Annotated in this window: 39 protein-coding genes and 1 pseudogene (1 of these 40 only partly in view); 17 read left to right on the forward strand and 23 right to left on the reverse strand. The window is 33.5% G+C overall.

Annotated elements, in window-relative coordinates:
* The 7 genes and pseudogenes from BOW57_RS07560 to BOW57_RS07590 form a co-directional block, all read right to left on the reverse strand.
* Positions 1-280: the 5' end (the start) of a peptidylprolyl isomerase gene (locus BOW57_RS07560; RefSeq protein ID WP_129053613.1), read on the reverse strand. Its footprint begins 794 nt before the window's first position; 280 of the gene's 1,074 nt are visible here — the first part of the coding sequence; the start codon lies at positions 278-280; the stop codon falls past the left edge of the window.
* A gap of 15 nt (positions 281-295) precedes the next feature.
* Positions 296-940, reverse strand: a complete 645-nt coding sequence (gene gldI, locus BOW57_RS07565) for a gliding motility-associated peptidyl-prolyl isomerase GldI (RefSeq protein WP_129053614.1) — start codon at positions 938-940, stop codon at positions 296-298.
* Positions 941-946: 6 nt separating this feature from the next.
* The gene (locus BOW57_RS07570; RefSeq protein WP_129053615.1) at positions 947-1,951 is read right to left on the reverse strand and encodes a bifunctional oligoribonuclease/PAP phosphatase NrnA; all 1,005 of its coding nucleotides are present in this window, start codon (positions 1,949-1,951) and stop codon (positions 947-949) included.
* Positions 1,952-2,082: 131 nt separating this feature from the next.
* Positions 2,083-3,317 (reverse strand): annotated as a pseudogene (locus tag BOW57_RS07575) (voltage-gated chloride channel family protein).
* A 156-nt stretch (positions 3,318-3,473) separates the two neighbouring features.
* The gene (locus BOW57_RS07580; RefSeq protein ID WP_089055150.1) at positions 3,474-3,857 is read right to left on the reverse strand and encodes a RidA family protein; all 384 of its coding nucleotides are present in this window, start codon (positions 3,855-3,857) and stop codon (positions 3,474-3,476) included.
* A gap of 166 nt (positions 3,858-4,023) precedes the next feature.
* Complete coding sequence (locus BOW57_RS07585; RefSeq protein WP_089055149.1) at positions 4,024-4,329, reverse strand: chaperone modulator CbpM; 306 nt, start codon at positions 4,327-4,329, stop codon at positions 4,024-4,026.
* Positions 4,322-5,245: a DnaJ C-terminal domain-containing protein gene (locus tag BOW57_RS07590; protein WP_129053616.1), complete on the reverse strand. Its 924-nt coding sequence runs from the start codon at positions 5,243-5,245 to the stop codon at positions 4,322-4,324. Before BOW57_RS07590 ends, BOW57_RS07585 begins: the two co-directional genes overlap by 8 nt.
* Positions 5,246-5,602: 357 nt before the next feature.
* Between BOW57_RS07590 and BOW57_RS07595 the strand changes: the two genes are divergently transcribed.
* Positions 5,603-6,313, forward strand: coding sequence for a hypothetical protein (locus tag BOW57_RS07595; protein ID WP_129053617.1), 711 nt, complete (start codon positions 5,603-5,605; stop codon positions 6,311-6,313).
* A gap of 118 nt (positions 6,314-6,431) precedes the next feature.
* Here the strand turns inward: BOW57_RS07595 and BOW57_RS07600 are convergent, their stop codons facing one another.
* Positions 6,432-6,959 carry a hypothetical protein gene (locus BOW57_RS07600; RefSeq protein ID WP_129053618.1) on the reverse strand — a complete coding sequence of 176 codons (528 nt, stop codon included), beginning with the start codon at positions 6,957-6,959 and terminating at the stop codon, positions 6,432-6,434.
* Between the two features lie 240 nt (positions 6,960-7,199).
* Here BOW57_RS07600 and guaA point away from each other — a divergent pair, with 240 nt between their 5' ends.
* The 5 genes from guaA to BOW57_RS07625 all read left to right on the forward strand — a co-directional run bounded on the left by guaA (position 7,200) and on the right by BOW57_RS07625 (position 14,110).
* The gene (guaA, locus tag BOW57_RS07605) at positions 7,200-8,729 is read left to right on the forward strand and encodes a glutamine-hydrolyzing GMP synthase (protein ID WP_129053619.1); all 1,530 of its coding nucleotides are present in this window, start codon (positions 7,200-7,202) and stop codon (positions 8,727-8,729) included.
* A 61-nt stretch (positions 8,730-8,790) separates the two neighbouring features.
* Positions 8,791-10,692: a LysM peptidoglycan-binding domain-containing protein gene (locus tag BOW57_RS07610; protein WP_129053620.1), complete on the forward strand. Its 1,902-nt coding sequence runs from the start codon at positions 8,791-8,793 to the stop codon at positions 10,690-10,692.
* Between the two features lie 94 nt (positions 10,693-10,786).
* Positions 10,787-12,865 (forward strand): LysM peptidoglycan-binding domain-containing protein, encoded by a 2,079-nt coding sequence (locus tag BOW57_RS07615; RefSeq protein ID WP_129053621.1) that lies wholly within the window; start codon positions 10,787-10,789, stop codon positions 12,863-12,865.
* Positions 12,866-13,055: 190 nt separating this feature from the next.
* The gene (locus BOW57_RS07620) at positions 13,056-13,649 is read left to right on the forward strand and encodes a 5'-methylthioadenosine/S-adenosylhomocysteine nucleosidase (RefSeq protein ID WP_129053622.1); all 594 of its coding nucleotides are present in this window, start codon (positions 13,056-13,058) and stop codon (positions 13,647-13,649) included.
* Between the two features lie 59 nt (positions 13,650-13,708).
* Entirely contained in the window at positions 13,709-14,110 is a 402-nt protein-coding gene (locus BOW57_RS07625) for an OsmC family protein (protein ID WP_129053623.1), read from the forward strand.
* 60 nt (positions 14,111-14,170) lie between these two features.
* Here BOW57_RS07625 and BOW57_RS07630 read toward each other — a convergent pair whose 3' ends face one another.
* The 14 genes from BOW57_RS07630 to BOW57_RS07695 form a co-directional block, all read right to left on the reverse strand.
* Positions 14,171-16,030, reverse strand: coding sequence for a beta-galactosidase family protein (locus tag BOW57_RS07630; protein ID WP_129053624.1), 1,860 nt, complete (start codon positions 16,028-16,030; stop codon positions 14,171-14,173).
* An 86-nt stretch (positions 16,031-16,116) separates the two neighbouring features.
* A complete protein-coding gene (locus BOW57_RS07635) occupies positions 16,117-17,472 on the reverse strand; it encodes a Gfo/Idh/MocA family protein (RefSeq protein WP_241686538.1) in 1,356 nt (451 codons plus the stop codon).
* Positions 17,473-17,587: 115 nt separating this feature from the next.
* Positions 17,588-18,904 carry a DUF3472 domain-containing protein gene (locus BOW57_RS07640; protein WP_129053625.1) on the reverse strand — a complete coding sequence of 439 codons (1,317 nt, stop codon included), beginning with the start codon at positions 18,902-18,904 and terminating at the stop codon, positions 17,588-17,590.
* Positions 18,905-18,995: 91 nt separating this feature from the next.
* On the reverse strand, positions 18,996-20,693 hold the full coding sequence (locus tag BOW57_RS07645) for a RagB/SusD family nutrient uptake outer membrane protein (protein WP_129053626.1): 1,698 nt from the start codon (positions 20,691-20,693) through the stop codon (positions 18,996-18,998).
* A 9-nt stretch (positions 20,694-20,702) separates the two neighbouring features.
* Entirely contained in the window at positions 20,703-23,786 is a 3,084-nt protein-coding gene (locus BOW57_RS07650) for a TonB-dependent receptor (RefSeq protein ID WP_129053627.1), read from the reverse strand.
* Between the two features lie 799 nt (positions 23,787-24,585).
* The gene (locus tag BOW57_RS07655; protein WP_129053628.1) at positions 24,586-25,626 is read right to left on the reverse strand and encodes a substrate-binding domain-containing protein; all 1,041 of its coding nucleotides are present in this window, start codon (positions 25,624-25,626) and stop codon (positions 24,586-24,588) included.
* Positions 25,627-25,738: 112 nt separating this feature from the next.
* Positions 25,739-27,598, reverse strand: a complete 1,860-nt coding sequence (locus BOW57_RS07660) for an alpha-1,3-galactosidase B (protein WP_129053629.1) — start codon at positions 27,596-27,598, stop codon at positions 25,739-25,741.
* A gap of 90 nt (positions 27,599-27,688) precedes the next feature.
* Positions 27,689-29,872, reverse strand: a complete 2,184-nt coding sequence (locus BOW57_RS07665) for a M1 family metallopeptidase (RefSeq protein ID WP_129053630.1) — start codon at positions 29,870-29,872, stop codon at positions 27,689-27,691.
* Positions 29,873-29,892: 20 nt separating this feature from the next.
* Positions 29,893-32,988: a DUF5107 domain-containing protein gene (locus BOW57_RS07670; protein WP_129053631.1), complete on the reverse strand. Its 3,096-nt coding sequence runs from the start codon at positions 32,986-32,988 to the stop codon at positions 29,893-29,895.
* A gap of 205 nt (positions 32,989-33,193) precedes the next feature.
* Positions 33,194-36,199, reverse strand: coding sequence for a glycoside hydrolase domain-containing protein (locus tag BOW57_RS07675; protein ID WP_241687411.1), 3,006 nt, complete (start codon positions 36,197-36,199; stop codon positions 33,194-33,196).
* Between the two features lie 39 nt (positions 36,200-36,238).
* Complete coding sequence (locus BOW57_RS07680; protein WP_089055131.1) at positions 36,239-37,231, reverse strand: c-type cytochrome; 993 nt, start codon at positions 37,229-37,231, stop codon at positions 36,239-36,241.
* A gap of 11 nt (positions 37,232-37,242) precedes the next feature.
* Positions 37,243-38,655, reverse strand: coding sequence for an aryl-sulfate sulfotransferase (locus BOW57_RS07685; protein ID WP_129053632.1), 1,413 nt, complete (start codon positions 38,653-38,655; stop codon positions 37,243-37,245).
* 100 nt (positions 38,656-38,755) lie between these two features.
* Positions 38,756-40,267, reverse strand: a complete 1,512-nt coding sequence (locus BOW57_RS07690) for a RagB/SusD family nutrient uptake outer membrane protein (protein WP_129053633.1) — start codon at positions 40,265-40,267, stop codon at positions 38,756-38,758.
* Positions 40,268-40,305: 38 nt separating this feature from the next.
* Positions 40,306-43,404 carry a TonB-dependent receptor gene (locus BOW57_RS07695; RefSeq protein WP_129053634.1) on the reverse strand — a complete coding sequence of 1,033 codons (3,099 nt, stop codon included), beginning with the start codon at positions 43,402-43,404 and terminating at the stop codon, positions 40,306-40,308.
* 674 nt (positions 43,405-44,078) lie between these two features.
* Between BOW57_RS07695 and BOW57_RS07700 the strand changes: the two genes are divergently transcribed.
* On the forward strand, positions 44,079-44,717 hold the full coding sequence (locus BOW57_RS07700) for a sugar-binding protein (protein WP_129053635.1): 639 nt from the start codon (positions 44,079-44,081) through the stop codon (positions 44,715-44,717).
* Between the two features lie 169 nt (positions 44,718-44,886).
* On the opposite strand, the gene BOW57_RS07705 is transcribed toward BOW57_RS07700, so the two are convergent.
* The gene (locus BOW57_RS07705; RefSeq protein ID WP_129053636.1) at positions 44,887-45,924 is read right to left on the reverse strand and encodes a LacI family DNA-binding transcriptional regulator; all 1,038 of its coding nucleotides are present in this window, start codon (positions 45,922-45,924) and stop codon (positions 44,887-44,889) included.
* Positions 45,925-46,155: 231 nt separating this feature from the next.
* Between BOW57_RS07705 and BOW57_RS07710 the strand changes: the two genes are divergently transcribed.
* The 10 genes from BOW57_RS07710 (at position 46,156) to BOW57_RS07750 (ending at position 57,671) form a co-directional block, all read left to right on the forward strand.
* Positions 46,156-47,247: a mevalonate kinase gene (locus tag BOW57_RS07710; RefSeq protein ID WP_129053637.1), complete on the forward strand. Its 1,092-nt coding sequence runs from the start codon at positions 46,156-46,158 to the stop codon at positions 47,245-47,247.
* 9 nt (positions 47,248-47,256) lie between these two features.
* Positions 47,257-48,129 carry a sugar phosphate nucleotidyltransferase gene (locus tag BOW57_RS07715; protein ID WP_129053638.1) on the forward strand — a complete coding sequence of 291 codons (873 nt, stop codon included), beginning with the start codon at positions 47,257-47,259 and terminating at the stop codon, positions 48,127-48,129.
* 172 nt (positions 48,130-48,301) lie between these two features.
* A complete protein-coding gene (locus tag BOW57_RS07720) occupies positions 48,302-49,675 on the forward strand; it encodes a sugar MFS transporter (protein ID WP_129053639.1) in 1,374 nt (457 codons plus the stop codon).
* Positions 49,676-49,706: 31 nt separating this feature from the next.
* Positions 49,707-51,635, forward strand: a complete 1,929-nt coding sequence (gene nagB, locus BOW57_RS07725; protein ID WP_129053640.1) for a glucosamine-6-phosphate deaminase — start codon at positions 49,707-49,709, stop codon at positions 51,633-51,635.
* A gap of 201 nt (positions 51,636-51,836) precedes the next feature.
* Positions 51,837-52,067, forward strand: coding sequence for a DUF3820 family protein (locus tag BOW57_RS07730; protein WP_129053641.1), 231 nt, complete (start codon positions 51,837-51,839; stop codon positions 52,065-52,067).
* Positions 52,068-52,115: 48 nt separating this feature from the next.
* Positions 52,116-52,268, forward strand: a complete 153-nt coding sequence (locus tag BOW57_RS20595) for a hypothetical protein (protein ID WP_164973676.1) — start codon at positions 52,116-52,118, stop codon at positions 52,266-52,268.
* Positions 52,269-52,521: 253 nt separating this feature from the next.
* Positions 52,522-54,135, forward strand: coding sequence for a CTP synthase (locus BOW57_RS07735; protein ID WP_129053642.1), 1,614 nt, complete (start codon positions 52,522-52,524; stop codon positions 54,133-54,135).
* Positions 54,136-54,215: 80 nt separating this feature from the next.
* Positions 54,216-56,126, forward strand: a complete 1,911-nt coding sequence (gene yidC / locus BOW57_RS07740) for a membrane protein insertase YidC (protein WP_129053643.1) — start codon at positions 54,216-54,218, stop codon at positions 56,124-56,126.
* Positions 56,127-56,221: 95 nt separating this feature from the next.
* Positions 56,222-56,938: a toxin-antitoxin system YwqK family antitoxin gene (locus BOW57_RS07745; RefSeq protein ID WP_129053644.1), complete on the forward strand. Its 717-nt coding sequence runs from the start codon at positions 56,222-56,224 to the stop codon at positions 56,936-56,938.
* A 175-nt stretch (positions 56,939-57,113) separates the two neighbouring features.
* On the forward strand, positions 57,114-57,671 hold the full coding sequence (locus BOW57_RS07750) for a DUF4956 domain-containing protein (protein ID WP_129053645.1): 558 nt from the start codon (positions 57,114-57,116) through the stop codon (positions 57,669-57,671).

Below are 57,671 nucleotides of genomic sequence, written 5' to 3' on the forward strand. Positions count from 1 at the left end.
TTTGAATCATGAAATTTTCTATAACTCTATGAAATTTTAAACCATCATAAAAATGTTTCTTTTTCAAGTAATCTTTGGTAACAAACTCATTTTTGCCTTCGGCTAAGGTTACAAAGTTAGCTACTGTAACAGGTGCTTTTTTATAATCTAATTCAACAATGATATGTCCTTTGTTCGTTTCAATATCGGCATATAAACCATCAGGCAGACTGCTGTTTTCATTTTTACAAGAGTAAAACGAAGCAGCGGTTAGTAATAATACTAAAATACTTTTTTTCATTTTTAAAATGTTTTTTTATGGGTTTATTGTATCTTTTTTTGGTGTAGCTGCCGGAGCTGCTGTTGTACTTTTTACAGTTTGTTTTGGAGCTGCTGCAGTTTTTGAAACTGCTGGATCAGGAACAAAATTACGAAGCGTAACAGTACAGATTAAAGGCTGATTTGTTCCTATTTTTTTATTATCACCATGATAGCCGTAAGCAATATGTGATGGAAATAAAAAGGTAACAGTTTCATTTTTTTTCATGTACTTGATTCCGTCACGTAATCCCATCATAATATCCTGTTTGTCTACATAATACGTCTGCGGGCCAAGATCAGCTTCTGAATAGATGATTTTACCATTAATGTCTTTTACTTCTAAATTAAAATAGGCAATATCACCTTTTTTTGGTGTAGCGGTATCAGTATTATTTTTTTCATCATAAGAAAACCAATATCCTTTTCTAGTAGCATAATACTTTACTTTTGGATTTGTTTTGATAATCTTTTTGATAACATCTTCTTCATTTGCAACCAGTTTTTTGTTTCTATCAGCTGATTTTTTCATAAAAGTACCCGAAGCTCTTGAAATTGGTTTTCGAGCTTCTTCGTGATGTTTACAGCCTGCCAGTAAAACAGTAAAAAGCAGTGTGTAAATACTAATTTTTAAGTAGTTCATACGGGGTTATATTTTTAGTTTACTTACTAAATCTTCAAACTTTTTAAGCGTTTCTTCCATTGTTGTTTCAGATCTTCCGCCAGCTGCGTTGCTGTGGCCTCCGCCGTTAAAATGGTCGCGTGCAAATTGGTTTACATCAAAACCTCCTTGTGAACGGAATGAAATTTTGATGATTTTTTCGTCTTTATTTTCTATAAAAATAGCTGTAAAAACAATACCTTTTATACTTAATCCGTAATTTACAATTCCTTCAGTATCACCCTTTACATAATTAAACGAATCTAATTCGTCTTGTGTAAGTGATGTATATGATGTTTGATGTTCTTCTAAAACTTTCATGTTTTGAAGTGCACGTCCTAATAATTGTAAACGACTGTACGAACTATTATCAAATAATAAAACTGGAATTTGAGTGTTCTCTACACCTAAATCAATTAATTCTGCAATAATTCGGTGTGTGTTTCCTGTTGTTCCTGGAAAACGGAATGAACCAGAATCCGTCAAAATTCCTGTATAAATGCAAGTTGCAATAGTTTTATCAATATCTTCTTTTTTGTTTAAAAAGGAAATGAAGTTATAAACCATTTCGCAAGTAGATCCGTACGAAGTATCAGAATAAGTATAAGCTGCATAATCATCAGGCTTTTGATGATGATCAATCATAATGAAAGGTGCAGTTAATCGAGCCAAAGTGTGCTCCATTTCTCCTACACGATGCAGGGCATTGAAATCAAGCGTAAAAATTAACTCGGCTTCTTCTAATATTTTGGTACAGTTTTCAGTATCTTTTTCAAAGATTTTAACGGTTTCTGAGCCTGGCAGCCAAGCTAAAAAATCAGGAAAATCATTAGGCGCAATTACAGTTGGCCGATGGTTATTTTTGAGTAAAAAATGATATAAACCTAATGTAGATCCCATAGCATCGCCATCTGGGCCTCTATGCGGAATTATTACGATTTTCTTTGGAGCGGCAAGCAACAATTGTATTGCTTGAATATCTTGTATTTTCATAGTGTGCGAATTTACATTTTTTTAATGTAATGTTGAAATCATTTTATAGATTAACACACTTTTATCAGTTGTTAGTTTTTGATCTTAATTTTTATTGTTAATGATTATTTAAAATATTGATAGGTAATAAATTAAAGCCATTTTTGGTACAGCTTATATTTAGCTCCTTTAACAATCTGCGATTTATAAATACCAATTGAACCTGAAGAAAAGTAAGCAATTGTACAGCCAAGCGCGATAAATATTCCCGGCTGAATGCCAAATAATTCCATTCCCATAATGGTGCAGGCGATAGGCGTATGGGTTGCTCCCGAAAAGACAGACACAAATCCTATTCCTGCTAAAAGAGCGATAGGCATTGGGATAATTAAAGATAAGGCACTGCCTAGAGTGGCTCCTACAAAAAATAATGGAGTTACTTCGCCGCCTTTAAAACCTGCTCCTAAAGTGAATCCTGTGAATAAAATTTTAAGCAAAAAATCATACCACTGACTTGGGTTTGAAAAAGAATCAACAATAACAGGAACACCTAGTCCGGAGAATTTAGTAAAACCAAATCCTGCAATTGCAATGGCTAAAATTGTTCCTCCAATAACAGGACGAAGCGGAGGATATTTGATGTTTTTTGAAAAAAGTGAACTCCAAAGATGGGTGCTTCTTGAAAAAAGTAAAGCTGCAAAACCTGAAAGAAGACCAATTAGTAAAGTATAAAAGATGTTCAAAATACTTAGTTCGGGTATTATAGGAATGCTGTAATGAGTATGTTTAATTTCCCAAAATTCTACCGTAAAATAAGCAGCATACGCTACAAGAAATGATAAGACTATGCTTTTAAAATTGATTTTACTGAAATATAAAACTTCTAACGCAAAAATTGCGCCTGCTAAAGGTGTTCCAAAAACAGAAGCAAAACCTGCACTGATTCCCAAAATTATTAGAATTCTGCGTTCAGAGTTGTCTAATTTGAAAATTCTGGTGAATTGATCGGCGATAGCGCCTCCCATTTGTACTGCAGTTCCTTCGCGGCCGGCTGAACCTCCAAATAAATGTGTAATTAAGGTTCCTAAAAGTACTAAAGGAGCCATTTTAAAAGGAATTATTTTTTTGGTTTTTCATATTCCTCAAGCAATAAATTATTGCCTTTTACCACAGATTCTCCCCAATAATAATAACTTAACCCAACTAATAAACCGCCAAATGGTAAAAGGAAGATAATCCAATCGTGCTTAATTCTAAATTGCGTAACCCATTCTAAAGAAACAAGAAAAAATGCAGAAGCAGATCCCGAAAGTATACCGATTAAGCTACAGATAAAAATCCATTTTAGAATGGAAAGCGGTAATTGTTTTAAGTTTTGGGAAGTCATTAATTGTGTTTGAATTTTCTCTGCCACGAATTTCACGAATTTTCACGAATTAATGTTTTTTTTATTAAAGAAAACAAAAGAAATCTTTTAAAATCCCTTAATCAGTGGCAAAACAAAAAAAATCAGTGGAAATTAGTGAAATTCGCGACAAAAAAACTATTGAACAACAGCTGTAAATTCAATTTCAACTAAATATTCAGGAGCAACTAATTTACTTATTTCATAAAAACCTGTAGTTGGTTTTACATCTTTAAAGAAAGCAGAATGTGCTCTTGCAACTTCTTCAAAAGTAGAAATGTTGGTAGTAAAAATTCGAGTTCTAATAACATCTTTCATTCCAACATTCAAATCTTCTAAAACTTTTTCTACACGTTCAAGAATGTTATAGGTTTGCGCATAAGCGTCGTCTGCTTTAACATTTTCGCCGTCAACAATTGCAACAGTGCCGGAAACTTCAATGATATTGCCAATTCTAACAGCGCGACAATATCCCATTTTGTCTTCCCACGGTGATCCTGTTAAGATATTTTCTCTTTTCATTTTGTGTGTTTTTTTTGAATTGCTTTTTGAGTTTTTAAAAACAAATTCAGGTTAATTAATGTGCTGCAATTTATAAAATATGCTTGGTAAAAAGAGTCGTAATTATTTGAAATCCCATTGATAATTATTGTTTTTTGTGATATTTTAAAAGGATAATTTCTAAACACTAAAGCGTTTTGTGCTCTTCATAAATGCGGAGTTTATTCTGTGTGCTGGTAAGATGCTGCTGTAAAATTTCGATTTTGTTAAGTAAGTGATAAATAGCATCAATTCCTTCAAAATTAATTTTTAGATCGTAATGCATACGAATCATTTTTTCAATTGCAGGCAGTTGTTCAGGCTGTAAATACTCTTCGTTTTCTTCGACAACAATTTCGACTAAGCCATAATTATGCAGTTCTTTTATAAAAGTATTTTCAATTTCGTTATACAAACAAAATTGTTTTATTAAGATTAAGCTTTTATTATTCATGATTTCTTAGTTTAGCTAATTCTGCAAATAATTCTTTTTCTTTTTCAGATAATTTAGTTGGTAACTTTAAAGTATAGGTTATATATAAATCACCAAACTGATTGTCTTTTTTATAAACAGGGAACCCTTTTCCTTTTAGTTTTACTTTGGTTCCGGGTTGAGTTTCAGGAGCTACTTTTATTTTTACTTTTCCGTCAAAAGTATTCACGTAAATTTCTCCGCCTAAAATAGCCGTGTATAAATCCAGATCAACATCGGCATATAAATTATTGCCTTCACGTTTAAAATCGGAGCTGTTATTGATTATAAAAGTAATGTACAAATCACCGTTTGGACCGCCGTTTGCTCCAGGCGCTCCATGATTTGGAATTTTGATAATCTGTCCGTTTTCAACGCCAGCCGGTATTGTAATTCGGATATTTTTACCGTTTACATTTAAGTTTTGTTTGTGAGTGGTATAGGCAGATGCTAAATCAAGCTGTAATTCTGCATTAAAATCCTGTCCACGATATTTTGCTTGAGCTCTTGAACTTCTTCCAGAACCGCCATACATAGAATTAAAGAAATCTGAGAAATCACTTTCTGAAAAATTACCTCCGCCAAAATCGGTATAACTTTGATTTCCGCCTTGCTGCTGTCTCGAATATTGCTGCTGATTTGGGTCATAACCTGCTTTCTCAAATTCATCGGCATGTTTCCAGTCTTTTCCGTACTTGTCGTATTTTTTACGATTTTCGGGGTTACTTAAAACCTCATTTGCTTCATTTATCTCTTTGAATTTTTGTTCCGCTTCTTTATCATTCGGATTTAAATCGGGATGATATTTTCGCGCCAGTTTTCTATATGCCTTTTTGATATCGGCATCAGTAGCAGATTTGGTAATGCCTAATATTTTATAATAATCGATATAATCCATTTTTTAGAATTTTATAATATTAAAAGAATTAGCAGCTTGGGTTTTTATTTTGGAAGAAGTTGTTTTTTGAAATTTTAGAATAACTTTTTTTAAAGTTTTGAAGTTAGTAATAAGTTGTTTACTATCAAAGAAATAATGTTAGTTTTTATTTGTGAAATGTAGGATTAATTTTGGTTGTGAATGTTTTATTGGATATTTGTTAGAGATTTTTGGCAGGTTTTTTGCTTCCAAAAATTAGCCTAATATATTGTTATAATAGTCTTAAAGTTGTCGCACCAAACTTATTTATATTATTTTTGTGATGCTTGACTTACGATTTTATAAAAATTTTAAAGCCGATTCGATAACACCTTTTCAATGAAGCATCTTTTATTTTTCATATTATTTTTTACAGCTGTAACAGCTTCAGCACAGACTGAATTTGGAGGCAAGATGAAGCCAATTCCGGCACCTAAGTTTGGCGCAAAGAAAAAAGAACCAATTCCGCAAGTCAAAAATCCTCAGGCAGAAACTGCAGATGTACCTAGTATAAAAGCTCCAAATATTTTTGAAAATAAAAGTATAACGCCAACATCTCAATTCCAGATCGGACAAGAAAAAAGTAAGTTCACAATGTCTACAGAAACCGATTTTGCTAATCCAGGTGATCAATATGTGGCAAAAATGGAAAAAGATATAAACAAAGCTTTAAAAGATGCTGGTTTAAGAGAAGGTCGAGGAACATTGGTCAAGAAAAATATTTCCTTGGGAGATTTTAGAACCAAGTCAGAGTATTTTATTGTGAAATTCCGTGATTTTGGTGCTATTGACGGCGATTTAGTAAAAGTTTCTTCTAATGATAAAGTAATTAGAGATCAGATATTTTTAGATTCTAATTTTAAAGATGTAAAAATCGATCTGGTAAACGGTTTCAATAAATTAGATTTTGAAGCTCTAAATATTGGTTCCCTAGGAGGAAATACCGCCGAAATTAGAGTATACGACGATAAAGGCCAATTAGTAACCAATGATTATTGGGATAATCTGGCAGCAGGTTTTAAGGCTTCGATTATTGTTACAAAAGAGTAGCGCTGTAAGCGCTAGGCTCAAAGCAGCAAAGGTTCAAAGGGACAAAGTTTTATACTTCGTTTGCCTTTGAACCTTTGCTGCTTTGAGCCTTTGAGCCTTTTAGCCTTTGAACCTTTTCTTAAAATGGATCTGCCGTAACTCTAAACTTCATTTCGGCTTTTATTGTAACATCTTTTGTAAGCGTTTCTTTTAAGGTAACCTTAGTTCTGATTTTATATTTATCTGCCTTGATGTATTGATCTAATTTTTTATCAGTGCAAATTAAATCAATCGTGTTTGTTGTTGCATTTATATTATCCTGATACGCTAATTCTATTTCATCAGAATCTGTTGTTGAAATGTATAGATGAACAGATTTTAGGAAAGTAAAAGTTTTGTCTGAAGGATCTGAAATAGCCAATTTTAATGATCTAAGTTTTACATCTTTTACTAAACTTGCTTTTGTTTTATTGTTTTCAAATTCTGCCGAAGAATTGGTGGTTACCTCTGGAGTAATTATTTCTGATGGAAGATTGATTGGCGATGTGCTATTAATTTTAATAGAAGTTTCATTTGATATATTAAAACTTAGTAAATCGTCAACAGCATCGCAAGAAGTTAGTGATACGGATAATAAAAGGGCAATTGCAATAAATTTTGATTTCATATTTAAAATTAGTTTGGGCTTTTCGGTAGATACGAAATATTTTGGTTTTTGGATTTTTTGTTTTTAGGTTCAAAGATGCAAACGTTCAATGGAACAAAGCAAATATTTTTCACAAAATTATAAACCTCTGAATCTCTGTTACTCTGAACCTTTGAGCCTAAAAATCGGAACGTTGAAAAAAAATATTTATTTTTCAACGTTCCGATTTTTCAATTTCGAATATAAAAAGTATTTTTGCGCATGCAACACAACGTACTTATTTTAGATTTCGGATCGCAATATACTCAGCTTATTGCGCGTAGAGTTCGCGAATTAAATATATTCTGCGAAATTTTCCCATACAATCACTTTCCTAGTGATTTATCAGCTTACAAAGCAGTAATTTTAGGCGGAAGCCCATTTTCTGTTCGTGCAGAAGATGCTCCACATCCTGATTTATCTCAAATTAGAGGTAAACTTCCAATGCTTGCCGTTTGTTACGGAGCACAGTATTTAGCTCATTTCAGCGGTGGAGAAGTAGCAGCTTCAAACACTAGAGAATACGGTAGAGCTAATTTATCTTATATAAAAGAGAATGAAGTTTTCTTTGAAGGCGTTTCAGAAAACAGCCAAGTTTGGATGAGCCACAGTGATAGTATAAAAGCACTTCCAACAAATGCTGTAAAATTAGCAAGCACACATGACGTAGAATTTGCCGCTTATAAAATTGAAGGCGAAACAACATACGGAATTCAATATCATCCAGAAGTTTTCCATTCTACAGATGGATCAAAAATGCTGGAGAACTTTTTAGTAAAAATTGCCGAAGTTCCTCAAAACTTTACACCAAATGCTTTCGTTGAAGAAATGGTGGGAGAATTAAAAGAGAAATTAGGAAACGATAAAGTAGTTTTAGGATTATCAGGCGGAGTAGATTCTACAGTTGCTGCGGTTTTATTAAACCAAGCAATTGGTAAAAATCTTTACTGTATTTTCGTAAACAATGGACTTTTACGTAAAAACGAATTCCAAAGTGTATTAGATCAATACAAAGGAATGGGATTGAATGTAAAAGGTGTTGATGCGGGAGATCGTTTTCTTTCTGAATTAGCAGGAATCAGCGATCCTGAAACGAAACGTAAAACTATTGGACGTGTATTTATCGAAGTTTTTGATGATGAATCTCATTTGATCGAAGATGTAAAATGGTTAGCGCAAGGAACTATTTACCCAGACGTAATCGAATCTGTATCGGTAAAAGGACCATCGGCAACTATTAAATCACACCATAATGTAGGTGGATTGCCAGATTATATGAAATTACAAATTGTAGAACCGCTTAGAATGTTGTTTAAAGACGAAGTTCGTAGAGTTGGAGCTACTTTAGGTATAGATCCTGAATTATTAGGAAGACATCCTTTTCCAGGACCAGGATTATCAATTAGAATTTTAGGAGATATTACTCCAGAGAAAGTACAAATTTTACAAGATGTAGATGCAGTATTTATTGAAGGATTAAAATCTTGGGGATTATATGACAAAGTTTGGCAGGCTGGAGCAATTTTGCTTCCTGTAAACAGTGTTGGTGTAATGGGCGATGAGCGTACTTACGAAAAAGTAGTAGCGCTTAGAGCTGTAGAATCAACAGATGGAATGACTGCTGACTGGGTTCATTTACCTTACGATTTCTTGATGAAAGTGTCAAACGACATTATAAATAAAGTAAAAGGTGTGAACCGTGTGGTTTACGATATCAGCTCAAAACCACCAGCAACAATTGAGTGGGAATAGTATTGTTTTTCAAATTAAGGCGTTACATTTGTAACGCCTTAATTTTTTAAACCTACTATTTATGAGGGAATTTTTAACGATTTCTCTTGTGTTTGTTTTGTCTTTTAACAAAATAACTGCACAAGACTCAATTATTGAACACAAAATTCAAAAGGGAGAAACTGCTTATTTTATAGCCCAAAAGTATAAGGTTTCTGTAGATGAGATTTACAAACTCAACCCCGAATCGCAAAATGGAATTCAGGATAATCAGATTATTAAAATCCCTGTTCATTCTGAAGAAAAAACAAGACCAGACCAGCAAATTACTCATATTGTTGGTGCAAAAGAAACTCTTTTTGGCTTATCAAAACAATACCATGTTTCTGTAGAAGCTATTCAAAATGCAAATCCAATTCTTGTCAACGGACTTCAAATAGGCCAAGAATTAAGTATTCCAAATTCTTCAAATCTTTCAAAAACAGAGAATGTAAGTTCTTCAAAAGCTGCACATTTGGTTGCGGCCAAAGAATCGCTGTTCAGTATTGCCAGACAATACAATGTTTCAGTCTCTGATTTAGAAAATGAAAACAAGGATTTGTTGCAAAACGGATTGCAGATTGGGCAGTCAATTGTAATTCCAAACAAGCGAAAAACTTTAGATGGAAGAGTTCGTGTTATCAATCAGGAAACTGTTTTTCATTTGGTTGAACCAAAAGAAACTAAATATTCAATTGCAAAAAAATATGGAATTTCTATAGATCAATTAGAATCGCAAAATCCTGAAATTGTAAACGGATTAGTTGTTGGAAATAAGTTAGCTGTTAATACAAAAGAAGTTAAGCCAAAAAATGAAAATGAGGAACTGATGCTTGCTTTGGCCGAAAAAGAAGTTGTGGTTGAAAAAACTAAAGCTAAAACGGTAGAAATTACTGATTTAAAAGACAGACTTGTTATTCAAAAAGAGATGAATCAGAAGATTATTAAAATTAATGATTTAAAGGTTAATTTGAATGATATGAATGGTTCAAAAGAAAATTCAGTCGAAAAATTGCGATTGGTTTTGGAGGCTAACAAAAATGTTCAGGATGTTTTAATGGCTAAGTTGGATTCACTGGTAAATACGATGAATAGTGATTTGGTTGAATTAAAGCGAATGGATATTTTGAATGTTGATGAATCAAAACGTTTAGAAAAGCAATCTTATGCGAGTATTTCGCAAACAAGTGAATTATCGTCACAGTTAAAAAAAGAACTAGCTGAAAATCGAAAAGCTTATGCGGGTTTGATGAACAAAGTTGAGAAAATTGCTGTTGAAGAAAATCAGGAGTATAAAAAGAAAATCCGCGAAAGCGAAAAAAATAACAATGTATCATCTATACAGCAAAGACTTTCGGTCGAGGAGGTAAAACGTTACAAGATTGAGCAGGAAAAAGGAGATGCACAAAATCAATTACTGATTGCAAAAATAGATTCGCTTTATACTCAGAAAAAAATAGAAGTAAAACGTCATATTAGTAAAGCAACTTATTATAGCATGGAAGCTAGAAAATTTGATGATAAACTGGCGCTGGTAAAATTGAAAAAGTATCAAGATGAAGCAGTTAAAAAGTCAAATTTTGCAGGTGTTTCAAAAGTAGTTTCATTAGAAGAAATGAAGCGTGAATTGGAAGAAAACCCGCTTAAAAGTGACAAAACAGTAAAAGTTGAAGTTTATGATAATCTTCGAGAAGTTTCAAACGGCTATTACTTAGTTTTAGGTATATTTACAGACGCAATGCTGCGTGATAAGTTTATTATGAAACTCATTGATTCTGGCGATTTTAATGCCAGCTTTTTCTTTAATATAAACAGTCTTTCGTATTATGTTTACTCAGATAAGTTTAAAAATATGGAAGAAGTTTTGTATCAATGCAAGAAAAAAGAAGAAGATGAGTTATATAAGAACATTATTATTGCAAAATTAGAAGTTGATCTTAGATAATAACGGCAAGATTTAACAAGTGGCTTGAATCTTGTATAAAAGAAATTATTATCTTGTTAATTGAATTAGAAATTAAATTGTTTTAAGCCATATTATGAAGTATTTTTCGACCTTATTATTCCTTGTTTTTTTTGTAACCTGTTCTGCTTTTTCTCAGGAGAAGGTAGTAAAATATACTGTTTCGAGTGGAGAAACAATAAATCAGATTGCACAGAAATTTAAGGTTACGCCTTTTGATATTTACGAATTAAATCCAGATGCAAGAAGAGGTTTAGTACCCAATTCAGTTTTATTAATTCCTACAACTGCTGTTAAAAGTGCGGTAAAAACTACAACTGCTGCGGTAAAAACGACCGAAAGTTCAAAAGAAATTATTCATGAAGTACAGCCAAAAGAGACGTTTTACAGCATCGAAAAAAAATATAATATTTCTGATGAAGCATTAAAAGCCGCAAATCCGTTTCTTGAAAAAACAGGCGTGCAAATTGGTCAGAAATTAGTAATTCCTGCAAAAGGATCTGCTTTAAAATCTGCAGTTGCCGCAGATAAAAAAACAAAAGAAAAAGTACAAGTACAAGAAAAGTACGTATACCATGATGTTCTGCCAAAAGAAACTAAATATTCTATTGCAAAACAATATAAAACTACGGTTGAAGATTTAGAAAAAAGAAACCCAGATATCGTTTCAAATCTGCCAGTTGGATATCGATTAACGATTAAAGGAACAGCTCCTAAAACGGAAAGTACTGCTGCAAATGTTACTAAGCATGAAGAAGTTAAAAAGCCTGCCGAAACTGCAAAAAAAGCAGTCAGTTACATGGATTATCAGGTAAAACCAAAAGAGACTTTTTACAGTTTATCAAGAACATTTCATTTATCGCAAGAAGAATTAACGGCACTTAATCCTGCACTTTCAGAAGGTGTAAAGGAAGGTATGGTTTTAAAAGTTCCAACAGGATATTTAGCGCCGACTCCAATTATTGCACAACAACAGCCAGTTGAAAAAGTGCTGGAAAATAAAACATCTGGTGGAGGAATACAAATTGTAGACAAAGTAAAATCTGAAACTGTTTCTGTAAATCCTGAAATAGTAGAGTTAAGTAAAAAAAGAAGTCAGGGTGATCGTAAAAAAGTAGTTTTATTACTGCCGTTTAATTTGGCTAAATTACAAAGCGATACAACTGGAACTGCTTCACGTTTGAAAACGGATAAATTTCTAAATATGACACTTGATTTTTATTCAGGAGCAATGATGGCGATCGATTCAGCGAAAGTTTTAAAACTTCCAATTGATGTTTCGATTTATGATTCGCAGGAAACAAAAACAACGTCAAATATTTCAAGTTTAATTCCAAAACTGCAAGATGCCGATGCTGTTGTGGGACCATTTTATCAAAATAATGCCGAATCTACTGCTAATACATTAAGATTGTATAATGTACCGGTTATTTCGCCTTTATCAAAAGATGCTGCGAACCCAATCGAAAATTTATATCAAACTATACCGTCAAATGAGGTTGTTCGAAATACTATTTTCGAGTACATGCGTGCTAAAAATGGTAATATTGTTGCTGTTGTAGACAAGAAAAAAGAATCAGTTATTAGTTATATTAAACAAAATCAAAAAGGAGTTGTTTTTGCAGCTTTGACTGATGCAGGAGGTTTAGACGCTGCAAATTTAAAAAGCTTATTACTGCCAAACCGAATGAATTATGTTGTGATGGAAACTGGGAATACGGCAATGATAAAAACAACGATTAAAGCGTTATTGGATGCACAAAAAACGTGTCAAGTTCAATTGGTAATTTTAGAACCAAACAGCACACTTGATACAGATGAGATTAGTTTTGACAATTTGGTAAAACTTAAATTAATGTATCCATCAGTTACTCGTGACAGCGATGATCAGGCGGTTTCAATCTTTAAGAAAGAGTATAGATTAAAAAATAAAATCTATCCAAATACATATGCAACAAGAGGTTTTGATGTAACTTTTGATACGATGATGCGTTTGGTTCAAGGAAAAACATATCAAGAAACAGCAGATTTAATGACTACACAACAAGTGGAAAATAAGTTTCAGTTTTATAAAAAAGAAGATGGCGGACATGCTAATAAAGGGGTCTACATTTTATATTATGATTCAGACCTGACTTTAAAAACCGCAAATTAATACTAGTTTTAATTCAGTAAGTAGATGTGAAAGTTTACTAATTATTTAATTTAGGATATAGAATAAAAAATCCGTGCTGCTTTTTTGCAACACGGATTTTTTATTTGTGATTTTTTAAAAGAATCGGGATATAGATTATCGTGACAGATTAAAAATGGTATTTTTGTATCTCAAAAATTAAAATAAATTGATGGTAAAAATAAACCACGAACAGTCATTTTTAATAGAAGATATATTATTTTCTTTTGCTTTGAAAGCAGAAGCTGCCGACGTTTTTGAAAGATGTAATACGGTTATGACCGGAATTGGGAAGGTGAATGCTGCTTACGAATTGTCGAAAGTTTTGCAGCATAAAAAGCCTTCATTAATTGTTAATCTTGGATCCGCCGGAAGTAATTTTTTTAAGAAAGGTGATATTGTCTGCTGTACGAAATTTATACAAAGAGATATGGATGTTCGAGGTTTAGGATATGATCTCTACGAAACTCCATTTTCTGGTCTGCCGACCGTTTTTGAATATGGCTTAAAAATGGATGGTTTACAGGAAGGAATCTGTGGAACTGGAGATAGTTTTGAAATGGGACATTCTGAGGTTTTGTATAATGTTGTAGATATGGAAGCTTATGCATTGGCTCTTATTGCTATGAAAGAAGGTATTCCGTTTTTATGTTTAAAATACATTTCGGATGGCGCGGATGATAATGCAGCAGAAGACTGGCTGGTTCAGGTTCATAAAGCAGCATTGGCTTATGGAAAACTTTTTAAATTAGGATTAGATCAGTAATCTCTAAAATAACTAAAAAACATAAAAAAAAAGAATTAAAATAATTGTAAAACAATACTATGACATCAAAAGTAACTTATTTAGGTGAATTAAGAACAAAATCAATACATGTGCAATCAGGAAGCGAAGTTATCTCTGATGCGCCTGTGGATAATTTCGGAAAAGGAGAGGCGTTTTCTCCAACAGATATTGTTGCAAATGCTTTAGCAAGCTGCATGATGACGATTATGGGAATTAAAGCTCGTGATATGGAAGTAGATCTAATCGATTCGACTGCCGAAGTAACTAAAATTATGAATGCAGAACCACGTCGTATTGGTGCAATCGAAATTGTTTTTGAAATGAACGGTGTATCTGATGAGAAAAACAGAACTATCCTAGAGCGTGCAGCGATGACATGTCCGGTTTTATTTAGTTTAAATCCTGAAATTGAAAAACGAGTTACTTTCAACTGGAAGTAATTTTTTATTCGCATAAAAAAAGCCATTCATTGTTGTGAATGGCTTTTTTGCTTTTGTATATTATTGTCCTTTTTCAGGTCTTAAATCCTCTAAAATTGGAGTAGTTATACTTTTAAGTTCTTTTTGCAGCGTCTCATTTTTTTGCTCAAAAATTACAATATTGTTTTTGCCTTTTTTAAGCCAGCATCCAGGAAGGTATAAAGTTTGCTGCGGTCCAACGCTCCAATAACGGCCAATGTTGATTCCGTTTACAAATACAATTCCTTTGCCCCAATCACGCATATCTAAAAAGGTATCTCCTGTTTTGCTAAGTGTAAAAGTTCCTTGATATAAAGTAGGACGATTAATTTTACCTGAATTTTTATAAGCTGTCAAATCTGGTTCTTGGCTCATAGGCAATTTGTACATTTCCCAATCGCCTGTAATAGTTTGACCATTAATAATAACAGGGCTTATAATTCCTTTGTTGTTTTCATTGATTTGAGAGCCATAATTAATACGTCCCATGTTTTCGACTACAATATCTAGAGTAGCATTGAAAGGAACTTCGATTTCGCAATCGTATTTTTTATAGTATCGGTTTAATTCGGCCACTTTTTTTCCGTTAACGTAAACGATTGCATAATCACGTAATCCTTTTAATTCCAGTTTTCCGCTGATTGGCTGTGTGAATTTTTTACTGTACCAAACGTATCCATCGCCTTGATTTAATTGCTCAAAAGTTTGCGGAGTATCTTCGTATACTGGGCTTATTTTTGCTTTTAAATCAGCTAAATCAACTGTTTTTGTTAATACTATTTTCGGAATTTCGATAATTGGCATTTTTTCTGGAACGGCAGGAGTTTCACTTGTTTTAAGCAATTCTCTTAAAGCATTGTATTTAGGAGTTGCCCATCCTGCTTCACTTATAGGAGCGTCATAATCGTATGACGTCATATCAGGTTGAATATCGTGTTCTTTGTCGTAATTAGCACCAGAAGTGAATCCAAAATTAGTGCCGCCATGAACCATATAATAGTTGAATGAAACCTTATTGTCTAGGTATTTTTTAGTCTGACGAGCGGTTTGCTCTGGTTTTTGCGTTGGGAAAGGCTCTGCCCAATGATCTAACCAGCCTGGATAAAACTCGGCAACCATATAAGGTCCTTGACCATTATTAAATTTATTTACAACTTCTTTTAATTTTGTAATATCACTTTCTCCATTTGCAGTTGGTAATGCGCCTGGTAATGCACCGCCTTCAAATAACCAGCTTCCGTCTGAAGTGAAAAAAGGAACTTCAAAGCCAAGGTCTTTTAATTGCTGAAATACGGCTGCGCTGTATTTTTTATGTTCTTCTAAAGGAACATCTTTTCGCTGTGCAACATACGAACCAAATTCGTTTTCACCCTGAACCATGATAATAGGGCCGCCTTTGGTAATTTGTAAATCTTTAACTTGATTGTATAACTGTGTGAAGTAAGCTTTAGTAGCTGCCAAATATTCTTTGTTGTTACCGCGAATAACCATATTAGGTACATTCTGCAAGAAAAAAGGGTAACCGCCAAATTCCCATTCAGCACATACGTACGGACCTGGGCGAAGAATTACAAATAATCCCTCTTCTTGAGCTGTTTTTATATATTCTGCTAAGTTTTTATTTCCTGTTTTAAAATCCCATACACCAGGAGCAGTTTCATGATAATTCCAAAACACATAAGTAGCAACGGCATTTAATCCCATAGCTTTCATCATTTTTAGACGATGGCGCCAATATTGCTGTGGAATACGCGAATAATGCATTTCACCTGAGTGAATTTGTATTGGTTTTCCATTCAATAAAAAATCTCCTCCGCTTATAGCGAAAGTTTGTTTTTGCTGTGCCGATGCAGAGAGCAGTGTAAAAAAGGCAAATAGGAGGGTGTAGTAAACTTTTTTCATTTTTCAAAGTAATTAAAAATCTTTTTAATAAACAAAAGAGCGCTATAAAATTGCGCCCTCTTGCTTCTACTAACTAACCAATAAATTTATTCCGCGAATTCTAATTTTTTTAATTTATTCCATCCCCCGCGTGTGAAATCAGGAATTTCAACTGGTGCAGAACCGTTATCAAGAGAAATTTCTGTCAAAGGTCCTAAACAAGACCACTCCGCTAAATCGTATACATCCATATCTAATGGAAGTCCTTTTTGAAGGCAGTAAATTAAACGGTAATCCATAACGAAATCCATTCCACCGTGACCACCTACTTTTTTAGCTTTTTCTTCGATATTTTTTACAATTGGGTGTTTGTATTTTTCCATTAATGCTTTTTTCACATCTTCTGGTACAAATGAGTGAGCGTTTAATTTTTCATGATTTGGTTTTACGTCATCACTTAATGATTTACCATCTAAAGCATATCCTTCTAATGGATATTTGTTTGCAAAACCTTTTGTACCGCTTAACTGATACATTCTGCTGTATGGACGAGGAGAAGTAACATCGTGTTGAATTTGGATTGTTTTTCCGTTTTCAGTACGAATCATAGTCATAGTGTGATCACCGTTTCTAAAATCTTTAATTTCTTTTCCAGATTTTTCTTTGATATAAGCAGGATTTCCAACTGCTTTAGTATCCATAGAAACTAAGAAATTCATTTTGTCTCCACGGTGAATGTTTAATGCTTGACAAGCTGGTCCCATACCATGTGTAGCATAGATATCTCCACGGTGTTTAATGTTGTAATCCATTCTCCAGTTGTTCCAATATTCTCCCCAAAATGGTTGTAATCCGTGAATGTAAGATCCTTCTGCATGAAGAATTTCTCCAAATAAACCTTGTTGTGCCATGTTTAAAGTGGTAAGCTCGAAGAAGTCATACACACAGTTTTCTAGCTGCATACAGTGCTTACGTGTTTTTTCTGAAGTATCGATAAGATCCCAGATTTCTTTCATTGTCATTGCACCTGGAACTTCGATAGCAACGTGTTTTCCGTCTTTCATTGCTTGAACACCAATTTGTGCGTGGTGTTTCCAATCTGTAGCGATGTAAACTAAGTCAACGTTTGGTAATGCTGTTACTTTTCTCCATGCATTCTCATCTCCAAAAAATTCTTGTGCTTTAGGAAAACCAGCTTTAGTTAAAATTTCGTTAGACGATTGTGTGTTTTTTTCAAGCATATCGCAAAGTGCTACAATTTCGACACCTGGTATATGTGTCATACGTTCTACAGCTCCAGGACCACGCATTCCTAAACCAATAAAGGCTACACGAACAGTTGGAATTGGAGTAGTTGCTAATTGCAGTACATCTTGTTGTCCTTTTGCACGAGCCGGCGTTTTGGTTTTGATCATTTGTGCCGACGCAATTGTGCATCCAAACAAAAGACAGGCAGCTAACATGAATTTTAAAATACTAGTTTTCATAATTTGAATTAATTTGATTTGAAAATGATTGATAATCTAAATGCTGATTATCGGGAATTATTGTTTTTGTATTTGTGTTTTTTAAGTCCGATTAGGGTAAAGCTTCAAAATTTATTTCTGGCTTTTTATTTGCTAAAGGTCTTGAAAAAATTGTTTTTGGCGTTGTGTAATTATTAAAAAAGCCCCCATTTTTTAAATAAAAAGAATTAGCATCAAGTCCGCCTGCAAAATCCATTCGATATTCTTTAGCACCTGTATTATCGGTTGTAAAGCGCGCCGAATTAATTTCTAACCAAACTCCTTTTTCGTCGCAAATCCATTGATTGTTGAATAAGACTTTACGAGAAAAATCGCCTTGTTCTGGGATAAAATTCTCTAGAAATGAATGAAATCTTTTTAAATAGGTGTTGGTTTGCGGACGGTTAAAGCTCGCAATTAAAAGCCATTTTCCTTGTTCTGGTGCGTAAAAGTAGGCTGTATAAGTTGTTGTGTTGTTGTTTAGTGGAAATCCTTGTAGTAAAAATTTATAAGTAGTTCCTGCTTTCCAGTTGTATTTTAGGTAACTCTGTCCTCCAGAACCTTCGTTTCCGAATTCGCCGGTATGTACATTTTCACCTTTTTTAAGCATCTTTATTTTATGTGATTCAGGAATACTGGCTGGATCATCTGTGGTAAACGGACTCCAAACAGAGAATAAAACTCTTCTTTCAGAAGCCGAATTTACTTGAATTCCAAAATATCCTTCTCCAAAACCATTTGCCATAAAATAAGAACCAATTTTGTCCTCATTTTCAGGAACAGTAAGTTCGTTGTAATACCATTTTGCATTCGTGTTTTCTGGAACTTGATAGTTTAAGTGCACAGATGGCCCACGACGGCCCCAATGGTAGAAGTTTCCTTCGTTGTTAGGAACAAAAGCTATTTTTGCATCATAATCATCACTTGAAATCGTTAGACGACTAATTGATGGAAAACGATCACCTGTTTTGCTGATTCCTTTTATTTTGACTGCAACATATCCTTCTTGGTTTATTTTCCAAGTTCCCGCTGTAACTGCTTTTTTTGAAGTCGTAAATTTTACTCTTTTAGCTTCATTATTGATGGAAAACTCAAGTTCTGATTTTCCAAAAACCTGCACTGATTCTTCAATTGTAATTTGAAAAGTTCCTGCTTTTGATACTCTAAAATAAGCGGTGAAATATTCATCAGAATTGATCCAGTTTTCAATACCGTTATCTGTAATTGTATTGCTTTCGTCTACATGTTTAGAACTATAAGCATTACCGGCAAGTGGCAGCGAAATTTTGGTTTTTGGATTTTCTAAACTTGTTTTTTCGCCAAAAATGTCGTTGCTGGCTGTACAGGAAAAAGCGGCTAAAGCAAGGATTAAGCAGAATATGTTTTTCATAGATATAGGTAATTTAGGTTTTCTTTTTTTGAAGTTCCTCTCTAATGAACCAAATTAGAGAGGCTTCAAAAACAAAAACAATTCTAAACAATTATGGGTTTTGAGTAAGTGTTCCTGGGTAAGCATTTATTTCTGACTGCGGAATGTATTGTACTACTCTTGGGCTAGAAGCCGGCCAGTCGACCATTGGTAAATGAGGTCCTGGATAATGACGTGTCATAGTTTGTCCGTTTCTATAAACATCATAACCACGGTGTGCTTCAAAAGCTAATTCTAATTGACGCTCTTCATCGACGCGCTGTACAGCGTTTGTATTATCTAATGAGCTGTAACCACCACCAACGATTGATCTAGAACGGATAATGTTTAAGTTTGTCAATGCACTGTTGTAATCTCCTTTTTTAACATAAGCTTCTGCCATATTCAAATACAATTCATCTAATTTTGAAATAGAAGGAGAGTATAGGTGAGAATCATTATTTTGCAAAGAACATTTTGTAACATAGTACATAGGATAAACTCTGTTTAACAACATCATATAATCCTTTTCTCCTGTATACGTTTTTCCTTCGTACACAATTGAATATTGATTTTCGGCTGCATTTACTACGGTTAAGTTGTAATTTGTACTTCCGATTGTGATATAATATGAACCATTAGAATTTGTTTTAAGAGGCTGCTGCATATAGTTGTAACCAGTTTGAGTGCCGCTTGTATTTTTAATGTCGTAGATAAAACGGAATGCTTGAGTTTTATTTCCAGCATCGTCTGTATCGTATTGCGGGTCAATAAAAGCCCAACGAGCATCTTTCTTTAAACCTGATTTTCTTAATAAATCCAAGTATTTTGCACTAGCGTACATTTCTCCCCATCCTTGACCTTGAATGTTTGCATACATACCGCCAATTCCGTAATAGTGATCGTAACCTGAAAACTCTGATGCTACACGTTTAACAGCAAAAATAGTTTCGGTTTGTTCATCAGAATCTGGTGCATAAGTATTGGATTTCATGAAACTTTCACGGCTCAATAATTTATACTTTCCACTAGCAATTACTTTGTTAGCATATTCTATAGATTGCGTTGCATAATCTTGATTTGGATTTTCATAAGTACCACTCATATATAAGTATACTCTTGAAAGCATTGCCTGAGCGGCTTCTTTTGTTGCATAAGCTGCAGATTTGTCAACAGTCATTAAAGATTCTGCTTTTTTTAGATCGCTGATTGCTTGAGCATAAGTATCTTTTACAGTTGATCTATCTGGTAATACAAGATTAATTAAATCTGCTGGCAACCCATTTACAATTGGCACACCTAAATTAGTTTCAGGCGATTGAGAATAAGGTCTTCCATAAGTACGGCATAAGTAAAAATAAATCATACCTCTTAAGTAATAAGCTTCACCTAGTTGTTGATTTACAGTTGCACTTTCACCTTCTGTAATCATTTTAATCAAATCACTTGATTGCGAAATAATCTTATAACTATTGTTCCAAAAAACAGATAAACGATCATTATCTGGAATGTGTTGATACGAAATAAAAGAGTAGAAAGAATCTGTAGATGTTCCTCTAATCATGATGTTGTCGCCAGGATATTCTCCAACACGATGCATAACATCAGACCATCCTTTTAATTGTGCGTAACAACCGTTTAATAATACGGCTACTGCTGCTACTTTATCTTCTTCAATTTTGTCTTTTGTGTATGCATTAAAGGGTTCTCTGTCTAACTCACATGAGGACAGAAAACTAATTGCCATACATAATATAAATATTTTTTTCATGATTTTGTTTTATAGAGTTACGTTAAGTCCTAGTACAATTTTGCGTGTTGAAGGATATACTTGTGTTGCTACACCTGTAATAGAATATTGCTTTGTTGCATCATTGTATGTAGGAGGCAGTTCAGGATCTACTCCAGAATAATGGCTGATGGTAAATAAATTCTCTCCAGCGATGTACAATCTTAAATTTGAAATATTAAGGCTTTCTATTGGCATGTTGTATCCAAAAGTGACGCTTCTCATTTTTAAGTATGTACCCGTTTCTAAGAAACGTGATGATGCTTTGTTTGATTGGCTGTTGTTATCATAAAGAGCCTGCGGATGTGTTGCAATATCTCCTGGTTTTTCCCAACGGCTCCATCCACTGTGAAGATTCATTTGGTTTCTGTCATTATAAGCACCATCTGAGTCAAACTCTGCTCTCGCATAATTGTAGATTTGACCTCCAACAGAATAACTGAAAATAGCTGCAAAATCAAATTTCTTATAGCTTAAACTTGTAGAGAATCCTCCAAAAAAGTCAGGAGTGTAAGTTCCCATTACTTTTCTGTATTTAGAAGCTTCACCATAGTTGCTCGTTTTTACACGTTCGCCAGCGGCATCAGTAGTGTACCATTGTGGTTTTCCGTTTTCAGGATTAACACCTGCCCACTCCGTTACATACCAGCTGTCAACATCATTTCCTGGTTTTAATAATTTGTTTGCAGAACCTGCAACACCACTTCCGTCACCTACAATGATTTCCTGTTTGTCTCCGTAAAGTTTTGTTACCTTGTTTTTATTAGTACCAATGTTGGCATCTACAGACCAGTTAAAGTTTTCATTTTTAATAATGTCTACGTTAAGAGAAGCTTCAAAACCTCTGTTGTTTACTGCACCTACGTTTCTCCAAATACTGGTAACTCCAATTACCCCTGGAAGCGGTACTTGGTACAACAAATCAGAAGTGTTTTTGTTGTAATAATCAAAAGTAAGATTTACTCGCTTAAAGAAGCTTACATCAAGACCAACACCGCCGGTAAATGTTTTTTCCCAGCTTAAATCAGGATTTGCTAATTGCGAGATTAAGGCTCCAGGACTTTCATTATAACTGTTTTTAGAGAAAGAATATAATGGTAAGTGAGGATATAAACTATTAGGACGATTACCTACTGAACCATAACTAGCTCTAAGTTTTAAATTATTGATGTAATCTGCATTAAAGAAAGCTTCATTATGAATGTTCCATCCTGCACTAATAGAGTAGAAGTTACCATATTGTGCATTTTTTCCAAAGTTTGACGCACCATCACGACGGAAAGATACTTGTGCTAAATAACGATTGTCATAAGAGTAATTTACATTTGATAACAATGATTGTACTGCCCATTGTGATCTTCCGCCCGCTACTTTTTCAGGAACCGCAGCAGCATCTGGAGCTACAATTCCAGGAGGAATTCCTGTTGCAATTGCTTGGCTGAATTTTCGGTTGTATTCATTCCACTCATAACCTGCAACAGCATTGATAGAATGGTTACCAAATGATTTATTAAATTTTAATAATTGATTGGTGTAGATTCTATTATAAGTATCAAAATTATCTTCGATTCTTCCTTTTACAGCTTCACCATTAGATGATCTTGGATCTGTGTAATAAGATGAGTTTGAATTTCCAAAAATGAAATTATTTACAGAGGCGAAAGTCAGCCAGTTTGTAAATTTAATATCAAAATCAAGATTGGTTCTTACTGTATACAATTCAGATTCTCCATAATTCCATTGTAAATCGTACAAGTAGTTTGAACCTGTAGTGTTAACCCAAGTCGGGTTTGGAGCGTTTCCTACCAAAGTACCGTCTGGTAAATACGGGCTGTCCCATGGCATATTTCCATATAATGCACCAACAGAATGCTGCTGATCGTAAGTAGTTTCTCTAGTTAAGTTTACTTGCGGACGAAGTGTGAACCAACTGCTTGGTTTGTACTCAAACTTCATAAGGCCATTGTATTTCTTGTAATCATAGCCTTTAACAGCACCAGTTTCATTATAAAGACCTAGAGAAACATAGCTTTTGAAGTTTTCTCCTCCGCCGCTGAATGACAAGTTGTAGTCTTCTGCAATACCAGTACGGGTTGCATTATCCCACCAGTCATAGTTTTTGTTTCTTAGCTCAGGATTCCACCACCAAACGTTTTGAAAAGTTTCTTTGTTGGCAAACGAATCGTATAAGTCATACAATTCAGCACCATTCATGATTTTGAAATTTCCGTTGTTTAAGGTTGTCATGGCTGTTTTTGCAGAAAAATTGATTACAGGTTTACCTGCTTTTCCACTTTTTGTAGTTACTACAATTACACCATTTGCACCTTGTGATCCGTATACAGCAGTAGAAGCGGCATCTTTAAGAACCGTCAAGGTTTCAATATCAGCTGGATTCATATTGGCAGAGCTATTCCCCACGATAACACCATCAATCACCCATAAAGGATCTGTACTTCCATTGACGGTTGTTTTACCTCTAATAACTATCTTGGCTGGCGCTCCAGGCTGTCCGCCTCCAGTGTTTACATAAACACCAGTTGCTTTACCAGCAAGCATGTTTTCAACATTTGGTGTCGTAACGTCGACAATTTTTTTATTGTTTAAAGTTTGCAAAGAACCTGTCAAACTTTCTTTTTTTACTTTGCTGTATCCTACAACAACAACTTCATCCATTTGCTGTCCGGCTTCTTTCATAACAATTTTCAGAATACCGTTTCCAGCTGGAACTTCCTGATCTTGCATTCCCATAAAGGTAAAGACCAAAATAGCGCTGTCATTAGGAACTTCGATGGCAAAACTTCCATCCATATCGGTTTGCACTCCTTTTGTAGTGCCTTTTATATTAACATTTACTCCGGGAACAGGAATTCCTTTTTCATCTACAACTTTACCTTTTACAATTTTTTGAAATGCCAGGAAACTGGTTTCATTTGTCGAAATTTCTTTTGCAGGTGTCGCAGTTGTAATTTGAAAGCTTAAGGACAACAGAGATAATAATGTTGTTTTTAAAGTTTTTTCAAGTACAGTATGCAACCTGAAATTTTCAGGTTTTTTTGAGAATACCTTCTTCATACTCTTGATTTGGTTTTGGTTACTAAATGTGTTTTTTGTCTGGTCGTTTTTATTTTAATTTTTTAAGTTTTTTAGTCTTTATTTTTTTTGGTTTTTACTAACTAAAAAGAGGCTTAAATAGATCAAAAAAAGGCGAAAAAAATCGCTTAAAAACTTTATTATTTGACGAAACTATCGATTATATTTTTATTAACCAAGAAAAAACACAAAAAAATGTGCTCGAACACACGATATTTGTGTTCTCGAGCACATAAAATTGTGCAAACTGTTTTTTTTGACTTAAATAGATACGATATTTTTAAGAAAATTGCTTTCAAGGTGAGTTCTTCATTTTAGTCAGATTTTCAGTCTGAATATTTAATATTTAAAAAATGAAAAATAGTTGTTTGTATTTATGAGAATATCGCAATTATGGATCAAAAAGTCTGGTAATAAATTAAATTTTTTAATAGTTTGAATTATGCGGTTTTTTGCATAATTAGGGTTTCTGATACAGGTAAAAAAGAATCTGAAACTGAGGTTAATTCAAAAATAAAAGTTTGAATGTCAACAGCTTTTTAGAAAGATAAAATAGAGCATATTTTCTAAATTTTAGAGTTTAAAAAATGACCTGATTTCTTTTCTATTTGGAGTTGAAACTTTACTAAAATAAGGCATGATTTTTTGAAAGTTTTCAGCCTGTTTTTTTTAATCTGATAATTTGAAATTGAATAGTATATTTTAGATCGATTGATACTAAAATAGATCGCTATGTGAAGTAATTAAAAAAGAATAAGGAACAAGAAAGATTGATTGAAAATTATGCGCGGTAAAAATCAGCATTTTCAGAATTAATTATATCAATTGGCAATAATGTTACTGCAGGAGTTTCTTTACGGAACAGAAAATGCTCTATAAGGTATATAATGCCTAAATAAACTTGCCTTTTTTGATTTTGATGAATTAGGAAATCAATTACTCCCTGATTCAAATTGGTTACGTTTTCATCAACTAAATCATAGCCTATCATGCGTATTCTTTTATCCTTAATTTTACTGATAATCTTAGAAACTTGATACGCTTTAGAAGTAGTTATAAAAACGCCTGATAAGTCAGGATTTTCGTCGATGAAGTTTTTTAGAGTAACTTCTAGATTTGGGTTTTTTAGTTTTAATGTAGTAATCTTATATTCTAAATTATTTTTCTGACTGAAAAAGGATTTGAATCCTCTTTCTTTTTCCTGCATGTGAATAGCATTTTTGTAGGTTTCGTCAATATGTATAATCGCAATGTGTCCTTTATCAAGAATTGTGTTTAATAGTTTTGCAGCTACACGACCGCTTCGATACAAATCTTGTCCAACAAAATTCTTCACAGCAGCCGATTCGACCTGATTATTAAATGTATTTACAATAATATTTAAGGATTCGTATTTTTTTATTGCATCAAGTGTTTCTTTATGAAAAAGTGGAGCCAATAAAACGGCATCAGGTGATTTCTCGATAATAGTTTCATTGATACTCAAAAATGATTTTGTTTTTTCAGGATTAAAATAAAAAGTCTCAATAAGTAAATTGTAGGCTTTAAATTCCTGTGCAGCTTCTTTAATTCCTTTTAAACAAGGAAGCCAATATGGATCTATTTTAGGATCGGGAAGAAGAATGCAAATATGATAAACTTTATTGTTTTTTAAATTTCGGGCAATAAGATTGGGCTCGTAATTAATTACGTTTAATACTTCATTTACTTTTTCAAGAGCAAGCGGCGAAACTTTTCCGCGCTTGTGCAATACTCTGTCAACAGTTCCTTTTGAAACTCCTGCCATCTTAGCGATATCCTTAATAGTATGTTTTCTATCCATAAAATTGTTGTATAAAAACGATACGTTTATTCGTCTATTAATTAATTTAATAAGTGCATTAAATTATAGCTAACCGAATGGTTTGTTTTATTTTAAATGTGGTTATGAAATTTTAAATTGATTTTGCGATTTCAACACTCAATTCGGTATTCTTTAAGTTTAACTCTTCACGTTTCATCCCTTTTAGAAGAATATTTTTTCCTAAAACCTCTTTTCCTATTTTGTTACCGCTGATTTCTACATTTTTGCAGGCCTCAATTCTAAAATTGTACTTTTCTGGATACCAAGGTGTAAATGCAAAACTGCGTTTAATAGTATTGTTTTTAAAGCTTAATCCATCTACAGATACGGCGTATAGAATAGGGTAGTCTGACGGATTAAAACTATTGCTTTCTATTTTTATGTTTTTATGAAAAGGCTGTGCTGCATTTGGCTGCGGAATTTCAGGATAAATACTGATAATGGCTTCACAGAATTGATAATAAGATGAATTACAAGGATATCTAAATTCATTGTTTTTAATGGTAATGTCTTTTACGGCACCACTTTCGTACCAATAATTAGCGTCGCCTGCGATAAGAATTGCTGAACCGCTGGTTTCAAAAATATTATTTTCGATAATTACTTTTCCTGGAGTTGAGATTAGATAACCTCGAGCTCGATTACTGCCAACAAAACAGTTCGTGATAGTAGTATTAGGCGTCCAGCTTAGGTTTTCCAAAACAAAACCAGTATCAAGATCATTTGGGATTTTTTCTTTAAATCTAATAATGAAATGATCCACATCTAATGATTCAAAACTTGAAACAGTGCCATAGGCTAAAGTTCCCATTTCTTTCTTTTGGATAAAACCAACTTTATCATTTGGAACAGCCCACAGTAATCCGTGCGACATATCTTGACCAAATTTACATTTTACAGCATAGTCATCAATTTTTTGTATTACCGGAACATAAGTTCCGTGAATATTAATAGGATCGTCCATTAAACCCTGTGCATCGCAATTATCAATTACAATTTCTCCTTTGCATCCCATAAAATGTAATCCATCATCGTGACCGCTTAAATAGCGGTTTTTATGCGGGTTCGGAATCATGTTTACGTTTCGCATTTCGATATTTTCGCAATATTGAGACAAAATACCTAAACCAGAAGTATGATAAACATTGATATTCTCTAATTTGGTGTTTTTGCTGTGAAATAAAAACATTCCGGCATGATCCCTAGTACCGTGTCTTAGTATAAGAAAATTTCCAACTGCAGGCGTTTTTGTAAATTTTCCCTGCATGAGTACCAATCCGGGTTTAATCTCGCTGTATTTTACATTTTTTAAATCCCCTTTCACGCAACCATTATCGCCTGTATTTGCAGGAATTATGTGGTTTTTATCAAATTCAATTAACCAAGAACCTCCAGACAATGCCCAATTTTCATTGGCATTTTCGCCCACAAACGTTAATCCTTTTTCATGAATTTTGTATGGAGATTGCATAATATCAATCTTCATAACGATATGATTCTCATCGGCTTCTATAATTTCAGCCTCGGAAGTTAAAGGAACATCCCAATCGATATTTACATTTTTAATCGTAATATTTTCAGCATTGTCTAAAGTAAAGGGTTGTATATGCTCATGATAAACAAAATCTGACTGCTGTGCATTGATGGTTATGTTTTTTTTGTCTTTTATAAGAATTGCAAGTTTTCTAACAGCTGCATCGTAAGTATTACTTTCGTAGTAAGTTCTATAATAATTGGCATCTGGGTAAAAATCATATCGGCCTTTTGGGAAAATAATTTCTACGGGCTCGCTGCCTAATCCTTCAATAAGTTTGTTGACTTTTGAGGTTAGATTTTCTTTAGTGCCAGCTGTAATACCATGGTCTTTTACATTTATTTTTTTGACTTTATTTTGGGCGGTACAAATGGTTATTATAGAGAATAAGGCGTAAGTTAGAAAAAGTTTATGCATGTTTTATTTTACTTTATTTCAAAATCCGTGTCATTAAATGTTTTAACGATATCTTCAGTTTTTTTAAATTTAATAACAGATTTACAGGTGCTATTTTGGGTTATTAAACTTTTTGATAATTGGTGTTAGGTGATTTTTTGTATCATCATCTAAAGTGCTTAAAGCTTGATCAGACTCTTGAGTTGAGAATTTAGATAATCCATAAATTCCAGCAGCAATTACATTATACGATTGATTTTTTGTGCTCTCAATCATCAGTGCTTTATAAGAAGAGTCTCCTGTTGAAGCCAATTTTACAATTGCAGCAGCTCTGGCATTTGTTTTTATATCATTTTTAGCAATGTCAAGCAATGTTTTAATGGCTGCATCTTTTATTTCACGATCTCCTAAATCAATTCCTTTGATGCTTAATGTTCGCAAATCATCCTGTTGATCTTTTAAACCTGCTAATAATACAAGCTGCGAATCATGACTTTTGTCTTTTGATGCAAATTTTATAGCTTCAATTCGGTTGTAGTAAGAAGGCGCATTTTTGTATTGATATAAATAATCAGAAGCATTTTTTTTATCTACATTAACTTCGCCAACTAAGATTTTATCTGCATCTAGATCTATAAATTCAGGTTTTGAAGGAAAGTCAAAACTGAAACTTTGTTCTTTTTTATTAATTAAAATATCCTTTCTTATTTTAGTTCCGTTTACATAAAAATCAACTTTTAGAGGCAATGTAAAGGTTTGTACAGCACTATCCTGAGATTGAGTGATAGTAATAATAATTTTTCCGTTAACGTATTTGTAATTTACATCCAGAATCGGACTTCCAGCATTATAATACCATTGATCAAAATAAGGCAGCCAGTCTTTTCCAGTAACTTCTTCCATCGACAAACGCAGTTGATGCGGTTCGCCAGATTTATAAGCATTCGTTGTTAAATAATGATTTAATCCTTTAAAAAATGCTTCATCACCCATTTGATTTTTCATGGCATACAAAATGATTGAACCTTTAGAATAGCTGATATTATCAAACATATCGTCGGCGTTTTTGTAATGAAAACGTGCTAAAATAGGACTGTTACCATTTTTTTGAGAACGAAAATAATTTTGAAGTTTCTCATAACGGGATCTGTCTTCCGCATCTTGTCCAGCGTCGTGACCGTGCCAAAGTACTTCTCCAAAAGTGGCGAAAGATTCGTTCATTGTTAAGTTTGACCATGATTCAGCTGTTACATAATCTCCAAACCATTGATGAAAAAGTTCGTGAGCAATTGTACTTTCTTGATTATCATCTAATAATTCTCGTTCTGTTTTTTGTACATATTCGCCATGAACTGTTGCTGAAGTATTTTCCATTGCACCTCCAAAATAATCTTTCACAACAATTTGCGCATATTTTGCCCAAGGATATTCTACGCCAAGCATTTTACTGTAAAAATTCATCATATCTGGCGTTTTATAAAAAATCTGTTTGGCATAAGGCGCATATTTTGGCTCTAAATAATAGCTGACTTCTTTACCATTATAAGAATCTTTATAGATTTTAAAATCACCAACAGCCATCATAAACAAATAAGGTGCATTTGGCTGTTCCATCTTCCAAACATCCGTTCTTGTACCGTCTTTATTTACTTTTTGAGAAGTTAATTTACCGTTTGACAAAGTGGTATATTTTGATGGAACTGTCATAGCAATTTCAGAAGTTGTTTTCTGATTTGGTTTGTCAATTGTCGGAAACCAGCAAGACGAAGCTTCAGTCTCGCCTTGAGTCCATATTTGCGTTGGTTTGTCTCCCTTTCCGTCAGGATTAATAAAATACAATCCGTTTGAGTTGGTAATCGATTCGCCGGCTTTGCTTTTCAGTTCTGCTGGTTTTGCCGTATAATCAATAAAAAGGGTATATTTTTCAGAACCTTTATACTTTCTGTCCAGTTTAATAAAAAGCTGTTCGTTGTCGTAAGTGTACTTTAAAGGTGTTTTTTTCTTTCCTTCTATGATCGAAATTTCTTTAAAATCCATCCCTTTTGCATCCAAAGTAAGCGAATCTGTTGCATAGAAATGCGGTTTTAAAGTAAGCCATTCTTTTCCGTACAAATGTCTTTTTCCATAATCAAAAGACACTTCCAGTTTTGTGTGTACCAGATCGTGAACTTTTAGTGGAGTTGCTCTGTAAATAGCTAATTGCTCTTTATCTTTTTCGGCATTTTGAGCCTCTATGTTTTGGCATGCTAATAAAGCAATGCTAAAAAGGGTGCATTTTAAAAATAGCTTGTTCATTTTGTGTAAGTTATATGTTTTTAAAGCTTTTCTATAATTCTAACTTCTCCGTCCTTTTCATCGGCTGTTAAAATATCCGATTGCTTTTGAGTATACATTTGTAAACTCCATTGAACAATTTTGTTCTCAGGATATAATTTAGCTTGATTTTGAATCCATTCTTCCGCTTTTTTTGCTGATGATGTTTTTTCGACAGCCCAAGCTGAAATAAGTTGATTTGCAGGTAAGAAATTCATAACAGTATTATCAATCTTCGGATTAAAAGAAACGATTTTTTGTAACGATTCTTTAGCTTTTTCTATACTGCCCAAACTTGTATAACATTGATAATCCATCCAATTTTCTAATCTTTCATCGATATTTTCGTCGTATGGTTTTCCAACACCTAAATTTTCTGGAAACAGTTTGGCATCAGCAATTAGCTGTAGTGCTTTTTTGTATTGTTTGTTTTTCATTTCGGCTAAAGCCTGCATCAATTTAGCTTCGTGATACAATTGTCTTCCTGCGGTTGCGCCTTCAAACGGAAGGATTTCTAACTTGGTTAAAAAGGCATCTGCTTCGCTGTATTTTTTATTGAGAAGTAAAGTTTTAGCATACAACATTCCCATTAAATAATTCTCTTTATGCTTTTTATAAAATGGTTCTGTTATGGCAAGTGCTCTGTCATATTGTTTCAGACTGATGTAATGCTCTGCTAGTAGCTTATTATATCTCCATCCTTGATTATCTAGTTTTAAAGCTTGTTGTAAACTTGCTGTCACGATTTCAGGATTGTCTTTCATTAAAGATGCTTTTGCCGCATAAAAAGCGGGATCAGCAGGTTTAGAACCGCATTGATTGAACAACTCTTTTGCTTTTGAAAGATTATCGCGATTCCATTCAATTAAAGCCAAATGATATTTTAACTGCCATTGGTCATTTTTCTTAATAAGATCTTCGAGTATAACAGCGGTTTCATGACGAAATGGAAAACTAAGTCCGGGTTGAATTTTACTTAAATCAACGGCTTTGTTTTCTAAAAATGCTTTCCAATAAATAATTTCAGCACTTGGAGCCGCTGTCGAGAAAACCTTTAAAGCCTCGTCCTTGCGGCCCAGATGCTGGTACCAGATTCCTAATTCAAGATAAGTTTGCTCTGGCATTTCGTTTCGTATCAATGAAGTGAAATTCATTTTTGCTGCATCTGAATTTGCCCAAAGAAAATTTTCAAATCCCGCAAAATGATTTAAAGGATCAACATTGTTTATTTTACTCAAGATTGCAACAGCTTTATTTTTATTGTTTTGTAAACGATATATAACGGCTAAAAGCTGTAATCCTTCTAGATTATTTTGATTATTCAGCAAGCTTTTTTCTGCATATTCAATGGCTTTTGTTAGGTCATTTTCGATAAAATAAATTTGACTTAAAGCAGTATAAGCAGCGCTTCGATATTCGACACTAGCGGCAGCAATATCAAATCCGTCTTTTGCATCAATATTATTTCCTAAATGCATATTGGCCAAAGCATAATAATAGTTTGCAGCAGGATCGTAAGTATTTATGGCTAAAGCTTTGGCAGCTGATTTGACTGCATCTTTGTATTGAAATTTGCGAATTTGCAATAAGGAAAGATCAGAAAGGGCAGGAGCGTAGTTTGGATCTTTTTTAAGACACTCGTTTAGCTTTTCCTCCGCTTTTATATAATCTTTAAAACTGATGTAGTTTTTGCCTTGCAGATATAATCCGTACATTGAATTGTTATCAAAATCTTTTGGAACTTCTAATGGACGGTTTAGATTTCCGTCTTCTGGTGCCGAATTCCAAACTAGTTTATTGTCTCCAATTGTCAATCTTAATTTGTTTTGATCAACTGCAGTTTGAATAGAATCTTTGAATACTTGTAAGGTATTAACTGAAATATCTTTAGAATAGATTTTTTTTCCATTATCAAAAACTTCCAATTTTTCATTTAATTTTTGAAGCGGAGAGAAGTAGATTTTCAGCCACCCGTTTTCATGTTTTACGTTTACAGCGCCATAATTATTCGCTTTTACAAAACCCTTAGTTTGTTTTACAGGAAACCAATATTCTGTCCAAGAATCAGTTTGATACGGTGCAAAAGAGCGTTGTTTAAAAGGAGTTAAATTGCTGCCTTCACTTGCTTGATTAAATAATCTGCCGCTTTGCACTTCTACATATTGACCATCAGTATCTGTAAGCAGTTTTTCCCAAATCATTCCCTGCTGCGACAATCCCCAAATCCAGATTTTTTTGCCGGGTTTGTCATCATAATTGCCATATCTTCCCATTCCAAAATCTTCATCATGGTAATAGCCGCCAAAGAAATCATTGTGTTTTCCAAAAACATGATACGATTTATAACCGCCAAAATCATTGTTTTTATAATACGATAAATCTTTGCCGTTTTTTTTATCAATCGGCCATTCGTTGTGTTCTCCATTATGACCAATGTAGCTTTGCCCTGGGAAAATAAACTGTAAATTTCCTGCTGCTTTAATACCAGTATTCATCCAAGTATAATAAGGCTGTTCTGACTCGGTCGAATTAAACCAAAACGAATTGGTCGTAAAATAGGCTTTGTCTTTTGGTAGATTAATATCTAATTTCCATGAAGTACGGGTTAGTAAATCTAAAACACCAATAATACAGCTTACACTGCCGTCTTCTCTAGTTATGGTGGTATAATCTACAGGAGTTGCACAGTTTGGAGTGTGTCCGATAATACCATAATTTCCTTCAACACCTCCGCTTGTCCATGGACCACGCATAGCAATGTCTCTAAACTTGATAACATGGTTGTTGTAAACAATATCTTTTCCAGTTGATTTTTCTATGGCCGACCACACTTTTCCGCCAATTTCAGGCAGAATTGTCAACTTAATATAATCGTTTTCAAGTTCGACAACTTTCCATTCCTTTTGCACAGGTTTATCTGTAAAACCATCAAAACGATAGTACGGATAAACTTTTGTATCTGGTTTAGGAATTGGATCTGGATCTGAAAAAGGATAGGTTGTAAACACCTTTTTATATTCCTTGATAGTTGGTTTATTTTGTGCATTGACAAACAGGCTTCCAAAAAGTAAAATCGATAAAAATGGCCTTAGTTTCATGTGGAGAGCTATTTATTTAGTTTTTAGATAGTATGAAGTCCCAGCGGGACGTTATATTTATAGAAATTAATGTTTGTTTCAAATAAGCCCTAGAGGGGTGATATTTTTCGTAATCAAATTAATATATCGCTCCGCTGGAGCTTTTAATTAAATTGTAGAAAAGCACTATAAATATTACGCTCCGCTGGAGCTTAAATGCATGAATTTATTTAACAATCAATAACCATCCTTTTCCTTTTGCTACTGGAATTTCATCTTTTGCAGTAAAAGTTTTTGCAGGCTGGAAATTGATAACTTCTGGAGCTGTAATTGTTGCTTTGGCAGGATTTATTCCAAGTTTTTTCCAATCGATGTTCAATTTCACATTTACATCGGCATCAGCCCAGCTTGCAATAGAAATTAATGCTGTTCCGTTCTTTTTGTAAACAGTTGCTAAAACTTTATCATTACTTGTTTTTACGGGACAGTTTTCACTCCAATATCCAATCATTTCAGAACCTTTAATTCCGAAAGAATCCCATAATTTCCAAATATTTCTAGGATCAGCATTGTTACTCCACGGAAGTCTGTTTGTCATTCCGTAAACCATTCCTCTCCACGGATTTCCTCCATCTTGCAGCATTTCACCCATTAGTCCAAAAGGAATCCCGCTTACTTCAGTTAAGAAAAAGTCAGGTTGTCCTTTTTCGTAATCAAAGTATTCTCCAAACCATAGTTTATTGATGTATGGAAAGTGCTCCATATATAAATTGGCGCTGTTATTAAAACCATCGCTTTTGTTGTACTGATTAGCACTATGCAAATCGATAATTCCTGGGTGACCGTCTTTGGTTAAAACTCTTTTAATACGTTTCATTGTGATTCTGTCAAAAGCAACATCATCCAAATAAATTCCGTCGATACCAACGTTTTGTGTTAACCAGTTCATTCCTTCTACATAGTAGTTATGCCAACGGTTCATACCGCTGTTTACAATTGCCGCATCTTTAATTTCAGGAACAAACCAAGCTGCGATATAATCATCGCCTACGTGTTCTTGAAGCCAAGAAAATCCGCCGCCTTTTCCTGGAGAATAGATTTCATGACCTAAGCTTTTTAAAGCAAAAGTTTCATAAGCTTTATTCGAAACTTCTCTTACGGTATTGTATATTTTTACTTTTAAACCTTTTTGGTGTGCTTCATCAATATAGTTTTTCATCTTTTTAAATTCGATAAAAGGATAATTTATATAAGGATTAATAGCATTTGCGTGGTGAATATTGATTACCGTTGCACCAGTTTGAGCAATAGAATCGATTGGGCTGTATTTGTGATAAAATTTATTATCCCATTGAAAATCTGTATTGATAGTATGAAATGGAGTGATCAATAATGTAAAGTTATAATACAAAACATCTCCTTTTTTCATGCTGCGAGCGCCGCTGTATGCGTTTACCAAAACAGATTTTTGATTTGGTGTAATGGTTATTCCGCCTTTGTTTTCGTTACCCCAAGAAGTTGGTAGTAATAATGGTTTTTGCAAATAGAAATTAGTGTTTAACGGACGGCTGTATTTTTCGTCTCTCAAAGAAAATTGTAATCCAGAATTTACAGCACCAATCCAAGCGCCATCTTGATTTTTGTGTGCAACATCCCATTTCCAGTCAAAAGATGCAGGACGATCACCGCCTTTTTGACCAAGTCCCATCATATATTTTGCAGATGTTGGCTGCATTGGTAACTGAAAATTAATGTCGTTGAATGAAGCATCTTCTAAAGCAGTAACTTTAACAGTATAATGTAAAAATCCATCAAATTCAATTCCGGCATTTACATCCATTTGAACTGATTTTGATGTAGATGTACTTTCCCAAGAAACGGTTCCAGCCTCTTTTTTAGTGAATTTTAAACCGTTGTTTTTCCATTGCAGCGATTCTTTTCCTGCTGCATCTACAAAATGAAATGTTATTGGAGCACTCAAAATATCATTTGGTTTTGTAGTGACAGTTGTCATTTCGGGCGTGAAAAAAGTTTGTATTTGAGTTGGAAAACCGTCAGTTCCTAAAACTAACTTTCTACCTAATAAAGAGATTTCAGCATCTTTTACTACTAGTGGAGTATAAGGTGCAATTACGGTATTTTCTTGAGCTAATGTAGAGTTTAACCATTTTAAACGAGTCATTTTTTCTGGGCTGTCAATACCTCCGTTTTTAGTAACTTCATTAGTTACTGTTATTTGAAGTGTGATTGCTGTAGATTTTCCGTCAGCGGTAACAGTTGCTTTTCCTGTATAATTTCCTGCGGCAGCAGTTTGCGGAACGTCAATGCCGCACCACATTGCCTGAACTTTTCCTTTTGAAACAGAAACAGTATTGGTAAAAGGAGTTCCGTCATATTTAGTTCCGTCAGTGTTGATACAGCTGATGTCTTTCCCTTCTATTGCTGCTCCAGTTGTACTTACTAAATTCGTAAAAGATACTTTTACATTTTTTAAATCTTCAAGAGCGTATACTCCTAATTGAAAAGCTAAATATTCACCTTTCTTTGCCGTATCAGAAAAATTGTTTTGTACTCCTTTTTCGATCCAGCGTTGTGGTAAATCACTTTTCATTCGAATAGAATGCAGTCTGTCTTCTGGGAAAACCAAAAAAGTACTGCCGCTGTTTTTAGCAATAATAGCAGAAGTTTCGGCAGCTGTTGCAATTACTTCCATCGGATAAAAACTATTAAAGGCGTTTATACTTTGAATTTCTGTAACAGTACAATTGTCTTTTAAACCTGTTTTTATTTTAGAAATCCATTGAGCATCTGCTTTGTTTTCTGCTTTAGCGTAAATTCCTTTAGGATAATTGGCTGTGCCTTCGTCAATATAAGGCATATAATAAACGTAATAAGTTCCTTTACCAGAAATTGGTTCAAAGTAAATTGTTCCGTTTTCTCTGTTGATGTTTTCTGTTTTTACATTAAGAACTTCTTTGCCAGCAGCATCTTGAACAATAATTTTTTTAAGTTCAGGTTTCTCATCTCTTCTGCGCCACTCAATCGTAGTTTTAGCGATATTTCCTGTACCGGAAAAGTTAACAAGAACACGATGATTTCCTAGTAAATTAGGATTCCAACTGTCGTTTCCGTCTGTATATTTTACTTGTGCAGTCAATGGAATACTGAAAATGAAAAGACACATAATCAATATGCTGCTTAGTATTTCGTTGTTTTTTAGGTTTAGTTTCATTGTGTTTTTATGTTCAAGTTAAAAAGTGTGCTTTATTATTTAGTAAACGGCTTTCCATCCGTTTTTTTTCCAATAGGCGATAATAGGTTTATATGGTCCGTATTTATGTTGTTCTTCAGAAAAATTATCACTAAAAGGGCTGTGTGCATAATCAATAGGTTTTCCCATTTTATTAGGATAATCTAACGTTTTAGGATTTGGTCTTTCATGAATGGCATCATTATTTACGTAGGCAGCAATATCTAGTGCTTCAGCATCTGTAAGATATGGTTTTCCTAAAGTTACTTTGTCATACGGCATATTGCTTTTTAACCATTGTGCTTGTTTGATAACGCGGTGCATACTTGAGCCGGGCTGATAGGCATATTTTCCCCATAAAGGCGGGTAAGTATAGCCTGACTTATCTGCATTATAAACTCCTTCACCATCATTTCCGTGACAGCGTGCACAGTTTTCAGTAAATAAAGCTTTTCCTCTTTCTGGACTTGCCGCAACATCTGGAAACTCAATTTCTAGATTTTTTGCGCCTTTAAATTGTCCGTCTTTTGGAACAAATTTGCTGATCCATTTAAAATAGGATAAAAAAGCAACCATTTCTTTTCCGTCAAGCGGAAGCGGTTTTCCTGAGTGTGGTCTCATTACACAATTGTTTACACGTTCAGCAAGTGTAAGCACTTTGTTTTCGCGTCCGCGATACTGAGGATAATTATCATGTGAGGACATTAAATTGAAGGCATGAGGTTTTGTACCAGCATCTTGATGACAGTTGGTACAATTCATTTTGTTGCCTAAATATTTTCCGTTAATACCATTTGGACCAATATAATAAGCCGTTTTCAGCATCAATTCACGGCCATAACGTACAGATTCTCCAAATTCATCATCTGGAATTTTTGAAGTATCGATGCTAATATAACCTTCATCATCAGCAGTGGTTTTGGCTGCCAAAGTCTGAGAGTTGGATTTGGTGCAGGAATTGAAAACAACAATTGGCAATGCTGAAAAGAGTCCAATAAGAATTATTTTTTTCATGACTAAATTTTTTAATTTAAAAGAAAAGGTTTCATGTTTTCTTCTGGAATAAATTGTACGCGATAAGGTGGTATTTCTGACTCTAAAGCCCAAAGTAATACTCCTTTTTTGTTGGTTAAAACCGTTATATGTCTTTTGGAACAGCAGACTAATATGAGATCTTTATTAATCATATAGGCGCTTCCCATTCTATCGTTGTAAATATCTTTTGGCAGATTTACATGAAAATCAAGTTGTACTGCTTTGTTTTTTTCGTCTACTTTAAGTGCAAAAACTGATGATTGCTTTTTGTCTACACCATTATCAAAAAACATTAAACTTCCGTCTTGATTAATATGTGCTGCGTGTGCCTGCGAGAAATCGCTATCCTTAGCCATTTTCATAGTGCCGTTTCTTCCTAATTTCCAAATTACTTTTCCAGATTTAGAATCAACTTTCCAAATTTGTCCATTGTTGTAAAAAGAGATTAAAAAATTACCGTCTTTATCATAATTTAGGCTGTTGGCGTGCATCCAGTCTTTTTTAGTTTTCAATAAAGCTTTGTCTTTCATTGGATCGAGATCATCAAAAACACTCCATTTCCAAATTTGTTTTCCTTTTTTGTCTAGAATCAGGATTCCATCACCATTTATAGTGTCTCTCTTTTTTCCACCAATTGCAGATAAGTCTGTTATTTTAGCATCAACAAATAAAGTAACAATCTCATTTGCTGATTTTTTTATGATTTCATGATGGATAACTTGTTTAAGATCCCCTTGTCCTTTTTTAATATGTGTTAAAGTATCGCCCTGCAGGTTAATTTCTAGAATTTCACTGCCGTAACTTGTAGGTTCATCATTGGTTCCTAGAATAGAAAGTATAGTTTGCTCTTTTGTGAAATGTGTTACTTTAAAACCAGTATTTTCTACTGTATGATACCATCTAATATTTCCTTTGTAATCAACAATAAAAGCTGTTCCCGGTGTTTCTCTTTTAGCCATAAGCATAAACCCTTTTTTGAAGTTTTGCGGTAAAAGTTCCGGTTTTGGAGAATTTGCTTTGAACTTTTTTTGCAGCCATTCTGGCAGTTTTCGTGATTTAAAATTGTACACTTTACTGCTGTCTTTTTCATTTCCTTGTACTGTAATTAGTTTAAAATTATAGTCAGTTTCGGGAATTATATTAAGAAGCACTAAAGAATGCGAAAGCCCTTTTTTTGAGATTGGAGAAATTATCTTGTTTTTAGTTCCATTTTTTGCAGTCCAATATTCGGCATATACCTGTACATCGTCATTCGTAGTAACAACGATTTGAATTTTCAATTCGTTGTTACTATGAGTCCCAATATTAATTTTTGTGATATAATTACCTTGTTTTTTGGAACAGCTTGCAAATGCAAGTATTACCAAAATAAAGCTCCATTTTAAAATTAGTTTTTTGATCATTATAAAGGCTTTTTTGAATGAAACAGAAAAGTGCTTTTTTGTATAAAAAAATCAAGAATAGACAGATTATTTAACTGTCTATTCCTGATTTAAAATTTATTTATTGCCTGTCAGCATTACTCAATTTTGGATTAAGATCAACTTGACTTTGCGGGTAAGTATAATATTTGTTTTGCGGCATTTTGATAAGTGCAGCTTCGCCAACTCTAAGGTGATAAGCATTTACCAGAACATCATATTTATTCATTCTGATTAAATCAGCACGACGTTTTCCTTCATAAAAAAGTTCCCATCCTCTTTCTTGTAAAATAGCATCTCTTAATGAAGCCTGAGTATGTTCTGATAGAATTAATAGTTTTGCATGTGATCTTCCTTTTACTTGATTAATAAGATCTACAGCTTCAGCCGTTGGGCCGCTGATTTCATTTAAGGCTTCAGCTCTGCTTAATAATACATCTGCATAACGTAAAATATTCACACTATGACCGTCATAATACGTTGTAGTTTCATCATCAGCATATTTTCTAGTTGCTACATCCGGCATATAAAGTACGCCAGCAGGAGGCTGCGCACCCAATGTTGGTGCTTGCTTGTGCAATAAGCCATCTGATCCCATAAACTCTGGAAAGAAACATTTTTTTCTATCATCTTCATTACCAAATGTATTGAAGAAATCCCAGTTTACTGTATAATATTGCCATCTGTTTTGTACAACTGGATGATCTGTCGGCCCAAAATGGTTCAATAATTCTGTTCCGTTTACATTTGCATCACTAAGCGAAGAAAAGATATTTTCTGAGCACCATTTGTTACTTTCTTTAAATAATCCTAAATATGACGGGTAAAGACTGTACTGGTTCAAGTTCATTACTTGCTGCGTAAGTGTTGCTACTTTTTGCCAATCATGACTGCGCAGGTATAACTTTGCCAATAATGTAAGTGCAGCGCCTTTAGTAGCACGAGCTACATCATTAGTACCATAAATTGGATTATTCTGGTAATTTAAAGGCAGTACATCTGCAGCTTCATTCAATTCTTTGATCAGGAAAGCATCTATTTCTTCTACTGATGAAGGAGCTATTTGTTCTAAGTAAGCTGGGTTTCCTAAATTAGCTTCTGTAATTAAAATTACAGGCCCCCAAGAATCTGTTAAGTCCATGTATGAAGATGCTCTCAAAAATTTGGCTTCAGCAATAAATTGTGCTTTTTCGGCAGCAGTTATTCCAGACATTTTGGCGATATTAAAAATTGCGTTATTTGCATTGGCAATCAATTTATACATCGCATTCCAGTCTTCTTGAAGCAATCCGTTACTAGAATTCCAAGTTCCTAATGACAATTGCCCTGGATCTCCACCAAATTGGCAATGACCTAAATCTGTAGCAATATCTGTTAGAGCAAAGTGTCTTGTGGCCCAGTACGAAAAGTTATCGCCCACAGAAGGACCTTTTAGTCTGCCATAAACGGAATTGACTGCAGCAATAGCATCTGACTTTGTTTGATACCCATTGGTATTTGTCAAACTACTATATACCGTAGGTTCAAGATCCTGATTACAGGAAAATTGTACTCCAGCAGCTAGTAATAGTAATAATATTGTATGTTTTTTCATTTTAATAAATTTAAATGTTACTAAAAAAGCTTTTTAGACTAGTGAATAGTCACTTTTATGCCTAAAATAAACGTTCTAGAAGCTGGGAAAGAGTTAAAATCAATTCCTCCACCAATGTTTTGCGCTGTAGAGCTGCTTGTATGTCCATTTATTTCAGGGTCGTTTCCAGAATAATTTGTTATGGTCAATAAATTCTGTCCTATAGCATACAATCTAATATTGTCGATAAATTTTACTTGTCTTAATGCACTTTCTGGAATAGAATATCCGATAGAAACATTTTTTAAACGAATGTAAGATGCATCTTCAACAAATTTTGAATTTACGTAACTGCCATAAGTACTTTTGTAGTAACCGTCTCTTGGAATATCTGTGTTTTCATTAGTTCCAGCTACCCAACGATTTAGAGCGTCTGTGCTTGTGCTGGATTCTCCTACCATTTTTGTCATATTATAAACAGAATAATCAAAAGCTCCTTGAAAAAAGATATTCATATCAAAATTTCCAAATCTAAAATCATTGTTGAAACCTGCAATATAATGTGGTGTAGAATTTCCTAAGTATGTTCTATCATCAGCAGTGATTTTTCCATCTCCCGTAAGATCTTCATATTTTGGATCTCCAGGTTTAGATAAAGGCTGTGGAGCATAAACTTCTCCAGTTTTGATTACGCCGGCATATTTAAATCCGTACAATACTCCCATTTCTTTTCCTGGCTCTAATCTTGTAAATTCTCTTCCAGAAACCGTTCCGCTTGGGTTAGAAGTATTAGTACTAATAATTTTAACATTATCAGCTAGAGATATAACTTCTTGTTTATTGTAAGCAACATTCAAAGAAGTTGTCCACAGGAATTTATCATTTCTATAGTTTGTAGTGGTAATTCCAAGTTCAATACCTTGGTTGTCAATAACTCCAGAGTTCATGGTTTGATTGTTAAAACCCCACCATCCACCAACAGGCACTCTGATCAATGCATCAGTCGTTCTCTTTTTGTACACATCAATCGTTGCCGTTATTTTACTGTCTAAAAATCCCATGTCTAAACCTATATTGGTTTGCGCTGTTTCTTCCCATTTTAAATTAGGATTTGGTAAATTTTCAGGTTCATTGGCACCTACGAAACTATCAGGAGCAATTGTTGCGCCCCAAGATTTTAATGTGTTCATGTACGCATAATCTCCAATACCGTCATTTCCTGTAATACCGTAACTTACTCTTAATTTAAGTTCAGAAATCTTATCTAATTTTTGCATAAAAGGTTCGTTAGAGATTTTCCATGCAATAGCACCAGAAGGGAATGTTCCGTACTTATTATTTGGTCCAAAACGAGAAGAACCGTCTCGTCTCAGCGTAAAAGAAGCTAAGTATTTATCATTAAAGGCATAGTTTAACCTTCCAAAATAAGAAGTTAATTTTGTCTCCAATTTTTGCGTTTCTGGTTTCAAATACACTTCAGCACCTTGTAAATTGTAATAAGTTAATACATCACTCGAAAATCCAGATCCAGAAGCTTTCATTCTTTCGTAAGTATCTTTTTGATTTGAAGTACCAATCATTGCTGTTATCGCATGCTGCTCTTTAATATTAAACTTATAAGTTAAATATTGTTCCGTACTCCATCTAAAATAAGTTTTATTTTCTTCAGAACCAGTTCCTTTCAAAGCAGCTCCTGCAGTTAAAGTTCTTGGTGTATATTTTCCTTGAATGTTTTCCTGCCATTCAGCACCCGCGCCAAAATGATACGTTAGACCTTTGATAATTTCATAATCTAAAAACATATTACCATTAACCATTCTATTAATAACATGATCGGTTGGCTCTAATAAAAGCGCTAATGCATTATCCTTACCTAAGTATTTATTGTAAGTCCCATCAGCATTATAGATCGGAAGATTAGGGTAGGCAGTCTGAATTGAAAACATTGGCGATAGAATATTATCTCCAAAGTCACTATTATTTCCTTCTGTCGCGGCACCATAAAAATTGGTACCCATATTTAATTTGCTATTAAATCTTTTTTCGCCTCCCATTCTCACACTGTATCTTTCGAAATCAGTATTTTCAATGGCTCCGGTTTGTTTGATATAATTTCCAGAAAGAAAAAATTTAGATGTTTGATCGCTTCCGCTAAAAGTAAGAGATCTGTTTAGTACTTCACCCGGACGCGTTGCAGCATCAAACCAATTTGTATTGGCCACAGGAAGACTTGCTGGAAAAAGAGGAGGTCTTCCGTTTTCAAGTTGAATTGCATTTTGAATGTCAACAAATTGCTGTCCGGTTAGTAATGTAGGTTTATTAATGATGTTCTGAAAACCATCAGAAATCTCTGCTTCAACCTGCATTTTACCTAATTTTCCTTTTTTAGTCGTAATCAAGATTACACCATTTGCTCCTCTTGAACCATAAATAGCAGTAGAAGAAGCATCTTTCAATATCTGAATGTTTTCAATATCGTTTGGACTGATAGAACCTCCTGAACTTGTAATAAAACCATCAACAACATATAATGGTCCATTTGAATTATTAATGGAGTTTCCTCCTCTAATAACAACATTTGGAGTAGTTCCAGGAGCATAACTGTTTTGTTGTACTTGAACTCCAGAGGCACGACCTTGAAGAGCTTGTCCAACATTGGCAATAGTTCCTCCTAAATTTAGATTGTCTTTTCCAACAGAGCTCACAGAACCAGTAAGGTCTTTTTTTCTAGCTTTTCCATATCCAATAACAACTTCCTCTAATTTTTGACCAGCTTCCTTCATAACAATTTTTAGAGGTGCGCTTCCTATTGTTACCTCTTGGTCTTCCATACCAATGTATGTTATAATAAGTTTGGTCGCACTATCAGGAACGGTAATCGCAAAACTACCATCAACATCAGTTTGAACACCTGTTTTGGTGCCTTTTATGGTTACGTTTACACCTGGCAGGGGAAGTCCGTTTTGATCTGTTACTTTACCCTTTACCGTTTTTTCAAAAAACAACGAAGTATTGTTTTTAGAAGACACATTTACAGGAGTCGCTGCCGAAGCTTGAAATGTGAAAACTAACAACGAAAGAATCGTGAGTTTAATTTCTTTCCCGGATAAATTGTTAATCCGAAAGTCTCTAGGTTTTTTTTGGGTTAATAATTTCATACTCTTAATTGGTTTTTGGTTAATAAAAATTGTGTTTTTTGTTTTGTAGGTTTTCTTTTCTTTTTACTTGGTTTTAAATTTAGGTTTCCTCTTTTTTCGAATTATAATTGAGTCGTTTTTCGTTCATAAATACACTCTTTATTTTTGACCTAATTTTAGAGTTTTTACCCATTTTTAGTCATTTTTATAAGAGTAAAAAATGCTTTAAAAAGACTTTAATTAACTTATTTTTAAGATTATTATATAACGAAACTATCAATTATATTTTTACTAAACAAGAAAAAACACAAAAAATGTGCTCGAACACATAAAAAAAATGTTCTCGAGCACATAAAATTACATAAAACATTTTTTTTTACTTAAAAAGATAGAATATCTACAAATTAAGCAGCGATTAAAAAGATCAGTAAAATTGAGGGTTTTTTACTTGAAAAGGTTATTTTGTTGTATTGACGGTGTTGTTTTATTAAAACTTTATGAAATTCGTAATGATAATATTGGGTAAATGATATTTTTGGGTCAATTTTTATTTTTTATTTGAGTTTGTGTTTTTTTTCTTTAATTTTAAACTACTTTAGTGATCTCGAAAAAAAGCAAAAAATAATGACGTTTTTTTGTGTCATTTTTGGTTTTTGAAGAAATAAAAAAATTAACAAATTTTAAGAAATATAATTGTGAAAGAATATCAAGTAATTTTAGTAGAGAAACAAGGGCAAAATTCTGATGAAATTTTAGATTTTAATACTTGGGAAAAAGCAAACTGTTTGACTGATTTTTGCTCTCCTTGGAAAAGTGATTCTATTTCTAAAATTGAATTTAGAGCTTACTGGGATCTTGAAAATCTCTTTTTTAATTTTAGAGTTTTTGATACTGATGTTTATATCGATAAAAAAGATGATAGTATTGATAGTATCGGAAACTCAGATAGAGTAGAACTCTTTTTTAGAAAAGATGAGAAACTAACTCCTTATTATTGTCTCGAAATGGATACTGAAACAAGAACTATGGATTTTGAGGCTTATCCAGACAGAAAATTTGACTTTAATTGGAATTGGCCAAAAGATAATTTACACTTAAAAGCTTCAAAAGATGAAAAGTCTTTTACAGTTGAAGGTAAGATCAGTGTAAAATCACTTGAAGAATTAGATTTAATTCAGAATAACATAATTGAAACCGGTGTGTATAGAGCTAAATTTTCTAAAACAGAAAATGGCGCATACGAGCCAACTTGGATTTCATGGGTGAATCCAAATACTGAAACACCTAATTTTCATACCGCTTCTTCTTTTGGAAGATTTATTTTGATGAAATAGTTTTTTTAGAGGCAAAGGTTCAAAGGGGCAGAGTTTCGGAGGTTTTAAAACAAAAAAATCTAATCTGCTAAATTTGCGTTCCATTTTTGGTTTGCAAATTTAGCAGATTAGATTTTTAGTGTATATATGATTTTAAAAAACTTGGTGTCTGTCTTCGCGGCAAAACGGATTAAGCGTAAAACGAAGCATTTTCGACATTAATAATATCGATAGGAAGTAAAATAGTTTCAGGAATATCTTTTCTAAATAAAAAGTGTTCAACTAAAGTACTGACACCTAAATAAGCTTGTCTTTTTTGATTTTGGTGAATTAAAAAATGAACCAAACCTTTATTTAAGAAGTTTACATTCTTCTCAATTAAATCATAACCAATAATTGCAATTTTTTTGTCTTTTGCAGAAGTCAATAGAGAAGCAATTTGATACGCTTTAGAAGTCGTAATAAAAATACCTTTCAAATTAGGATGTTCTTCTAAAAAAGCGTTGAATTTAGTCTCGATATTTGAGTGTTTTAGTTTTAAAGTTGTTAAATTGAAATCAGAAAGATTTTTCTCTTCAAAATAATTTCTAAAACCTTGTTCCTTTTTCTGCATGTGAACTGCATTTTTAAGGCTTTCATCAATGTGTATAATTGCAATTTGACCTTTTGGTAAAATCAAATTCATTAAACTGGCAGCAACACGACCGCTTTTGTATAAATCTTGTCCAACAAAACTCTTGATAGAAGAAGATTCAACTTGGTTATTAAAAGTATTAACCATAATATTCAATTCGTCATACTGCTTAATAATTTCAAGAGTTTCTTTATGAAATAAAGGCGCTATTAAAACCGCATCAGGCGATTGATTGATGATTTTTTCGTTTGTACTTAAAAATGATTTAGTACTTTCAGGATTAAAATAGTGTGTTTCAATAATAACGCTGTAAGCTTTAAATTCAGTTTTTGCATCTTGAATGCCGTTTACACATGGCAGCCAGTACGGATCTATTTCCGGATCAGGCAGCAAAACACAAATACGATAAATCTTATTGTTTTTTAAATTACGAGCAATTAAGTTAGGTTCATAGTTAATCACATTCAAAACCTCGTTTATTTTGTCAAGTGCTGTAGGAGAAACCTTCCCTCTGTTATGCAAGACTCTGTCAACAGTTCCTTTAGAAACTCCTGCCATTTTTGCAATATCCTTAATTGTGTACTTTTTATCCATATAAGCAAATATAGAAACTTTGATTTGATTATTTAAAATAGCACTTCATAATTATTTAGTGTGCTCGAGGACATTTTTAAGGTGTGTTCGAGCACATTTTTTTAATTTTACTTGTTTTATAAAAATATAATCGATAGTTTCGTGGAGTTAAAATTGAAAATCAAAAAAATATCCATAACCAAGAAATCATTATAAACTATTGTTATATAATGATTTAATGACTCTTTTTAAATGAAAAAAATTACTTCATTAGCCCCAGGTCGGACATGTCTCTTTGGAGATCATCAAGATTATTTAGGATTGCCGGTTATTGCCTGTGCAATAGATCGAAATATAAAACTAACCGCAGAACAAAATAGCACCAATACTTTTGTTCTAAACATGATCGACATTGATGAAGTTAGAATCATTGATATTAACGCCGCTTTTGAGAAACTAGAGCCTCGTGATTATTTTGCTTCGTCACTGCGCGTACTACGCAGATACGGTTGTGTGCCAAACACAGGTTATACAATTACAATTACCGGCGATATTCCAATAAATTCTGGAACGTCAAGTTCATCAGCCTTATTGATGGCTTGGATTCGTTTTTTAATCGATGCCTTCGGAATTGATCATGAAGTAACTCCTGAATTTTTGTCGAAATTAGGATATGAATCTGAAGTTTTAGAGCATGGAGAACCGGGCGGAATGATGGATCATTTTAGTATTGGAGTAGGGAACATCGTGTATATTAATACAAAACAGCCTTTTTCTTATAGAATTATCGGAACAGGATTGAAAGGTTTAATTACAGGAGTTTCTGGTGTTCCTAAAGAAACAATTGGTTTGATTGGAGAAATAAAAGGAAATGCATTAATGTCTATAGGTATTGTTAAACAAAATTTCCCGGATTTTGATCTGCATGCCTCAAAAATTGAAGATTTTGATCGCTATCGAAATTGTCTGCCAGATCGTTTAATTCCGTTTTTTGAAGCCGCTCTTAAAAATTATCATTACACAAAAGAAGCTTTAAAAGAGTTTGAAAAACCAGTTTTAGATCTTAAAAAAATTGGAGAATTAATGAATCAGCATCACGAAGTTTTACGTGATCTATTAAAAATTACAGTTCCTAGAATTGATGCTATGATTAATGCTGCCTTGCGAGCAGGTGCTTACGGAGCCAAAATTGTAGGTTCTGGCGGCGGTGGAAGTATTGTAGTAATTGCAGATCCGCAAATTGAAAACGCTGTAATCGAAGCCATTTTAGACGCAGGAGCACAGGAAGCATATGCTGTAAATGTGGATCCTGGAGTAAGAACTATAGAAAACATTGAAATTTAAAAAATAAGTATGCACAACAATTTAGTTATTCTTGCGGGCGGAGCATCATCCCGTATGAAAAAAGAAGCAGTTTTAGACAATTTATCACCCGAAGAAATAGCGCAAGCCAATGAAAGAAGCAAAGGTTTAATAGGAGTTGGTTCAAGCGGAAGACCTTTATTAGATTATCTTTTATTAAATGCAAAAAAAGCAGGTTATACAAATATCTATATTATTATTGGAGAGCAGGGAGAGTTGTTTAAAGAGTTTTACGGAAGTAAAAATATAGATAATGATTTTCATGGACTCAATATTTCATTTGCAGTACAATATATTCCTGAAGGAAGAGTAAAACCATTTGGGACTGCCGATGCTTTGTTTCAAGCCGTAATGCAGTTTCCTGAATTAAACCTGCAAGAATACTCAGTTTGCAACAGTGATAATTTATATTCAGCAGAAGCCTTACAAGCACTTCGCGAAACAAATAGTCCAAACGCATTTATCAGTTACGATCGCGATGCACTTGATTTTCCGCTTGAGAGAATTTCGCGTTTTGCGATTGCTAAACTAGATGAAAATAATCAATTATTGGATATTCTAGAGAAGCCAACAGCAGCAGATTTAGAAAATTATAAAGACGTTGATGGTAAAATAAGAGTAAGTATGAATGCTTTTAAATTTAACGGAAGCACTTTGTACACACATCTTAAAAATTGTCCGGTAAATCCAGAGCGCGATGAAAAAGAGCTTCCTACAGTACTTTTGAATTCAGTAAAAGAAAACCCAGGAACAACATTAGGAATTCCATTTTCAGAACATGTTCCCGATTTAACTGCAAAAGAAGATATTGCAGAAGTAAAAGAATATCTTAAAAAGTATTATCCGGTTTTGAACTGGGAATAAAAATTAACAAAAAATTTATATCTAATTTAGGGCAGAATACAACATATTAGATTACTTTTGCAATGCAAAAAAAATGCATAAAAATGCATAAAATACGCATACCGATTGTGAGTGTTGGTACTAAATTTAGGTTGAAAATAAAAAAACTATTAACTATCAACCCAAAAGTATTATGTCAAACATTGAAAGCGCCATACAAATAAACAAAAGGAGTGCAATTATTCCGATGGTCATCTTGACCGCTTTGTTTTTTATTCTCGGATTTGTAACGTGGTTAAACGGACCACTAATTCCGTTTTTTGAATTAGCTTGTGAATTAACCTCTTCTCAAGCCTATTTTGTAACTTTTGCTTTTTATATTGCCTATTTTGTAATGGCAGTTCCATCCTCTTGGGTAATTGAAAAAGTAGGTTATAAAAATGGTATTTCATTAGGATTACTTATCATAGCCGCTGGAGCATTTATGTTTTACCCAGCTGCAGAAAGCAGAACTTTTTTGCTGTTTTTGATCGCTTTATTTATTATGGGAACAGGTTTGGCGATATTGCAAACCGCAGCTAACCCGTATGTAGTTGTAATAGGTCCTAGAGAAAGTGCAGCAGCAAGAATCAGTGTTTTAGGAATTGCAAATAAGATGGCTGGATTTGTTGCGCCAATTATATTAACAGCTTTAGTGTTGTCAAACATGCAGGACTTTACTGCAGATAAAATTGCGCTGTTGGATTCCGCTTCAAAAGCAAACGCTTTAAATGCTTTGGCTTTGCAATTACAGACACCATATATTTACATGGGGTTGATTATTGTTGTTCTTGCAATATTGGTAAAATTATCGCCGCTTCCTGAAATTGATCTTGATGAAGATGGAAATATAACAAATTTGAGTATTTTTAAGCAAATTAAAAACGCATTCAAACGCCCACAATTAGTATTAGGAGTTGTAACTTTGATGCTTTATTTAGCAGCCGAAGTTTTAGCCGGAGATTCTATCGGAGGTTTCGGAAAACAATTGGGAGTTTATGGTGATGAAGGGAATTTTTATTTAAAATTAACTTCATTTACAATGTCGGCAATGGTTGTGGGATATATTTTAGGAATATCACTAATCCCAAAATACCTTTCTCAGGTAACTGCTTTAAAAGCTTCAGGAGTTTTAGGTATAATTTTGGTTTTAGCAATCGTCTTGATCTCGCCAAATATAATGGTACAATTGCCAGGAGTTCCAAATTTGCCGGTTGTAATACTTTTAGTAGCATTACTTGGTTTGGCAAACGCACTTTGCTGGCCTGCAATTTGGCCAATGGCACTTGAAGATCTAGGCGGATATACTAAAATAGGAAGTGCCATTTTGATTATGGGGATCATTGGCGGCGCAATCTTTCCTTTGTTTTACGGTCTGATTACAGAAACTATAAACGCATCAAATATCGCAGATGGAACGCAGGCGGTTTCTAAAAGCGGAAACCAAATTGCTTATTTAATGCTGCTGCCATCTTATTTAATGATTCTTTTTTATGCAGTAAAAGGTCATAAATATAGAAGTTGGTGAATAATGAGAAATTAAAATAAACTACTATATCATGTTAAAAAGTAAAATCGACAAAGCAACAGGTTTCGAAAAGCGATTCGAAAACATCAACACAGTTGTTTTTGAAAATTCGAACGAAGCTTCAAAAGCAGTTGCTCAAGAAATTGCAGCTTTAATTCAATCGAAACAAAAAGAAAATCAACCTTGTATTCTAGGTCTTGCAACAGGTTCATCTCCAAAAGGACTTTATGCTGAACTAGTTCGATTGCATAAAGAGGAAGGCTTGAGTTTTAAAAACGTAATCAGTTTCAACTTAGATGAATATTATCCGATGGAGCCAAATTCTATCAACAGTTATGTTCGTTTTATGAAAGAATTACTTTTTGATCACGTCGATATTTTACCAGAGAACGCTCATGTTCCTGACGGACTTTTAACTAAAGAACAAATTGCTGACTATTGCCACGAATACGAAGCAAAAATTGAAGCTTTAGGCGGAATCGATTTACAGATTTTAGGAATTGGAGGAAATGGACACATTGGTTTTAACGAATCTGGTTCACTTCAAAACTCAAAAACACGTTTAGTAGCTTTAGATCATATTACTAGAGTAGCAGCAAGCAAAGACTTTTTTGGATTAAACAATACACCAAGAACTGCAATTACACTTGGAGTTAAAAAAATCATGGAAGCTAAAAGAGTTATCTTATTAGCTTGGGGTGAAGGAAAAGCAAATATTGTAAAAAGATCAGTTGAAGACGAAGTTACAAATCGTGTTCCAGCTTCTTTCTTGCAAGAGCATAATAATGCAGTTTTTATTTTAGATAAAGAAGCTTCTTCAAAACTGACAAGAATCAACAAACCTTGGCTTGTTGAGAAAATTGAATGGACTGATAAATTAACAAGAAAAGCAGTTTTAGGGTTGGCATTAGATCTTAAAAAACCAATTTTAATGCTTACTGATGCTGATTATATCGAAAACGGAATGAGCGATTTATTAGCTGATTCAGGTCCTGCATACGATACTAATATTAAGATTTTTAATAAATTACAAAATACAATTACTGGCTGGCCAGGCGGGAAACCAAATTCAGACGATTCAAATCGTCCTGAAAGAGCAGAGCCTGCTAAAAAACGTGTCTTGATTTTCAGCCCGCATCCAGATGATGATATCATTAGTATGGGAGGAACTTTCATGCGTTTGCAAGAACAAGGACATGAAGTACACGTAGCATATCAAACTTCTGGAAATATTGCTGTTGCTGATGATGAAGCACTGCGTTTTGCTAGATTCGTAATTGATTACAATGAAAAATTCGGAATCAAAAGCGAAGAGGCTGATAACATCTACAAAAAAGCACAAACATTCTTAGAGAATAAAAAGAATAGTGAAATTGATATTCCTGAAGTACGTTACATTAAAGGATTGATCAGAAAAGGTGAGGCGAGAGCAACAAGTCATTTTGTTGGATTGCCAGACGAGCAGATTCATTTCATGGAACTTCCGTTTTATGAAACAGGAACAATTGAGAAAAAACCAATTGGACAGGAAGATATTCAGTTAACAATGGATTTAATTGAAAAAATTAAACCGCACCAAATCTATGCAGCAGGAGATTTAGCAGATCCGCACGGAACACACAAAGTTTGTTTAGATGCTATTTTTGAAGCAGTAAAAGCTTTAAAACCAAAATCATTCATGGATGACTGTTGGTTGTGGTTATACCGTGGAGCTTGGCAGGAATGGGGAATTGACGAGGTTGAAATGGCTGTACCAATGAGTCCAGACCAAGTTTTAGCAAAACGTCACGGAATCTTCAAACACCAATCTCAAAAAGACGGTGTTGTTTTTCAAGGAACAGATGCTAGAGAGTTCTGGCAGAGAGCCGAAGACAGAAATGCAGAAACAGCAGCTTTGTACCACCAATTAGGTTTGGCGACTTACGCAGCTATGGAAGCATTTGTGAGATGGCATTACTAAGGAGCTAAGTTTTTATTCGCCACGAATTCACGAATTATACTCAATTTAATTCGTGAATTCGTGGCGATATTTTTTTTAAATCTTTTTATCCCGATAGTTGCCGGGAGTAGTGAAATAATAAAAAATAATAATAGCTTTGCATATAATTGAAGCAAGAAGAAAGATCAATTCTTTCTTCTTGCTTCTTTTTTCTTCTAGACTATGGAACAAGACAAAAAACTGCTCATAAAATTAGCGTATACCAAAATGCCTTTCGGAAAATACGAAGGTCGCTTTTTAATAGATTTACCGGAATATTATGTGGTTTGGTATCATAACAAAGGATTTCCAAAAGGAGAGCTAGGACAGCAGCTTCAGTTAATTTATGAGTTAAAATTAAATGGCTTGGAAGAGTTGATTCGGAATATTAAGAAGCAGTATCCTAAGCCGTAGTTCAGAATGTTGATTTGAAATAGTAAGACTGATGTTTTAAATATAGAAGTGCTTAAAGTTACGGGAAATCAGGAAGATGTTTCAGTTTTCAAAGATGAAGTTATAGTTGTTTCTAAAAACGCGGCCAGCTATATTTCAGCTAAAAATAAAGGTGTAAATGTAGAGTTGAGGGAAAGATGGGCTATTACATTAAGTTTTTAGAAATTACTTTCGTTTCATAACAAAAGCAAGCTTTATTAAAATCGAATTTTATAGAAAACAAACTGCATTATGTCTTTTTAGAGATAATCCTCAAAAAAATCTCTAATAAAAAGTTAAAATTATCGATTACAAAACCAAGTAATCGTTCTGTTTAAAAATTTGCAAATTATCTCATTCTCGAATTGATAAATTGTCTAATTAAATTTGTACTTTTGCCAAGTTTTTTACACAACTACATACAAACAACAACAGAATGAATCAAACAAAATATATTTTTGTTACAGGAGGTGTGACTTCTTCATTAGGAAAAGGTATTATCGCGGCATCTTTAGCAAAATTGTTACAAGGAAGAGGATATCGTACAACAATTCAAAAATTTGACCCGTATATTAACGTGGATCCAGGTACTTTGAATCCGTACGAACATGGAGAATGTTATGTTACTGATGATGGAGCGGAAACAGATTTAGATTTAGGTCACTACGAACGTTTCTTGAACGTTCCTACTTCTCAGGCAAATAACGTAACTACAGGAAGAGTTTATCTTTCGGTAATTGAAAAAGAAAGAAGAGGAGAGTTTTTAGGAAAAACAGTTCAAGTTGTTCCTCATATTACAAACGAAATTAAAGACAGAATGCAATTGCTGGGTAAATCTGGCGATTACGATATTGTTATTACTGAAATTGGTGGAACTGTAGGTGATATTGAATCATTACCTTATATAGAATCTGTTCGTCAATTAGTTTGGGAATTGGGGGAAAATAACGGAATTGTTATTCATTTAACATTAGTTCCTTATTTGGCTGCTGCAGGTGAGTTGAAAACAAAACCAACACAGCACTCTGTAAAAACATTGATGGAAAGCGGTATTAAAGCTGATATTTTAGTATGTAGAACAGAGCATGAATTGTCTCAGGAATTACGTCAAAAACTAGCTTTATTCTGCAATGTTAAAAAAGAAGCAGTAATTCAATCGATCGATGCTTCAACAATATATGAAGTTCCAAATTTAATGCTTGAAGAAGGATTAGATGTTGTGGCTTTGAAAAAATTAGATTTACCTAAAAAAGCGTCTCCAGATTTAAAAAACTGGAATACTTTTTTACGCAGATTAAAAAATCCAAAACATACCGTAAATATTGGTTTGATTGGAAAATATGTAGAAATGCAGGATTGTTACAAATCTATTTTAGAGGCGTTTATTCATGCAGGAGCTGCAAATGAAACTAAAGTAAACGTAATTTCTATTCACTCAGAGCATATTAATGCTGATAATATCAAAGAGAAATTAGGAACTCTTGATGGAGTTTTAGTTGCTCCCGGTTTTGGAGAAAGAGGTATTGAAGGAAAAATTGAAGCAGTTCGTTATGCACGTGAAAATAACATTCCGTTTTTCGGAATTTGTTTAGGAATGCAGATGTCTGTTATTGAATATTCTAGAAATGTTTTAGGTTATGCAGATGCTAACTCAACAGAGATGAACGAAAAAACGGCTCATCCAGTTGTGAATTTAATGGAAGAGCAAAAAACAGTTACGGACAAAGGTGGTACAATGCGTCTTGGAGCTTGGAAATGTGATATTAAACCAAATACTTTAGCACATAAAATATATGGTGAAACAACAATTTCAGAGCGTCACCGTCACCGTTATGAGTACAATAATAAATATGCTGATGAATTGCAAAAAGCAGGTTTAAAAGCTTCTGGAGTTAATCCGGATACAGGATTAGTAGAGATTGTAGAGCTGGAAAATCACCCATTCTTTATTGGAGTGCAGTACCATCCAGAATACAAAAGTACAGTTGCAAACCCACATCCAATTTTTGTAAACTTTGTGGCAGCTGCAGTAAATGCGCATAAAAAATAATAATTAATATTCTAGAAGATGTAACTTTTGAGTGAAACTCATTACTAATAAGCTTCAACGAATAACTTTTTTAAATTATAATGGAAGAAAAAAAATTAGACCTTAATTCAATCATTGGTTTTGTATTGATATTCGGAATTTTGATTTGGATAATGTATCAAAATCAGCCTTCTGAGAAAGAAATTGCTGCTGAAAAAGCCAAGAAAGAATTAGTTGCTAAACAAGAAGCTCAAGCTCAGGCGGATAAAGCAAAAACTGCTGTTGCATCAACCGTTGCAGCAACTCCTGGTGATACATTACAATTAGCGCAATTGCAAAAAACATTAGGCGGTTTCGCATATTCAGCTGCACTTCCTTCTGCAAAAGAGTCTTTTACAACAATTGAAAACGAAAAGATTAAACTTAAAATCGCTAATAAAGGTGGTTACATAGTTGAAGCTACTCTTAAAGAATTCAAGAAGTTTGAGAAAAATTCAGGACAATTAGTTGAATTGATTAAAGATAATAATGCTAGTTTAAATATTAAGTTACAAACAATTGACAATAGAACTTTAAATTCTAAAGATTTATTTTTTGAACCAACTTTAGAAAAAATTGGTGCGGATCAGGTTTTGTCAATGCGTTTGAAAGCGGGAGCTAATGAATTCTTAGAGTACAAATATGTATTAAAACCAAACGATTATTTAGTTGGTTTTGATATCCGTTCTCAAGGATTAAATAGAGTTTTAAATTCTGCTAAGCCATTGGATTTAGAATGGGATTTAAAGACATATAGAAATGAAAAGAGTATTTCTTATGAAAACCGTTATGCTGAAATTTATTATGAGCATGAAGATGGTAAGATAAATTATGCAGGATTAGGTAAACATGAAGAAGAAACTGTTGAAAAAGTAAGTTTTATAGCTTACAAACAACACTTTTTTACATCTATTTTGTTAACTGAAAAACCATTTGCAACTTCTAAATTAGAGTCTACTAATTTGGTAAATGATGAAAAAATCGATACTGTTTTCACTAAACAATTTAAAACTAATGTGCCTTTAGCGTTTTCTAATGGTGAAGTTGATTATAAAATGAGTTGGTATTTTGGACCAGCAGATTACAAAGTATTAAAATCGTACGATAAAAATTTTGAGAAAATTATTCCTTTAGGTTGGGGAATTTTCGGTTGGATTAATAGACTTATTTTTATTCCATTATTTGGATTCTTGAGTTCAACAGTTGGATTGTCTTTAGGAATTGCTATTATCATTTTTACAATAATTATTAAATTGGCTATGTCGCCAATTACTTATAAGTCATTCTTGTCACAGGCTAAAATGAAAGTTTTACGTCCAGAGATTACAGAGTTGGGAGAAAAATTCAAAAAAGACCCAATGAAGAAACAACAAGAAACAATGAAGCTTTACAATAAAGCAGGAGTAAACCCAATGGCAGGATGTATTCCGGCGTTGATTCAGCTTCCGTTTATGTATGCATCATTCCAGTTCTTTCCATCAGCTTTTGAGTTGAGACAAAAAGGTTTCCTTTGGGCAGACGATTTATCATCTTTTGATGCGATCGCTAAGCTGCCTTTTCATATTCCATTGTATGGTGATCATATTAGTTTGTTCCCAATTTTGGCAGCAATTGCAATTTTCTTTTATATGAAAATGACTTCAGGAGATCAGCAAATGGCAGCGCCTCAGCAGGAAGGTATGCCAGACATGGCAAAAATGATGAAAATCATGATTTATGTTTCGCCATTAATGATGTTAATTTTCTTTAATAGTTATGGTGCTGGTTTAAGTTTATACAACTTTATCTCTAACTTAATTACAATAGGAATTATGTTTGTAATTAAAAACTACATTGTAGACAGTGATAAAATTCATGCTCAAATTCAAGAAAACAAATTGAGAGAGCCAAAGAAACCAAGTAAGTTTCAACAGCGTCTTCAAGATGTAATGGAGCAGCAAGAAGCTGCAAAAGCTCAAAATAAAAAGAAATAAGAAAGTAAAAAAATCTCGATTCAGTCGAGATTTTTTTATATCTATGCTATACTTTATGAACCTCATTTTCGTTAAAGTTTAAAATTGATTACAATATGATTTATAAAAAAATAATAGTAGGATTACTTTTCTTAAGCACCTGTTTTTTATCTGCACAAGATTTTAATAAAAATGATGTAAACGGTAAGAAAGATGGAGTTTGGAAAGGAGTTTATGAAGTTTCTAAACGTCCTCGTTATGAAGGAACATTTAGTCATGGAAAAGAGACTGGTGTTTTTAAATTTTTTGATGACACAAAAAAAGGCGATGTTATTGCAACACGTGACTTCACTGCAAATGATGGAAGTTCATACACAACATTTTTTGATCAGAGCAAGAATAAAGTAAGCGAAGGTAAGGAAGTTGGAAAAGCGCATGAGGGCGAATGGAAGTATTATCATAAAGCTTCTAAAATAGTTATGATGCTTGAAAACTATAAAAATGGAAAATTGGAAGGGATGAAATTAATTTATTATCCTGATTCGAAAATTGCCGAAGAAATGACTTATAAGAATGGGAGCAAAGATGGAGTTTATAAAAAATACGGGCAAAACGGAAAGCTTCTAGAGCAAACGACTTATAAAGATAATTTGTATAACGGAGATGCTGTTTTTTATGATTCTGATGGAGCAGTAGCTTCAAAAGGAAAGTTTGTGAATGGAAAAAAAGCAGGAATTTGGCAATTTTATGCTGGTGGAAAGTTACTCAAAGAAGTAAACATGAGTGATCCTAAAAGCAGTTATCAAGCTGATTCAAAACCAATAAAAGAATAAAGAATTTATTGCAGAGTATTTTTTGCCGCGAATTCCACTAATTTCCACGAATTACTTTTTTATAAAAATTTGTGCAAATTAGGGGTATTCGTGGCAGACTTTTTTTTGTTTAAACTAGAATTGGAAGTTTGTAGCAATCTTTTTTCTAAATTTGATTTACTAATACTTTGAGTAAATGGATTTAAACGAACTTATTGGAAGATTTTTATTATTGTTTTTTTCAATTCTGTTGTTGTATTTTTTCTCTAACAGAAAAGATAATGAAACCATAAATCCGTTGATGGTTATCGTCGGTCTTTGTACCTTTTCACTTTGCTATTTGTTTACTAAAATAGAAATTGGCGTTGGAATAGGATTTGGCTTATTCGCCATTTTTTCTATTCTAAGATTTAGAACACAGTCTTTTACAGTAAATGCAATAATTTTTCTTTTTGCCACTATCACACTTTCGATTTTAGATATTATGTATCCTTTTGAAAAAATCGAGATCCTTTTATTTTTCCAAATCATCATAATCGGTTTTTATATCGCAGCTTCGATGATAGTCAATAAAAAAGCTTCTAAGTATTTGAATACTGTAGATGTAAAAATCCCGCTGATAAGTGATTTTTCTTTAGAAAATAGAAACATTAGAAAAGCAATTCAGGAAAAAATTAATCTTGAAGATTTTGACTTTAAAATTGTTTTGGTCAATACCGTTTCAAATGAAATTGATCTGTTAGTTTTTTATTGA

Source organism: Flavobacterium sp. YO64, assembly GCF_004119505.1.
Classification (GTDB): domain Bacteria; phylum Bacteroidota; class Bacteroidia; order Flavobacteriales; family Flavobacteriaceae; genus Flavobacterium; species Flavobacterium oncorhynchi.

What these genes read in the sequence shown, in the direction of transcription:
- gldI (WP_129053614.1), bottom strand. Translation starts at nt 940, where the DNA reads ATGAACTACTTAAAAATTAGTATTTACACACTGCTTTTTACTGTTTTA.
- BOW57_RS07570 (WP_129053615.1), bottom strand. Translation starts at nt 1,951, where the DNA reads ATGAAAATACAAGATATTCAAGCAATACAATTGTTGCTTGCCGCTCCA.
- BOW57_RS07580 (WP_089055150.1), bottom strand. Translation starts at nt 3,857, where the DNA reads ATGAAAAGAGAAAATATCTTAACAGGATCACCGTGGGAAGACAAAATG.
- BOW57_RS07585 (WP_089055149.1), bottom strand. Translation starts at nt 4,329, where the DNA reads ATGAATAATAAAAGCTTAATCTTAATAAAACAATTTTGTTTGTATAAC.
- BOW57_RS07590 (WP_129053616.1), bottom strand. Translation starts at nt 5,245, where the DNA reads ATGGATTATATCGATTATTATAAAATATTAGGCATTACCAAATCTGCT.
- BOW57_RS07595 (WP_129053617.1), top strand. Translation starts at nt 5,603, where the DNA reads ATGAAGCATCTTTTATTTTTCATATTATTTTTTACAGCTGTAACAGCT.
- BOW57_RS07600 (WP_129053618.1), bottom strand. Translation starts at nt 6,959, where the DNA reads ATGAAATCAAAATTTATTGCAATTGCCCTTTTATTATCCGTATCACTA.
- guaA (WP_129053619.1), top strand. Translation starts at nt 7,200, where the DNA reads ATGCAACACAACGTACTTATTTTAGATTTCGGATCGCAATATACTCAG.
- BOW57_RS07610 (WP_129053620.1), top strand. Translation starts at nt 8,791, where the DNA reads ATGAGGGAATTTTTAACGATTTCTCTTGTGTTTGTTTTGTCTTTTAAC.
- BOW57_RS07615 (WP_129053621.1), top strand. Translation starts at nt 10,787, where the DNA reads ATGAAGTATTTTTCGACCTTATTATTCCTTGTTTTTTTTGTAACCTGT.
- BOW57_RS07620 (WP_129053622.1), top strand. Translation starts at nt 13,056, where the DNA reads ATGGTAAAAATAAACCACGAACAGTCATTTTTAATAGAAGATATATTA.
- BOW57_RS07625 (WP_129053623.1), top strand. Translation starts at nt 13,709, where the DNA reads ATGACATCAAAAGTAACTTATTTAGGTGAATTAAGAACAAAATCAATA.
- BOW57_RS07630 (WP_129053624.1), bottom strand. Translation starts at nt 16,030, where the DNA reads ATGAAAAAAGTTTACTACACCCTCCTATTTGCCTTTTTTACACTGCTC.
- BOW57_RS07635 (WP_241686538.1), bottom strand. Translation starts at nt 17,472, where the DNA reads ATGTTAGCTGCCTGTCTTTTGTTTGGATGCACAATTGCGTCGGCACAA.
- BOW57_RS07640 (WP_129053625.1), bottom strand. Translation starts at nt 18,904, where the DNA reads ATGAAAAACATATTCTGCTTAATCCTTGCTTTAGCCGCTTTTTCCTGT.
- BOW57_RS07645 (WP_129053626.1), bottom strand. Translation starts at nt 20,693, where the DNA reads ATGAAAAAAATATTTATATTATGTATGGCAATTAGTTTTCTGTCCTCA.
- BOW57_RS07650 (WP_129053627.1), bottom strand. Translation starts at nt 23,786, where the DNA reads ATGAAGAAGGTATTCTCAAAAAAACCTGAAAATTTCAGGTTGCATACT.
- BOW57_RS07655 (WP_129053628.1), bottom strand. Translation starts at nt 25,626, where the DNA reads ATGGATAGAAAACATACTATTAAGGATATCGCTAAGATGGCAGGAGTT.
- BOW57_RS07660 (WP_129053629.1), bottom strand. Translation starts at nt 27,598, where the DNA reads ATGCATAAACTTTTTCTAACTTACGCCTTATTCTCTATAATAACCATT.
- BOW57_RS07665 (WP_129053630.1), bottom strand. Translation starts at nt 29,872, where the DNA reads ATGAACAAGCTATTTTTAAAATGCACCCTTTTTAGCATTGCTTTATTA.
- BOW57_RS07670 (WP_129053631.1), bottom strand. Translation starts at nt 32,988, where the DNA reads ATGAAACTAAGGCCATTTTTATCGATTTTACTTTTTGGAAGCCTGTTT.
- BOW57_RS07675 (WP_241687411.1), bottom strand. Translation starts at nt 36,199, where the DNA reads ATGAAACTAAACCTAAAAAACAACGAAATACTAAGCAGCATATTGATT.
- BOW57_RS07680 (WP_089055131.1), bottom strand. Translation starts at nt 37,231, where the DNA reads ATGAAAAAAATAATTCTTATTGGACTCTTTTCAGCATTGCCAATTGTT.
- BOW57_RS07685 (WP_129053632.1), bottom strand. Translation starts at nt 38,655, where the DNA reads ATGATCAAAAAACTAATTTTAAAATGGAGCTTTATTTTGGTAATACTT.
- BOW57_RS07690 (WP_129053633.1), bottom strand. Translation starts at nt 40,267, where the DNA reads ATGAAAAAACATACAATATTATTACTATTACTAGCTGCTGGAGTACAA.
- BOW57_RS07695 (WP_129053634.1), bottom strand. Translation starts at nt 43,404, where the DNA reads ATGAAATTATTAACCCAAAAAAAACCTAGAGACTTTCGGATTAACAAT.
- BOW57_RS07705 (WP_129053636.1), bottom strand. Translation starts at nt 45,924, where the DNA reads ATGGATAAAAAGTACACAATTAAGGATATTGCAAAAATGGCAGGAGTT.
- BOW57_RS07710 (WP_129053637.1), top strand. Translation starts at nt 46,156, where the DNA reads ATGAAAAAAATTACTTCATTAGCCCCAGGTCGGACATGTCTCTTTGGA.
- BOW57_RS07715 (WP_129053638.1), top strand. Translation starts at nt 47,257, where the DNA reads ATGCACAACAATTTAGTTATTCTTGCGGGCGGAGCATCATCCCGTATG.
- BOW57_RS07720 (WP_129053639.1), top strand. Translation starts at nt 48,302, where the DNA reads ATGTCAAACATTGAAAGCGCCATACAAATAAACAAAAGGAGTGCAATT.
- nagB (WP_129053640.1), top strand. Translation starts at nt 49,707, where the DNA reads ATGTTAAAAAGTAAAATCGACAAAGCAACAGGTTTCGAAAAGCGATTC.
- BOW57_RS07730 (WP_129053641.1), top strand. Translation starts at nt 51,837, where the DNA reads ATGGAACAAGACAAAAAACTGCTCATAAAATTAGCGTATACCAAAATG.
- BOW57_RS07735 (WP_129053642.1), top strand. Translation starts at nt 52,522, where the DNA reads ATGAATCAAACAAAATATATTTTTGTTACAGGAGGTGTGACTTCTTCA.
- yidC (WP_129053643.1), top strand. Translation starts at nt 54,216, where the DNA reads ATGGAAGAAAAAAAATTAGACCTTAATTCAATCATTGGTTTTGTATTG.
- BOW57_RS07745 (WP_129053644.1), top strand. Translation starts at nt 56,222, where the DNA reads ATGATTTATAAAAAAATAATAGTAGGATTACTTTTCTTAAGCACCTGT.
- BOW57_RS07750 (WP_129053645.1), top strand. Translation starts at nt 57,114, where the DNA reads ATGGATTTAAACGAACTTATTGGAAGATTTTTATTATTGTTTTTTTCA.